This is a genomic window from Rhizobium sp. P1_E1 (assembly GCF_056406015.1).
Genome location: NZ_JBFUAY010000047.1, coordinates 1 through 41,273, shown reverse-complemented (window position 1 = coordinate 41,273; position 41,273 = coordinate 1). Strand labels below are relative to the sequence as shown.

Here is a 41,273-nt window from a genome sequence, read left to right as displayed (position 1 = left end):
TCCATATGGAAAAGGGCCGCATCGCCGGCTGGCATGATCCGCGCGCGACTACGCTGAAAGACCTGGAGGCGGCGGTCTATGCGTAAGCTGTTCCTGTCCCATACGACTGAATTCGTGCTGTTTGCCGTCATCATCGCTATGAGCATTGTTCTTGCTCTCATGACCGACCGTTTCTTCACGCTCGGCAATGTCTTCGACCTGCTCAATATCAGCGCGGTCAACATTATCTTTGCCGTTGGCCTGCTCGTGGTGCTGATATCAGGCGGGATCGACATCTCCTTCGCGGTCGCAGCCTCGATCGTGCAATACGTCACTGCACTTGCGCTCGAGAGGATCGGCGGGGGTGGATGGGTATCCGGCTTCCTGATTGCGGCCGGCATCGGCATCGTGCTCGGCGTGATCAACGCCTTCCTGATCCACCGCTTCCGCATCATCTCGATCGTCGCGACGATCGCGACCTTCAACGTCTATTTCGGCTTGCTGATGTTTTTCACCAAGGGGGTGTCGATCTACAATCTGCCCGACTGGCTGACGAGCCGCGTCATCATCTACGAGCGCGAAATGGCCGATGGGAGCTGGGCTGAGATCACCTTGCCGGTTGTGGTCATGGCCGTCTGCACGCTCGCCACATGGTTCTTCATTACCCGCACGACGACCGGCCGGCAGCTCTACGCCTTCGGCGACAATCCGGAAGGCGCGCGCCGCTTCGGCATCAATATCGGCGCTATGCAGTTCATCGCCTTCGGCTGGCTTGGGTTGATGGCAGGCATCGCCGGGCTCATGCAGGCGCATTATGCGCAGGAGGTCGTGCCGAACGCACTCTACGGCCGCGAACTCGATGTGCTCGCTGCCGTGGTGCTCGGTGGGGCGCGGCTGGGCGGCGGCAAGGGCTCGGTGCTCGGTTGCGTGCTGGGCGTGCTGCTCGTCTCGATCACCCAGAACGGCCTCAACCTGATGGGCGTCTCGCCCTTCGCCTTCAAGATGATCGTCGGCGCGATCATCCTCGTTGCGATCACCTTGTCGAGCGCCCGCATCGGCAATCTGGTGCCAGTGTTTGCGACCCGGAAATCGACCGGTGACAGGCCTGCAGGCAGGGGAGAGAGCTGATGAACGCGCTTGCCGCCCGCTTCAACGCCATCTTCGGGGCCGACATGGCCGGTCCCCTCGCCGCGCTGGCGGCCGTGCTTGTCGTCTTCAGTTTCGCCTCGCCGCATTTCCTGACGGGCGCGACCTTCGGATCGGTCGCCTTTCAGCTTCCCGAGCTGGGTGTTCTGACGCTTGCCATGCTGATGCCGATCCTCACCGGCGGCCTCAACCTTGCGATCACCTTCACCGCCAACATCGCCGGCCTGACGCTCGCCTGGACGCTGCAGGCCAATGGCGGCATCGATGCCGGCCCGGGCGCCTTCCTGCTCGGCTCGGCTCTGGCGCTTGCCGTCGGTGCCGCCAGCGGCCTGGTCATGGGCCTCGTCATCGCCTTTACCCGCGCCCATCCGATCCTCGTTTCGCTGTCGATGATGATCTTTCTGCGCGGCCTCGGCGAGTTCCTGACGCGCGGCGGCGATATCTCGGGCTTCCCTACCTTCATCGCTCCGATCGGCCACGGCAGCATCCTCGGCATCCCGGTACCTTTGTTGATCCTGATCGCCTGCGTAATCRCCAGCCACATTCTACTCTCGCGCTCCAAGCTCGGCTTTTCCACCTACATGATCGGCTCCAATATCGAGTCTGCCCGCTATTCCGGCATCAACACCCGCAAGGTTCTGGTGCTGGTCTATATGCTTTCCGGCGTGATGGCTGCGGTTGCCGGCATCATCATGCTTGCGCGCTTCAATTCGGTGCGCGTCGGCCACGGCGAGTCCTATCTGCTGATCACCGTGCTCGCCTGCTTTCTCGGCGGCATCAATCCTTTCGGCGGCTTCGGCCGCGTCCTGCCCGTCTTCGTGGCGCTCATCGTGCTGCAGCTTCTCTCTTCGGGGCTCAACCTGCTCGGCGCCAACCAGCACCTCACCACTGCCGTCTGGGGTATCCTGCTCATCGTCGTGATGGTGCTGCGGTGGTTCTCGGCCAAGTTCATCAGAATCGTGAAATAGGAGATACGATCATGGAAGGTTTCGGCGTTCACACCAGCATGTGGACCATGAACTGGGATCGCGCAGGTGCCGAAAAGGCGATTGCCGGAGCCGTGCACTACAAGATGGATTTCATCGAGATCGCGCTGCTGAACGCGCCTGCCGTCGATGCCAAACATACCCGCGCCCTGCTTGAAAAGAATAAGCTGCGCGCCGTCTGCTCGCTCGGCCTGCCGGAACATGCCTGGGCCTCGGTCCGCCCGGATGCCGCAATCGAGCACCTGAAGGTTGCGATCGAAAAGACTGCAGAAATGAACGCCGAGGCCCTGTCCGGCGTCATCTTCGGCGGCATCGGCGAGCGCACCGGCGTGCCACCGACGCAGGGCGAATACGACAACATCGCCAAGGTGCTCGACGTAGCGGCAAAGCATGCTAGGAAGCACGGCATCCAGCTCGGCGTCGAGGCCGTGAACCGCTATGAGAACCACCTGATCAACTCGGCGCAGCAGGCCGTCGAGATGGTGGAGCGCGTCGGCGCGGATAACATCTTCGTTCACCTCGACACCTACCACATGAATATCGAGGAAAAGGGTGCGGCAAATGGCATCCTGATCGCCCGCGATCACCTGAAGTACATCCATCTTTCGGAAAGCGACCGCGGCACACCGGGCTACGGCAACATCCCGTGGGATGCGATCTATGCCGCGCTCGCCGCAATCGGCTTCAAGGGCGGGCTTGCGATGGAAAGCTTCATCAACATGCCGCCTGAGGTCGCCTATGGCCTGGCCGTCTGGCGCCCCGTTGCACGCGATATGGAAGAGGTCATGGACAAGGGCCTGCCGTTCCTGCGCAATAAGGCGGAACAATACGGTCTCATCTGACCCGGTTTGCCGGATATTCCGAATTCCCCTGTTGGCCGACTGCCATCAACGACAAGCCATAACCGCAGCGGCCGCACGGGTGTCTGGCTGAAGAGTTCTTGCCATCGCCGGCAAGGGGCGTGACGCCCGTCTCTTCAGCACAGGCACCGAATTTCATTCGGCTCGTGCATGCGAAATGACTCTTGAGAAATATCATACTGTTTGTGATATTGTTATTGATGCTTGTTACTTTCCTCCCCCTATGCCATTTTGCCTGTTAAAATAAGGCGCTTGAACGGCCCGCGCCCGGGCTCTAGTTTCAAAGAGATGGCGGCGTTTCGATCGACCATCGATATGGGGGAATCTTGGATGGCACGCATTACGCTGAGGCAACTGCTCGACCATGCTGCGGAGGAAGGCTACGGCGTTCCCGCTTTCAACATCAACAACATGGAGCAGGCGCTCGCCATCATGGAGGCCGCGGATGCGTGCCAGGCGCCGGTTATCATGCAGGCGTCGCGCGGAGCCCGCGCCTATGCCAATGACATCATGCTGAAGCACATGATGGATGCCGTCGTTGAAATCTATCCGCATATTCCAGTCTGCGTGCATCTCGATCACGGCAACGATCCCTCCAACTGCATGACGGCGATCCAGGCGGGCTTCACCTCGGTAATGATGGATGGTTCACTGAAGGCGGACGCCAAGACGCCCGCCGACTGGGCCTATAATGTCGGCGTCACCAAGATGGTGACTGACATGGCGCATTTCGGCGGCATCTCAGTGGAAGGCGAACTCGGTGTTCTCGGTTCTCTCGAGACCGGCATGGGCGAGGCCGAGGACGGCCACGGCGCCGAGGGCAAGCTTTCGCATGACCAGCTGCTGACCGACCCGGACGAAGCGGTGAAGTTCGTGCGCGAAACCAAGGTCGATGCGCTCGCCATCGCGATGGGCACATCGCATGGCGCCTACAAGTTCACCCGCAAGCCGGACGGTTCGGTACTGGCGATGAACGTCATCGAAGAAATTCACCGCAAGCTTCCGAACACACATCTCGTCATGCATGGCTCGTCCTCGGTCCCGATCGAACTGCAGGAGATCATCAACAAGTATGGCGGCCAGATGAAACCGACATGGGGAGTGCCGGTCGAGGAAATCCAGCGCGGCATCAAGAACGGCGTGCGCAAGGTCAACATCGACACCGACGGCAGAATGGCGATGACCGGCCAGATCCGCCGCGTGCTGCAGGAAGATCCAAGCGAGTTCGATCCGCGCAAATATCTGAAGCCGGCGATGACGGCGCTGACCAAGCTCTGCAAGGAACGCTTCGAACAGTTCGGCACCGCCGGCATGGCCGGCCGCATCACGCCCCTCCCCGTTTCGGAAATGGCGAAGCGTTACAAGTCCGGTTCCCTCGATCCGGCTTTCTCCTGAAACTGGGTTAGCCCGAGGCCGGGCGCGGTGTCTTTTCCGGCTCGGCGGCAACCTTGCCTGTCAGTGCTTGGCCGTGGAAGCGGCCCAGCTGGCTGACAACGTCCTGGATTTCGCTTGCCGTTCGTTCGGCATTCCAATCGAGCGCTGCCCCGGCAACGCCGGCGATTTCCCGCAGGCCTTCCAGCGTCAACCGGCCCTCGATCGCAAGCGTCGTACGACGCATCACGATGTCCGACAGGTGGACGACGATTTCGTTCCGGGCGATCCAGTCGATCTCGCGGAGACTGTAACGCGGCGCACCCGCCAGGCGCTGCTCGTCGGTATAGCCTGAAGGAGAAGAAAGCAGGGCTGCGGCCGTCGTGCCGTAGCGGGCGAGCAGTTCGTCGGCACGCTCGGCGGCAACGCCGCTGCGTGATGCGGTATCCCTGATCCAGGCGCTACGTTGCTGGGCATCAGCCGGAAAGGCCTTGCCGCCGCCGACCGCCAGATAGCGTGTCGACTGGCTGCGGCTGCGCTGCAGCCGGGAGAGAACGGTGTCGGCGACCTCTTCCGCAAAGCCACGGAACGTCGTCCACTTGCCTCCGACCAGCGAAATGATCGGAAACGGTCTGCCGCTCTCTGGCTCCTTCACCGGCGCGGAGTGATCACGGCTGATTAGCCCCGGTGCTGCCGCATCTGACGCCGGCAGCGGGCGGATACCGCTATAGCTGTAAACGACCTGGTCGCGATCGATGCGGAGCGTCGGCAGCAGCGAGCGGACACTTTCGAGAAAATACTCGGTTTCCGGCTCCTCGCAGCGGACATTGTCCGGATCATCCGCCGGAATGTCGGTCGAACCAACAAGTGCCAGCCCGAGATAGTCGTAGACCAGGCAGATTCGGCCGTCGTCGGCCTCGAAATAGATCATGTGGCCGTTGAGGCTTCGCACCAGCTCGGGATGGTCAAGCAGGATATGGGAACCCTTGGTGCCGCCGATCAGGTGCGATGGGGCACCGAGTAAAGTGTTGACGTGATCGATCCAGGGACCTGCCGCATTGACGACCAGTTTGGGAGCAACGGTGACATCGCGACCATCGGGCTGCCGGAAGGTCAAATGCCCCTCTGAAACGGCAGCCAGTGTCGCGAAATTTGCCGCGAGGCTCCGCGCGTTCGCATCGAGACCATCGCTCACGAGCTCATAGACGAGTCGCTCCGGCCTGCTGATCTTGGCATCGTAATAGATGCCGCCGGCGACGATGGCGGGGGTTACATGCGGCATTTCCTTGCGCGCCTGTTTCTTCAAGATCAGCCGGTGGCGCGGCATGACCTGGTCGCGTGAACCGAAAAAGTCATAGAGCCGAAGCCCGATCTTGATGAGCACGGCTCCACGGCTGCGTGGCGCCGTCTTCGACCCGAAGAGCGTTCTGATCGCTGCCCAGATACCGCGGGTCCAGGAAAAGACCGGAATGAAGGTCGGCAGTGGCTCGACGCAATGCGGCGCGTTCTTGAGCAGGAGGTTGCGCTCAAGCGTCGATTGCGCAACCAGTCCGAACTCACCCGTTTCAAGATATTTCAGGCCGCCGTGAATGAGCCGCGATGGTGCGGCGCTCGTGCCGGAACCAAAGTCGGCCTTGTCGACGATCAGGCAATTGACACCCTGTAGCGAGAGGTCGCGGAACAGGCCGGCGCCGTTGATGCCCGCCCCGATGATCAAAACGTCGATATCGTTCTCGCCGGGATTCGAGAAGCGCTGCTGCAAATCGGGGGTCATGCTCGTCGTCCTAAATTGCCCGCCGCAGCAGGCATTTGTCTTTTCAGTTTGCCGATTGTTCCGGCGCAAGCGCGGCAATCCTAGGCCAAAGGGGGATCATCGCGTCGGCAATGTCGCGGAACACCTGGTAACGCTTTTCATAATCCGCGCTGCGCGCCGCATCCGGCCGGCAAGTCTTTGCGATGGCGGCCGTGTCGCGCGGATCGCTCTGCGGATCGGCGAAGACCCCAGCACCCGACCCGGCACAAAGCGCAGCACCCCAGGCGGCCGCCTCATCCGTCTCGGTTACCGTGACCGGCATGCCAAGCACATCGGCAAACATCTGCACGACGGCAGGGTTGCGCGAGATGCCCCCGGCGAGCCGCGCCTGATCGAAGGCAAAGCCGTCGCGAAGCGCGTCGACATGAATGCGATGATTGAAAGCGATGCCCTCAAGCACGGCGCGCAGCATGTCGCCGCGGTCGTGCCATCCACCGAGCCCGAAGAAGCCGGCGCTGGCCGCCGCGCCATAGGGCGAGCCGAACAGATAGGGATGGAAGAGCGCGGTCGAGGGGCGCTCGAAGGCGGCCTCGATCTCGGGCGCCAGCAGGGCGTGGATCGAGTTGCCTTGCACCTCRCCATTCTTCCGTTCGGCAGCGCAGAGCGTGTCGAGAAACCAGTCGTAGTTCGCTGTCGATGCCGGGGAGATCGACATGCTGTTCCAGATGCCGGGTGCAATCCCGTTGCGGCAGAACCAGCGCCGGTCGACACGCGGTTCCGACGAAAGCGTCTCGTTGATCGAATAGGTCCCAGCAATGACCGCGACAACGCCCTTGGCATAACCCCCTGCCCCGAGCGCCGAGGCCGTGACGTCGTGCAGACCGGCAACGACAGGCGTTCCTTCGGCGAGGCCCGTCAGTTGCGCGGCTTCACGGGTCACGCGTCCGACGATCTGGTCAGAGCGCGAGGCTGGTGGCAAGGCGTGGACGAGATCCTGCAATCCAAACAGCCGCAGGGCGTCCTCACTGTAGTTCTGCGTCTTGACATTGGTGAAGGAGGTGCTGGCTTCGGTGCGGTCCGTACCGATGGTCCCGGTCAGGCAGAACCGCAGCCAGTCCTTGCAGCTGAAGAAATGGCCGATGCGCTTATAGCGCTCAGTCTCGATTTCGCGGATCCAGGCAAGCAATGCCGATGGCGCGGAGACGTGCGGGATCTGCCCCGTCAGTTCGATCGCCAGGTCGGCGACGTCGCTTTTCGTCCACGGGTCGACGATCGCCCCTGCCCGGCTGTCCAGCGAGAGAATGGCCCGGCCGAGCGGCTTCCGGGCGTGATCGAGCAGGTAGATGCCGTCTCCGTGCGCGGTAGCGGCAATGCCCGCTATGTCGCTTGCCGGCCGCCCGCTGAGTGAAATCGCTTCGCGGATGGCATCGGCCGTCGCGTTCCACAATTCATCCATGTCGCGCTCGATATGGCGGGCCTTCGGAATGAACTGCGTCACCCGGCGCCGGGCGGCTGCAAGCGGCGTGCCGTCGACATCGAAGATGACCGCCTTGGTGACTGTCAAACCACTATCGATCCCGAGCAGTGTCGGCATTCCCGTTTACCTCACGAGGGACAACCGGCCCGTGCCGTCAGGAGCGCCCTCCGGCGCCCTTGGCAATGACCACGTTGATATCTCTGGACCGCATGCGGTCGATGTGCACCGGCTGGGTCTTGTCGTCGACGATAACGACGTCGAACTCATCCAGTGCTGCGAAACTGTGGAGTGCACGCCGTTCGAACTTTGTATGATCGGCAAGCAGGATGCGTTTTACGGAACAGTCGAACATGGCGCGCTTGGTATCGACTGTTTCAGGGGACTGGTGCAGCACCGTGCCATCGCTGATCGCCGACATCGAGATGAACGCGACATCTGCCCTGAGTGCCTTGATCTCGTTGATGGTTATGCGACCCATGAAGGCATTGCACCAATTGTAATATTGGCCGCCGAGGGCGAGCAGCGTGACGTCGTGCAGGCCCGTCAGCGCATTCATCAATGTCAGGGAATTGGTAATTGCGGTGACCGGCACCTTCGAAGGCAGGTGCGCCGCCATCTGAAGTACCGTGGTCGAGTCATCGAAAAAGATCGCCTGTCCCGGTTCGACGAATTGCATTGCCGCCTCGGCGATCAGCTTCTTTTCCACCGACTGGCGGTTGGAGCGATAGACGTCGCTGGATTCGATGAGATTGGTCGCCGCCGCCGTGACGATGCCGCGCGTCTTCCTGAAGAGGCCGCGGCTGACGAGCTCATCGACATCGCGGTGAGCCGTCATCAGGCTGATCCCAAAGCGGTCGGTCAGGTCTTCAATCCGCATCGAGCCTTCACCCATCACGGCCTCTGCAATCATGCGGCGGCGCGCGATCTGGCGCGTCTGCCTGCTGTCGCTGGTGAGCTGGTCCAACAGATGGTCGTCCCGGCTGGTCTTCTGTGTCACGGGTCACCCCTGTCGCTGAACTATGGATCCCAGCTTCGTACAGTGATTGCCGCGCCAAGGCAAAAAGGCGAAACGCAACCGGCGGTTGGACCGCAGGCCATCGCTTCCAGCATGAAAATGAGGGCGCTCTTGCGAGCGCCCTTTTACCGTTTACTGCGCCAGAACGAACGGGCCGGTGTACTTGTCGATGTTGTCCTTGGTGATCAACAGGCAATCGAAGAGCTGCTTTTCGCTCTTGGCACCCGTGTTACCCGTCTTGATCAGGTTGTCTGCCTGCTTGACGGCTTCTTCGGAGAAGACGGCAACCGGCTGGAGGACGGTGTATTGGAGTTCGCCCGCCTTGATGGCAGCAACTGCATCCGGAGAACCGTCGAAGCCGCCGACCTTCACATTGGCGAGCTTGCCGGCTTCCTTGAGTGCGGCGATCGCGCCGAGCGCCATTTCGTCATTGCCCGAGATGACGCCGACGATATCCGGGTTGGCCTGCAGCATGGACTGCATCTTGTTGTGGCCCTGGGTGCGGTCCCAGTTGGCAACTTCCTTGGCGACCTTCTTCAGATCCGGATACTGCGAAAGGACAGTCTCGTAGCCATTCGAACGCGTTGCCGCGTTGTTGTCGGACGGCGCGCCGAAGAGTTCGGCATAGTTGCCCTTGTCGCCGATCGCTTCGACCCATTGCTGCGCGCCGAGGGCGGCACCCTGTGCGTTGTTGGAAACAAGCTGCGCCTTGGCTAGGCCTTCCTGGTTGATCTCGGCGTTGACGAGGATGACCGGGATGCCGGCAGCAACGGCCTTCTTGACCGCACCGACGGAACCGTCGGCGTTTGCCGGGTCGAGGATGATCGCCACCGACTTGTTGGTGATCGCCGTATCGATCAGGTTGCTTTCGGTATTGGTGTCACCCTTGTGGGCGTTGACCGAGGCCGTGTAGCCCAGCTTTTCGGCGGTTGCCTTGGCGACATTGCCTTCCGTCAGCCAATAGGGATTCGACGGATCGTTGACGATGATCGTCATCATGCCCGCTGCCCAAGCGGAGCTTGCAAGAAGCGGTGCTACTGCCGCGGCGGCCAGAAGTATGCGCATGCCTTTCTTAAACATAGTCTCTCTCCCATTTGTGAGTTCAGTTATTGCCGGGGATCCGGCAGTGCTTTCCCCAATCGGCTTCGTGGACTCCAGCCTGCCGTCGTGGATAAGTTTCGGTCTCAGCCGTCAGGACGATTTGACCCGGCGGCCGTATTGGATGCTGTTCATGAGGACGGCGAGAACGATCACCGCGCCGGTGAATACCGTCTGCCAGTAGGCCGAGACGCCGATGATCACGAGGCCGTCCGAAAGGAAGCCGATAACGAAGGCGCCGAGCATGGTGCCGCGAACCGTACCGCGGCCGCCGGTCAGCGCCGCGCCGCCGATGACCACGGCTGCGATCGCCGTCAGTTCGTAGGTTGTGCCTGCCGTCGGACCAGCAGAGGTCAACTGCGAAGAGAGGACCAGGCCGGCGATCGCTGCACAGACGCCCGAAAGCACATAGACGATGATCTTCACGCGCTTGACCGGGACGCCGGAGAGGTCGGCGGCACGCTCGTTACCACCTGAGGCGTAGAGCCAGCGGCCGAAGGCAGTGCGGCTCAGCACGATGCCGCAAACGATGGCGAGAACCGCAAGCACGATGACCCCGATCGGAATGCCTGCGAGCCGGTTGAAGCCCAGCCAGTCGAAGCCGGTATTGCCGAGTTCCGGACGGCCGCCGAGATTGTTGTAGGTCAGGCCGTTGGTCATCAGGAGCGCGATACCGCGGGCCACGTAGAGCACGCCCAGCGAGGCGACGAAGGCCGGCACCTTGAGATAAGCGATCAGCACGCCGTTGACCGCACCGACCAGCGCACCGAGCGCACATGTGATGACGACGACGGCCCAGACCGGCGGATAGAGGATGACGCCGAGATAGGTGAGCGTGACCCCCTGCATCAGGAAACCGGCGATGCAGCCTGCAAGCCCGAGTGTCGAGCCGACCGACAGATCGATGCCGCCATTCAGGATGACGAGCAGCATGCCGATCGCCAGAATGCCGAAGATCGCGACATGCGACGCCATGATCAGGAAGTTGTTCAGCGTGAAGTAATAGGGCGACAGGAACGAAAAGACCGCGATGATGACGATCAGCGCGAAGAAGGCCCGGCCTTCCAGGATGAGACGCACGATATTGGTATTGCGCTTCTGCCCGCTGGAAACTGATTTCTTTTCGGTGACGTTCGTGACTGACATAATCAGTGCTCCATAATCCAGGCTAGTGCGCGACCACGGCTTCGCCGGAGGCGGCCATGATCTTTTCCTTGGTGACATCCGAGCCGAACTCGGCCGATATCCTGCCGCGATGCATGACGATGATGCGGTGCGCGATACTCAGGCATTCATTGACTTCGGACGTCGAATAGATGACCGCCAATCCCTGCTTGGCGCGCTCCGCGAGCAACTTGAAAACTTCCGCCTTGGCGCCGATGTCGATGCCGCGGCTTGGCTCATCGAGCAGGATGACCTTTGGCTGGGTTGCCAGCATCTTGCCGATGACGACCTTCTGTTGGTTGCCGCCGGAGAGCGAGCCGATCGAAGCTGAACCGCCATCGGTTTTCACATGCACCCGCCGGATCGCGTCATTGACGAGATCGCGCTCCCGATGGCCGGAGGTGAAAAGCCCTTTGGTGAAGGCGCGGATACTCGCAAGCGACAGATTGGAGCCGACCGTCATCGTCTGGACGAGGCCGTCGCGCTGGCGATCTTCCGGCACAAGCACGAGACCGCTGGCAATGCGCCCGGCGATGCTGAGCCCACTGACGTCCTGTCCTTCGAGCAGAACCTGTCCGCCACTTGCGCGCAGACGTCCGGCAATGCATTCGAGCAGTTCCGTGCGCCCGGCGCCCATCAGCCCGTAGATGCAGACGATCTCACCGGCACGCACCTTGAGAGACAGACGATCGACCGCATTATAGGCAGCGCCGGAGGGGCCGGGGACACTGAGGTTTTCGATGGAAAGCGAGACGTTTCCGAACGGATGACCTTGCGGCGGGCTGCCAAGGTCGAAATTCTCGCCGACCATGTTGCGGACGATCCATTCGAGATCGATATCCTTGCGCTCGGCATAGGCGGTCATGTTTCCGTCGCGCAGAACGACGGCGTGATTGGTGATCTGTAGCGCCTCTTCCAGATGATGCGAGATGTAGACGATCGACACGCCGCGGCTCGTCAGGTCGTGGATGACTTTGAAGAGCACTTCCACCTCCGTCGCGCTCAGCGCCGAGGTCGGCTCGTCCATGATCAGGATGCGCGAATTGATGGAGAGTGCCCGCGCAATTTCGACGATCTGCTGCTGGCCGAGGCGAAGATCCTCGACGCGCGTCTGCGGATCGATGTCTTCCTCGAGCTCTTCCATGAGCGCCCGGGTCTGACGCTCCTCTTCAGCGAAGTCGACGACACCACCCTTGATGATCTCCCGGCCCATGAAAATATTGTCACGGACACTGAGATTGGGGGCGAGGCTGAGCTCCTGATGGATGATGGAGATCCCGCACTCGCGCGCATGGGTCGACGAGCTAAAGCTGATCGGCGAGCCGTCGAGAATGATCTCGCCGGAGCTTGGCTGCGCGACACCCGAAAGGATCTTCATCAACGTCGACTTGCCCGCGCCGTTCTCTCCGAACAGCGTTGTGACCTGGCCGCGATGAATGTCGAAGTTCACTCCCTTGAGGGCGTGAACGCTGCCGTAGGATTTTGCGATGTTGCGCGCTGCGAGGACGACCTCGCCTTTCGCCCCGTTGCTACGTTGCGGCTGGCTCATTTGAGCTCGACCTTCACCGGCGTGACGAGCCAGTTCTTCGGGTTGATGAGCTTGRAGACGCCGACGACGGTCGCCTGCTTTCCGTCCAGGGCGTCAGGATCCATGCCCGCAAAAACCGCCTTCTTCATCTCGTTATTGATGGCCGATCCGGCATCCTGATACTGGATCTGGTTGGTAAACTGGCCGAATTCGATGGTGCCGGTTGCGTCGCGGAGGTCCGTGCCGTTGACCGCAGGGCCGGTCTGGACACGGACCACCGTCTCGGGAGGCAACCCATCGATCTTCATTTCGTTGGTGTTCGACTTGCGGGCGCCGAAAACGCCGGTCAGCGTGACGGGAATGACCGGTCCGGTGCTCGTCGCAGTGCCGTATTTCTCGGCCGCCGCCTTCTTGTCGGCGGCAATGGCGGCCGCGAGATCGGCGGCCGCAGCGGCCCGCTCCTCGACATTTGCCTTGATTTTCGGGAACTGCTCAGCGCCGAAGGTTTCCGGAGAGAACGCCTGCTGGCGGACATCGTTTTCGGAACCGATCTTGACGACCGTCGTATCGAACGCGATCGCTGCAACGACGATGACCGCCAACGCCGCGCTGACAAGGAGCCCGCGATTGCCGCTGCTCGGCTTTGATGCTGCATGATCGGGCGAGGTACTCATGTCCGGACGGCCTTTGGCTTGGAATGGCAAGATGGGGAGGGCTAGCGCGATGATGATCGCAGGCGCGCTGAAGCACTGCGTCGCACCGGAACAGAAACCGGCGGGCCACCCGCAAGAGCGCAACTCTGGACGAAAATTCGCATTGGAAGCCTCCTCAACAAGACCGGCAGATGTCTCCTCCAACCGCCTGGGCCTGCAAATTCTCCATCAGGAAGCGCACTTCCGTGATAGAAGTATGTTACTTATGCCGTAAATGATGTTATATATTTTATAAACTGTCAACGGCACTTTCACGCCAACTCGACTGAAATGCACGACCTCACATCTTGTTCATCGCGCTGCGGTGCAGCAAAAAATGACACGCCTTCACACTTGTCATTCTACCGAATTATGGCGGCATCTCTCTGTTTTTCATGCATAATTGTACAGATCAGGCATTGCGCGCATTACCGTTTTCGATGCTGCACGCCAACAGCTCGGCGGCGCGGAAGCAAGCTCCTTGCTCTTCTATTTTAGTTGAAAAAAATTACATCGCTAGAAAAATCTTACTGGCATTATGGTATCTTTATGTTATCTTTTCGAGTGAAGCTAGGGAGGTTTCGGCTGCGCGCCAGATCTGGGATYTGCCAAAGGCGGCGCGCTTGCCGTTGCCCGTGGAAGGGCCGACGTTGGCAGCCGGATGCATCATCCCAGATGAGTTTAGGGTCGGGAGGACTTCAGATGAATTTGATGCGCGTATTTCCTGCGGCGGTGCTTGCGATGGTGGCGAGATAGGCCTGCGATGACATCGACCCAGACGATCATCATTGGCATAGATGCCGGCACCTCGGTCATCAAGGCTGTCGCCTTCGATCTGTCCGGGCGCCAGATTGCCACAGCCTCCGTTCGCAACAGATACACCACCGGAGACAATGGCTCGGCAACGCAGTCGCTGGATCAGACCTGGCTCGATTGCGCCAGCGCGTTGCGGGGCCTAGGCGAAAAAGTCGCTGATCTTGCATCATGCACCGCAGCCATCGCCGTTACCGGACAGGGCGACGGCACCTGGCTCGTCGGCCACGGCAATATGCCGGTCGCCGATGCCTGGCTGTGGCTCGACGCGCGCGCCGCGCCGACGGTCACGTCGCTTGCCGGCGGAACGCAGAACCGTGCCCGCTTCGAAGCGACAGGCACCGGTCTCAACACTTGCCAACAGGGCGCGCAACTTGCCCATATGGACCGCTTCACGCCGGATCTTCTCGATCGGGCGGAGGCGGCGCTGCACTGCAAGGACTGGCTCTATCTCAACCTCACGGGCGTGCGGGCGACCGATCCATCGGAGGCGAGTTTCACCTTCGGCAATTTCAGAACGCGCCAGTATGATGCCGTGGTGATCGATGCGCTCGGCCTTGACCACAGGCGCGGGCTCCTGCCCGAAATCATCGACGGCAGCGAGATCAGCCACCCGCTGACATCGGGGGCGGCGAAGGCCTGCGGGCTTCTTGCTGGAACGCCGGTCTGCCTCGGCTATGTCGACATGGTGATGACGGCGCTCGGTGCAGGCGTGCGCAGCGACGCTCGCAACGCCGCCTGCTCGACGATCGGCTCGACCGGTGTGCACTTGCGCGCCAAGTCCGTTGCCGACGTTCAGCTCAATCGTGAGGGTACCGGCTATGTGATCGCCCTTCCCATCCCCGGCATCGTCACTCAGGTCCAGACGAATATGGGCGCCACGATCAACATCGACTGGATCCTTGAGGTCGCCGCCTATCTCATGGCCGAGGCAGGTAAGCCTGCTTCGCATGCAGACCTTATTGCGCGCATCGACGGCTGGTTTGCAGAAAGCCGACCGGGGGCGGTGCTTTACCATCCCTATATTTCCGAAGCGGGCGAACGTGGGCCTTTCGTCAACGCCAATGCGCGCGCGGGCTTCACCGGGCTTTCGATGCGTCACGGCTTCCCCGATCTGCTGCGCAGCGTGGTCGAAGGGTTGGGGCTTGCCACCCGCGACTGCTACGCCGCGATGGGCACGATGCCCGAAGAGCTGCGGCTCACGGGCGGGGCCACACGCTCCCTCGCCCTTCGCCGTTCACTCTCGGCCGCCGTTAACGCACCGATCCGCCAGTCGCGCCGCGAGGAGACGGGGGCGGCCGGCGTGGCGATGATGGCCGCGGTGGCTGTCGGCGTCTATTCCAGCATGGACGATTGCATAGCCGACTGGGTGACGCCGCTGCTCGGCGATCCGGAGACACCGGATGCCAACGAGGCCCACCGGTTCGACCGGCTCTTTTCCGCCTATACCGATGTGCGCCAGGCAATGGCGCCCGCCTGGGACAAGCTTGCCGAAGCCGCAACGACGTCGCCGGTGGGCGCGTAATTCTGATGCAGCAGGCATCGAAGGAGCATGACATGACCGAACCCGAACTCCTGGATCTCTTCGTCATCGGCGGCGGCATCAACGGCGCGGGGATAGCACGCGATGCTGCGGGCCGCGGCCTGAAGGTCGTGCTGTGCGAAAAGGACGACCTGGCACAGGGAACTTCGTCGCGTTCGGGCAAGCTGGTGCATGGCGGTCTGCGTTACCTCGAATATTACGAATTCCGTCTGGTGCGTGAGGCGCTGATCGAGCGTGAAGTGCTGCTCAATGCCGCGCCGCATATCATCTGGCCGATGCGCTTCGTCCTGCCGCACAGCCCAGAGGATCGCCCCGCATGGCTCGTGCGGCTCGGCCTCTTCCTCTATGATCATCTCGGCGGCCGCAAGAAGCTGCCCGGGACCCGCACGCTCAACCTGCTCCGCGACCCGGAAGGCACGCCGATCCTCGATCAATACACGCGCGGCTTTGAATATTCCGATTGCTGGGTCGACGACGCCCGCCTCGTGACCTTGAATGCGTTGAGCGCAGCAGAAAACGGCGCTCTGGTGCTGACCCGCTCGCCGGCCGTGTCGGCCCGTCGCGAGAATGGCGGTTGGACCGTGGTCACGAAAAGCAACTCCACGGGAGAGACGCGAACCTTCCGTGCCAAATGTCTGGTGAACTGCGCCGGCCCCTGGGTGATGGACATCATCAATCGCGTCGCCGGCTCGAACTCCGGCCGCAACGTCCGCCTCGTCAAGGGCAGCCACATCATCGTGCCGAAGTTCTGGGCAGGTGCCAATGCCTATCTGGTGCAGAACCACGACAAACGCGTCATTTTCATCAATCCCTACGAGGGCGACAAGGCGCTGATCGGGACGACCGATATCGCTTACGAAGGCCGGGCCGAGGATGTTTCCGCCGACGAGACGGAGATCGAGTATCTGCTCAAGGCGGTCAATCGCTACTTCAAGGAAAAGCTGCGCCGCCACGATGTGCTGCACAGCTTCTCCGGCGTGCGCCCGCTGTTTGACGACGGCAAGGGCAACCCGTCGGCCGTTACCCGCGACTATGTCTTCGATCTCGACGAGACCGGCGGCGCTCCGCTGCTCAACGTCTTCGGCGGCAAGATCACCACATTCCGCGAACTCGCCGAGCGCGGCATGCAGCGGCTGAAGCACATCTTCCCGAACATGGGAGGCGACTGGACGGAGAAAGCGCCGCTGCCGGGCGGCGAAATTCCGAATGCCGACTACGAGAGCTTTGCCAACAGCCTGCGCGATATCTATCCCTGGATGCCGCGCAAGCTCGTGCATCACTACGGCCGTCTCTATGGCGCCCGCGCCAGGAATGTGGTTGCCGGCGCGACAGGCATGGAAGGGCTCGGGCGGCATTTCGGTGGACAGCTCTATGAGGCCGAGGCCCGCTATCTCGTCGCCACGGAATGGGCCGAAACGGCCGAGGACATCCTCTATCGCCGCACCAAACACTATCTCCATCTGAACGAAGCGGAGCGCGTGGCCTTTGGCGAGTGGTTTGCGTCAACCCGCCTTGCTGCCGCCTGAAGGATGCCGCCATGCCGCTGACCCTTTCGCTCAATACCAATCCGCTGGTGAACCGCTTCGCCGACCCAGATGATCTCATCGACACGGTTGCGCATGATTTGCGGATCCGCGACCTCCAACTGACCCACGAGTTCATCAATCCGAGCTGGCAGGCGCCGGTGATCCGCCGCCTGACGCGCACGATGAGCGCTGCGCTGACGCGCACCGGCGTACGGGTCACCTCGGGCATGACAGGCCCCTATGGGCGCCTCAACCATTTCGGACATCCGGATGCCGATGTGCGCCGCTACTACATCGAATGGTTCAAGACCTTTGCCGACATCACCGCCGATCTCGGCGGCCACTCGGTCGGCACGCAATTTGCGATCTTCACCTATAAGGACTTCGACGATCCGGCCAGACGCGAGGAACTGATCAAGATCGCGATCGACTGTTGGGCCGATGTCGCCGAGCATGCGCGCGTCGCAGGCCTCGCCTACATGTTCTGGGAGCCGATGAGCATCGGCCGCGAGTTCGGCGAGACGATCGGCGCCTGCCTGTCACTGCAGGAGCGGCTGACATCCGCCGGAATGGCCATCCCGATGTGGATGATGGCGGATATCGATCATGGCGACATCACCTCCGCCAATCCCGACGACTATGACCCCTACGCCTGGGCGCGGGCCGTCCCGCTGGTATCGCCGATCATCCACATCAAACAGAGCTTGATGGACAAGGGCGGGCACCGGCCCTTCACCGCCGAATTCAACGCCAAGGGCCGCATACAGCCGGCACCTCTGCTGCAGGCGCTGGCCGAAGGTGGGGCGAAGGACAATGAAATCTGCCTGGAACTCTCCTTCAAGGAACGCGAGCCGAACGATCGCCAGGTCATCCCGCAGATCGCCGAAAGTGTCGCCTTCTGGGCGCCGCACATCGACACCGGCGTCGCTGACTTGAACATCTGAGGCGGAGATCTTTAAAAGGCAGCACTGCGATACGGCGGAATCGCCGCATGACCTTCGAAAAGGAGCCGTGATGACGGACGCCGATGATACCCTTGCCGTGCGTGCTGCCTGGCTTCACTATGCCGGTGGCCTGACGCAGTCCGACGTCGCACGCCGCCTCGGCGTGCCGTCGGTAAAGGCCCATCGCCTGATCGCCAGAGCGGTCGCCGATGGCGTCGTCAAAGTTACCATCGACGGGGATATTGTCGAATGCGTCGAGCTGGAAATGCGGCTTTCGGAACGCTTCGGGCTTCAATATTGCGAGGTCGCACCCGATCTCGGCGAGGAAGGCTTGCCGCTCCGCGCACTCGGCCATGCCGGCGCCGGCTATCTCAAGCGCGAGATTGAGCGCGGCGACAATACGGTGATCGGCCTTGGTCATGGCCGCACGCTTTCCGCCGCCGTCCAATATATGCCGAGGGTGAGCGCGAAGAACCTGCGTTTCGTCTCGTTGCTTGGCGGCCTGACACGAAACTACGGCGCCAATCCCTATGACGTGATGCATCGCATCGCCGAAAAGACCGGCGCCCATGCCTATGTCATGCCGGTTCCCTTTTTCGCCAATACCGGCGAGGACCGTGAAGTGCTGAAGGCGCAGCGTGCCGTCAAGGAGGTCTTCGACCTTGCTAATAACGCCGACCTGAAGCTCGTCGGCCTGGGAACTGTCGATGCCGAGGCGCAGCTTGTTTTGTCCGGCATGGTTGAACCCGGTGAAATTGACGACATTGCCGCGGCAGGCGGYGTCGGCGAAATCCTCGGACATTTTTTCGACGCCGATGGCCACATCCTCGATACCGCGCTGACGGCGCGCACGCTCTCTGCGTCTTTCCCCAAGACCAAGAAAGAGCGGCTTGTGGCGCTGGCGGGCGGACAGGCGAAAGTGGCGGCGATCCGGGCAATTCTGAATAGCCGCCGTCTTTTCGGGCTGATCACCGACGAGCGAACCGCGCAGGCTTTATTGAAGTAGCGATCGAAGGCAACAACATTTTATCGCAAAATCACATGATTTATGTTGATAATCACGTATATTCTGTTATCTTAACATCAAACGAGGGTGGAGAGCAGGATGAGGCGGGAAGAGCGGCAGCAGTTGATCGTCAACCTGCTCGTCGAAAACAAGACCGTCGATCTCGACGACCTTGCCGATCGCTTCACCGTGTCAAAAATGACGATCCATCGCGATCTCGACGATCTCGAGCAGGCGGGCGTCCTGCGCAAGGTTCGCGGCGGCGCGACCATTGATGCCGGAACGCAGTTTGAAAGCGACTTCCGCATTCRCGAGCGCCAGGGCAACGAGGCCAAGCTGGCAATGGCTGAGACCGCGCTGGAGCTGGTCGAGCCGGGGATGACGGTGATGGTAAACGACGGCTCGATGGCGGCCGTTCTCGGCGAAATGCTGCTGCAGAAGCGGCCGCTGACGTTGATCACCAACAATGCGGCGATCATGGAGCGGCTGAAAGGCGAAACCGGCATCACCCTGATCGCACTTGGCGGCATCTATTCGGCRAAATTCAACGCCTATCTCGGCGTCGTCACCGAGGAGGCACTGTCGCGGCTGAGGGCCGACATTGCCTTCATTTCAACGCCTGCCGTCAGTGGCAGGCTCGCCTATCACATGGATGACAACGTCGTGCGCGCCAAGCGGGCGATGATCGCGTCATCGACCAGGACCTGTCTTCTGGTCAATCATCAGCGCATCGGCCACACCGCCCTGCATGTCATGGCGGATCTGGCCGATTTCGACGCGATTATCACCGACAGCGCACCGGATGCTGCTGTCCTGGAGGAATTTGAGCAGGCGGGCATTACGCTCACCATTGCATCAACGCAGGATCCGACATGACCGAAAAGCCGCACTTCTGGATTGGCACCAGCTGGAAGATGAACAAGACGCTTGCTGAAGCCGAGCATTTCGCCCGCGGTCTAGAAGCTGCCGATGCCGCGCGCGACCCGCGTATCCAGCGCTTCGTCATTCCGTCTTTCACGGCGGTGCGCGAGGTCAAGGCGATGCTTGCCAAGACCTCGGTGAAGGTCGGCGCTCAGAACATGCATTGGGCCGACCAGGGCGCCTGGACCGGCGAAGTCTCGCCGGTGATGCTGAAGGACTGCAATCTCGATCTCGTCGAGCTCGGCCATTCCGAGCGGCGCGAACATTTTGGAGAGACCGACGAGACTGTGGGTCTGAAGACCGAAGCGGCCGTTCGCCACGGTCTCATCCCGCTGATCTGCATTGGCGAGACGCTTTCCGACCGCGAAAGCGGAAAGGCTGCCGACATCCTCGCGGTCCAGGTGCGCGGCGCGCTTTCGAAACTTTCGGGCGCCCAAAAGGCTGCCGAAATCCTGCTGGCCTACGAGCCGGTCTGGGCGATCGGCGAGAAGGGCATCCCGGCGAGCGCAGATTATGCGGATGCCCGCCAGTCTGAAATCATCGCCGTTGCCGAAGCTGTGCTCGGCCGGAAGATCCCCTGCCTTTATGGCGGGTCGGTCAACCCGCAGAACTGCGAAGAACTGATCTCGAGCCCGCATATCGACGGGCTCTTCATCGGCCGTTCGGCCTGGAATGTCGAAGGCTACCTCGACATTCTGGCCAGATGCGCCGCCAAACTCTGAGGAGAAAGACAATGAAGCTTGCCATTGCAGGAGACAGCGCCGGCGAAGGCCTCGCCAAGGTTCTGGCCGACCATCTGAAGGACCGTTTCGACGTGTACGAAGTCTCGCGCACGAGCGCCGGTGCCGATCCTTTCTACGCCAACCTCTCGGACCGCGTCGCCTCAGGCGTCATCGACGGCACCTACGACAAGGCGATCCTCGTTTGCGGCACCGGCATCGGCGTCTGCATCTCGGCCAACAAGGTTCCGGGTATCCGCGCCGCCCTGACGCACGACACCTATTCTGCCGAGCGTGCAGCACTTTCCAACAATGCGCAGATCATCACCATGGGAGCCCGCGTCATCGGAACCGAGCTGGCAAAGTCGATCGCCGATGCGTTTCTTGCCCAGACCTTCGACGAGAACGGCCGCTCTGCCGGTAACGTCAAGGCCATGGATGATCTCGACGCGAAGTACAGCGCCCGTTGAAGAATGCTGAGGGTGATTGCCGGGCCGGAGCGCGTTCGATGTCACTGAGGCCTTACCGGGACGACCAACGCGACGATTGCTCGGCCAATCCAGATCCGGCAGCGATTTCGGGACTTGGAATACGGGAGGCATCGACGCGTTAAGTCCTTGAATCGAGATTCGTTTCGACTCGGAACAATCAGCCGCGTGATTTGGTTGAGTCGCGTTGTTGCCATCGACGCGAAGAAGAAGCAGATGAAAAAGCCGAGCAGGGCACCCGGGGAGGTGTTAGACCTGATCATGAAGCACCCGCGCCGCCCAATACTGCCCTTGCTTGGCGAGTCACAGTCGAAGCTGCACTCTCGTCCGATCCGCAAGCGCGATCCTGACCAACCCAGTCTGCCGTTCGATCCAATGCCGCTGCGCGTCGAGCCTTGCCTCGCGCTGCTGAAGCCGACCGTGCCTGTGGGGCCGGACTGGCTCTACGAGGTGAAGTGGGACGGCTACCGCTTGGCAATCCACATCGAGCCGAAGGGCGTCCGGGTGATCACCCGCGGCGGGCATGACTGGACCCACCGTTTCCCCATTATTGTCGCGGCAGCAAAAGAGCTTGGGGTAACCACTGCCATCCTCGATGGCGAAGCGGTTGTGCTCGATGATCAGGGCCGGTCGGATTTTGGCGCCCTGCAGCGTTCGCTCGGCGGGCGGGGCGGCAAGCGGGTGTCAACCGAGTCGATCCTCGTCGCCTTCGACCTTCTCTATCTCGACGGGCACGATCTCACTAGCACCGAGCTTGACGTACGCCGGCACCTGCTTGAAGACCTTATACCGGAAGGCGGCGATCAGGCGATCCGCATTTCCGAAGAGCTAGAACTGCCAGCCGAAGACCTTCTCGAGCACGCCTGCCATCGTCATCTGGAAGGCATCGTTGCCAAGCATCGCGACCGCCCCTACCGCAGTGGCCGCACGGGCGACTGGCTGAAAATAAAATGCGTCCAGAGCGAGAGCTTCATGATCGTCGGCTATGAGCAGTCGGCATCCGCCCGTGGTGGCATCGGCAGTCTGCTGCTGGCCGGCAGACAAGGCTTCGACTGGGTTTACCTGGGGTCGGTCGGGACAGGTTTCAGTGCCAGGGATGCTGAAGAGCTGAAAAAGACGCTCGACCGATTGAAGACGAGCCGGCCGGTCATTCCCCTGAAGGGCAAACGCCTCGTCTTCGTGCAGCCAACGCTGATCGCTGAAATCGAGTTTCGCGGCTGGACGGATGATGGCAATCTCCGCCATGCCTCCTACAAGGGGCTGCGCGAGGTTCAGGACAATGCCGCTGTTTTCGACATGAAAGGCATCTTGGGCCGTTGAGGACAAACGATTATCAGCTTTCCCCTTTGAGCGGGAATTCGACCCTAACCGCTGCCTATCATCGCCGACGGATCCGGTCGTCTCTGCGAAGTCGCCGACCGGTCTCTGCCGCCGGCACGCTGGCGATCGAGCCGGTCGGCTAAATCGCCGTTTCGTAAGACAAGATAAATAGTCGACGAAGCAGCCGACATCACGTATGCCGCTCATATGTCGCTCCGACAGGCAATAGAAAGTGACAACGATGACAAATCCGCCCCGCCGACCTGTCAATCCAATGGATGCCGCCGAAGCGCTGTTCAAACCCGCGAAGAAGAAGCTGGAACAAGCTGTCGAGCGGCCGGCGTTGCCGAATACCAAGGAGCTGGTTTCGCTGAAGATCGACAGCGATGTGCTGGCCTTTTTCCAGGAAAATGGCCCTGGCTGGCAGGATCGGATCAATGATGTATTGCGGGCCGCGATGAAGAACAGGGTCTGACCCTGTTGCACCCGAGCCGCGCCGCCGGCCGATGCATGGCCGGCTTCATCTATCCTAATGTATTGCTTTAAGGCAATTCGCCGCCAATCCTAGGCAACTGTTCGAGCCGCGGATAGGCACTCCGCATGCCAGGCATTAGAGCGCTCGCAAGGTGATCGTGTTGATCGACAGGCTGGATTTCCTCGTCTTCTCCGCGCCCATCCATCGCTACGGGTGGTCGCTGTGATGCCGAATGGACTGCACCGGCTTCTCCGCAGCGGCGTTGTCCATGTTCTCTTCGCCTTTTTGGCAATGGGCAGCTGGGCGGTTTTCGCCAATCGCGCGCACGCCATGCCATTGCCGCTCTATGCCGGCCTTGTGCAGGGTGCGATATCCGCCTGCCTGACACTTTGCCTGAAATCTGTGATCGACTGGCTTTCAAAGCGCTTCGTCGGATCGGTACGATTTTGGGCGCCGCCTCTCATTGCTTGTCTCGGCTCAGCCAGCATTCTCGTGGCGATCCATGCGGCGACCGGTACACCGGAAATACTCAAGACCATCGCATTTCCGCTGCTCGTATCGACGAGTTACGCGGCAATTTACAATTATTCGATCTCGGCAAGACGAGGTTTCGATACATGATGGGAACGCCACTGATCCCATTTAAGCTGCGGACACGCCTATCGTTCCTACCGGGCGTGCCCGCGCTAGGCTCTCACTCCTTCACCGCCCCGGTCATCGATGAGACGTAGTAGTCCACGAAGAACGAGTAGAGGATGACCACCGGGAGCGAGCCGAACAGCGCACCTGCCATCAGTGCTCCCCATTCGAAGACATCGCCGCGCACCAATTCGGTCAGCACCCCGACCGGAATGGTTTTGTTTTCCGACGACTGGATGAAAGTCAGCGCATAGATGAATTCGTTCCAGGACAGCGTGAAGGCGAAGATGCCGGCTGAGATCAGCCCTGGCACCGCGAGCGGCAGGATAATCTTGGTGAGAATCTGCCATCTATTGGCGCCATCCACCAGTGCGCTTTCCTCCAGCTCGAATGGGATCGACCGAAAATAGCCCATCAGCAGCCAGGTGCAGAAGGGAATGAGGAAGGTCGGGTAGGTGAAGATCAGCGCCAGCCGCGAGTCGTAGATCCCGAGCTTGAAAACAATGAAGGCAAGCGGGATGAAGAGGATCGACGGCGGCACGAGATAGGCAAGGAAGATCACCAGGCCGACTGAACGCGAGCCGGTGAAGCGCACACGCTCGATGGCATAGGCGCCGAAGACCGAGGCTACCAGCGAGAGAAAGGTGGAGCAGACCGCCACCAGCATCGTGTTCCACAGCCAGCCCGGATAGGACGTCTCGAAGAACAGATATTTGATATGATCGAGCGTTGGCCCGACCACCCAGAAGGGGCTGTAATTGCTATAGTCGGTCAGCTGCTCGTTCGGCTTCACTGCGGTGATCGCCATCCAGTAGAACGGGAAGAGCAGCACGAAGACGAAGACGGCCATCGGCAGGTAGAGCATAACGATCCGCCGCGGCAGCCGGTTCAGATAGCTCATGCCTTCGGCATTGTCGGTCACGACCTGATCGGCGGCGTTTGAATTTATCGACATCATCACTCTCCCTAACCCCAATTTGGCCCTAGCCGTGGCCCTAATCCTGGCCGCCCTGCTGCCATTTGCGCCGTTGCAGGCCGAAGAAGCTGAACATGATCGCGCCGAGCAGGAAGGGCACCATGGCGACGGCGATGGCCGCACCCTCGCCCAGCTGACCGCCCGGAATGCCGCGCTGGAAGGAGAGCGTCGCCATCAGATGCGTCGCGTTGACGGGTCCCCCCTTGGTCAGCACGTAGATCAGCTGGAAATCCGTAAAGGTGAAGAGCACCGAGAAGGTCATCACGACGGCGATGATCGGCGTCAGCATCGGCAACGTTACATAGCGAAAACGCTGCCAGCTCGTGGCGCCGTCGAGCGAAGCAGCCTCCTGCAGCGACGCCGGTATCGTCTGCAGGCCGGCAAGCAGCGAGATCGCCACGAACGGAATGCCGCGCCAGACATTGGCGACGATGACGGATATGCGCGCATTGATCGGATCGCCAAGGAAGTTGATCGGTCCGCTGATCAGCCCCAGCTGCATCAGCGACCAGGAGATGATCGAAAATTGGGAATCATAGATCCACCAGAAGGCCAGCGCCGAAAGCACCGTCGGCACGACCCAGGGAAGCAGCACGATTGCCCGGAAGAAGGATTTGAACGGCAGGTGCTGGTTGAGCAGCATCGCCAGCCAGAGGCCGAGCGCGAATTTCAGCACCGAGGCGACGGAGGTATAGAGAATGGTGTTGAAGACCGATAGCCAGAAGACGCTGTCGTCCATCAGGAACTGGTAGTTCTCCAGCCCGATGAAGATGCCGTCGCGGCCGATCCTTGTATCGGTGAAGCCGAGCCAGACGCCGAGCCCCAGCGGATAGGTGAGAAAGCAGACGAGGAACACGGCCGCCGGCAGCATGAACAGGAAGCCGAGCACATTGTTGTTCTGCAGGAGCGAAGAGATCGGCCCACGCCTGTCCTCCGAATTCACCATCGACATTGCCTATCTCCCAGATTGCGTTTGAACTCGCAGAGGACTTGCGGCATGCCGAGGGCCGGCACACCGCTTGCTTTGAGGCGTGGCTCAGACGCGATAGTAGCGGTTTGCCCGGCGTTCAGCTTCCTTCATCGCATCTTCGGGCGACATCTGGCCGGTGACGGCCGCCGCATACATGTCGACCAGAACGTAGTCGGCCATGGTCGCTGCCGAGGCATAACCGAGTGGGCCGGCATAGCCGTTCGGACGCAACTTTTCCGAGGCGCGCGCATAAGGCGCGTGGATCGGGTCGGATGTCCAGATCGGGTTCTTGGCGAAAGCCTTGAGCGGCTGGCAGCAATAGGCGCTTGAGCCCTGGATCCAGGCATTCATCTGGTCGGCTTCCATCATGAACTTGATGTAGGCCTTCGCCGCTTCCGGATATTTGGTGTGCTTGAAGAGAAGAAGCGAACTCGTCTGGCAAAGCTCGACGCTCTTGCCGACAGGACCGATCGGGAAGTTCGTCGTGCGGATGTCCTTGGCGATCTCGGCGAGCTTCGGGTCGTTCTTGGCGGTGTAATAGACCGAGACGCCGTTGGCGATCAGCGAGACCTGGCCAGCGAGGAAGGCGCGGTTGTTGTTGACGTCCTGCCAGCTTTCCGTGCCCGGAATGAAGGTCGCGTAGAGCTCCTTGGCATAGTTGATTGATGCCAGCGTTTCCGGGCTGTTGATCGTCACCTTGCCGCTTTCGTCGACCATCATGCCGTTGTGGCTCCAAAGCAGCCAATGGGCGTAGTTGTTGCCGTCGCCGACGGCCTTGCCGTGCGGGAAGCCGGCCGGCGTGCCCTTGGCTTTCATCGCCTTGCAAAGCTCGAGGAAGCCTGCGGTGTCTTTCGGGAACTCGCTGAAACCGGCCGCCTTGACGTGAGTGTCGCGATAGACCACAGCATTGCCGATTGCGGTCAGCGGCATGGCGATGAAGGTGTCGCCGCGCGCGGCATAGCCCTTCACACCGTCATACCAGCCGCCATACTTGTTGCCGAGATAGTTGGCGAGCTCGGTCAAGTCGACCAGCTTGTCGGGATATTGGTGGGCGTCATCGAACCAGCACATGATGAGGTCCGGGCCGGAGCCGACATTGGCCGCAACGGCCGCCTTCGGGCGGATATCTTCCCAGCTTTCCTTGTCGATGCGTACCTCGACGCCGGTCGCTTCGGTGAATTTCTTGGTGTTGGCAAGCCAGGCCTCCTCGTCGCCCTTGACGAAGGGTGTCCAGCGCAGCAGGCGAAGGCTGGCGCCGCTTTCTGGCGTATAGGTCGGTTCGGCCTGCGCTAGGGATGGCCGAATGCCCAGGCCGGCGGCGCCGGCGACGGCAGCCGAGGCGGCAAGRAAGTCACGTCTCTTAATCCTCATGATATTCCTCCTCTTCAAACAGCGGGGGCGAACTCTCCGCCATTCACCTCCCGCTTGGTGAACGACGGTCCTTGCATCCCTGGACCAGGGTGCAGCCGACCGGCGGGTGACGGGGGCTCCTCCGCCCCCGCGCAGCCGCCGGACGGCGTCAGTCGGTCAATCTCCGGCCGCTCTCGGCATCGAAAAGATGAACATGTGCGGCGTCGATCGCAACGCGCAGGGTCTCGCCTGGTCGCGCGCTGACGCGTTCGCGGAAGACACAGCTGAGATCGCTGCCGCCGAGCCTGAGGATGAGATGCGTCTCATAGCCGGTCGGCTCGATCACCACGATTTCACCGGCCAGGCCATTGGCATCGAGCAGGATGTATTCCGGGCGAAGCCCGTAGACGAGGTCGCGGCCCATGGCGTCGGCCGGCGGATTGGAAACTGGGAGCGCCGTGCCGTCAGGCGCCTTGAAACTTGTCGGGTTTTCGGGGTCGAGCCTGCCCTTGATCATGTTCATCGCCGGTGAGCCGATGAAACCGCCAACAAAGAGATTGGCGGGTTTGTCGTAGAGTTCGAGCGGCGTGCCGATCTGCTCGACGACGCCGTCATGCATGACGACGATCTTGTCGGCCATGGTCATGGCCTCGATCTGGTCGTGGGTGACGTAGACCGTCGTCGTTTTCAGCCGCTGGTGCAGTTCCTTGATCTCGGCGCGCATGGCGACGCGCAGCTTCGCATCGAGGTTGGATAGCGGTTCGTCGAACAGGAAGACTTCCGGATCACGCACGATCGCCCGCCCCATGGCGACACGCTGGCGCTGGCCGCCGGAAAGCTGGCGCGGATAACGGTCGAGCAATTTGTCGAGACCCAGGATGCCGGCCGCATATTTCACCCGCTTTTCGGCTTCCGCCTTCGGCGCCTTGTTCAGCATTAGCGAGAAGCCCATGTTCTGCTGCACCGTCATATGCGGATAGAGCGCATAGTTCTGGAACACCATGGCGATGTCGCGGTCCTTGGGCGGCAGCGTGTTGACGACACGCCCGCCGATCTTGATCTCACCGCCGGAAATGTTTTCAAGTCCCGCCAGCATCCGCAGAAGAGTGGATTTGCCACAACCCGACGGGCCGACCAGGATCACGAACTCCCCGTCGGCAATGTCGATATCCACGCCTTTGATGACCGGAAATGCCCCAAATGATTTCCGCACATCCGCGAATTGAACGCCTGCCATACTCACTCCTCCCAGAAATCGAGCGCTACATGCTATCTATTTGTATTTTCGTATATCTTGGCCGCGGCCGTCATCTCCTCTAGGCCCTCGGCCGCTTCAATCCCGCATCTGTGGGCCTGCCCGGTCGGGATTTTCCTCCCATGCAACGGCGTTAGCCCAGTTTGATCTCATCCGGACGCACCCGGAGCGTCTTCGTCGAGGTAGACCTCAATCAACTCGTCGACGGTGGTTTCGGCGACGAAACCCAGTTGCGTCGCGCGTTCCGGCGCAAAGGACTTCGGCCATCCGTCAACGATCTTTTCAATGACCTCGTCGCGGCGACGATCAATCAAGTCCGCCGCCTGGGGACCAGCAGCGCGGCTCAAGGCGGCAATCTGGTCGGCAACGGTGGCGGCAACGCCCGGCATGGTGAGCGTGCGCCGAACACCCAGCGCCGATGTGTCGAGGGTCGCAGCATGGATCAGGAATTTGACGGCAGAACGCGGGCTCGCCAGCCAGTGTTTGACGGTCTCTTCGACCGGAAGAACAGCCCGCTGGCCCGCGAGCGGTTCACGAAGGATTCCAGAAAAGAAGCCCGATGCGGCAGCATTCGGTGCGCCAGGCCGGATGACGATGGTCGGCAACCGAATTCCGACGCCGTCAATGAAGCCGCGCCGCGAATAGTCGGCAAGCAGAAGCTCGGATATCGCCTTCTGGACTCCGTAGCTGGTGAGAGGTGCGAGCACGTAATCGTCGGGAATGGGATCGGGAAACGGCGAGCCATAGACCGCGATCGATGAGGAGAAAACGAACCGGGGAACATAGGCTTGGCGGGTTCCTTCCCGACGGATCGCTTCCAACAGCGCTCGCGTGCCATCGAGATTGACCCGATAGCCGAGGTCGAAATTGCGCTCGGCTTCGCCGGAAACGATGGCGGCGAGATGGAAGATCACATCGGCCCGGCGAGCCGCGAGGGCTTCCGCCGCACCGCTTTCGGAAATGTCGGCAGCCAGTGCTTCCACCGACCCGGAGACGCCGGCGGGTACCGGCGGCGCCGTGACATCGACGAGCGTCATGCGCGTGATCGCATGGCCGCCGAGCGAGCCGCTGCGCCCCAGTGTGGCAGCAAGCTTCCGGCCGATCATTCCTCCCGCCCCGATAATGAGAATATGCATCGTGTTTCGCCTCCCTGCGAGCTACGAAAAGAGCAGCTTGGTCGTCGTATAAATACGGGTTTCGTGGACCGCGAAGGCAGCGGCTGCGGCATCCGGATCCCGCGTCTCCAAGCCGGAGAGGATCATCTGGTGATCGGCGATGCTGGTGGCGATACTGCCAGGCTGCGATACAACGCGCCTTCGGTGGCTCAGAAGATAGGAATAGAGGTCGGCGGCCATATCAGCCAGCACCGCGTTGCCGCTGGAGCGGTAGATAGCGGTGTGAAATTCCCGGTCACATATCAAAAAACGAACAGGATCGTCACAGGCGGCTTCCTGTGCTGCGATCGACTTGTGGAGATAATCAAGGGTTGAAGGCTCCATCTTGAGCGTGGCAGCCCTGACGACCTGTGCTTCGATAAGAAGACGCGCCTCATGAACATTGTCGAGACTGTAGGCCGCGATGTCGCGATACCGCGCAGCCTGGACAGCCAGTTCGCCGACGTCTTCTGATGCCACCACCGTGCGTGTTCCGTGCACAACCGAGAGAATGCCGTGGGTGGAAAGGATAAGGATCGCGCCCCGGACGGTCTCGCGGCTGACCGAGAGTGCGGAGGCGAGTTCACGTTCGCTGGGCAGCGGATCGCCCACTTTAAGGATGCCGGTGGCAATGAAGGTCGCAATCTTCTGGACGACGAAGTCTTTCATCGACTTCTTCGGCGCTCCACCGAGCGCTGCAACGTCGTCTTCGAGCATTGCTCGAACATCCATTGCCTTTGCCCTCCCCCGCGCTCAGGTCTACTGGTCCGGTTAGTGGACCAGTAGACCTGAGCTGACCAGGGTTGTCAACGCTTCATGGGCATGCGGTAACGTCGGGAATAGGCAAGCCGAGAATTTCGGCATGTTTACAAAGCTTCTGCCAAGGTGCATCGCCGACCGGCACGCCCTGTTCCAACGCCAAGCGGCGCTTTCCTGCTGCACTGTCGCCCGGCATGCGAACGGGGCCATTGTTCCAGGGCGCCGGAGGATTGCTGCGACAGGCAGAGGCGAGAAAGTCAGACTGCGCCGTGAAGGCATCCAGCCCGGCGAAAAAGGCGGGGTCAATGACCTGAAGGAAGGCGCTTTGCGAAAACACACCGGCCGGCGCGTTCGCCCGTCCCTTGCCTGAAAGCCCCTGCCCCAGCAATTCGACGATCAGCCCGAGCCCAAAGCCCTTGTGGCCCTTCAACTGACCGCCGAGAGGCATCATCGTCCCACCACGTTCGGTCACCTCGCGCGGATCATCGGTCGGCTCGCCTGCGGCGGTGAAGGCCCAAGCCTCCGGAAATTTCTTGCCGGCCTTGGCCAGGTTTTGCGTCATGGTCGTGGTGGTGATCGAGGCCGAGACGTCGATCAGGATCGGATCCGCGGATGTCGGGAAACCGGCAGCCATCGGGTTGGGCGTCAGGAGCGGCTTCGTGCCGCCATAGGGCGCAACGCGGCTTGCAGCGGGATGCGACACCGACAGCTGCACGATGAGGCCCCGTTCGGTCACCTGCCGCATGAAGGCTGAAAGAGCGCAGGTATGGTGGCAGTTGCGGATCGCGGCGGTAACGACGCCATAATCGCCGACGCGTTCGCAGACCTGGTCGATCGCCTTGGTCAGCAGCCATGCGCCAGGCAAGGATTTGCCGTCCCAAACAAAGGCCGCGCCGCGGTCATTGACCACCTCATAGCTGCCCGACTTCGCCAGCGAACCGTCTTCCAACGCCTCGACATACCAGTTCAGAAGGCTGACACCATGCGTTTCGTGGCCGATCATGTCGCCCTCCACCAGGACGGCGGCAGTCGTTTCGGCCTTGTCGGGCTCCATGCCCGCACGGGTCAATATCTGCTCGGCGAATTGGGTCAGGGCAATGCGGTCAATCAGGGGCATAGCTATCCCTCCGTCATGTCATGGAAAGCACGGGCCGCTATTTTCGGGCGACCCGTGCCTAAATTCTGCGAACCGGCTTACTTGAAGCGGATCTGCGACAGCTGCAGTTCGGAATTCGTCGCGATCGTCGGCTTGAAGTCGAGACGCGGCGAGACGCGGGTGAACCCCACCATGTGAAACATCGGGATGTCCGCGATGATCTCGGTGTTCACTTTGGCGAACAGCTCCTTCCAGAGCTTTGTGCGTTCGTCGCCGGTGGCAGACGTCGCCTTGGCGATCAGCGCGTCGACAGCGGGATCCCGGACCATGGAGTGGGAGCCGTCGGTCGCGTATTTCACGAATGCAGTGAAGACCGGATCGCCGGTCGCATTATCGTGCTGCGACTGGGTCAGCGTCGGTCCGGAATCGGCGACAAAGGGTGCAACGAAGTAGCCGTTCCACACGGAAACATCATACATGTCGAGCTTCACATTCAAGCCGACTTCCTGAAGCATTGCCATCATCGCTTCCATCGCTTCGGTGGCGTTTGGATATTGCCCGTTGCGACCGATGATGCGGATCTCGCGATCGACCGGAACGCCGTCAGCTTTCGCCGCTTCGACCAGTGCTTTCGCTTTTTCGGAATCATAGGGCCAGGCGGGGATATCGGGATTGTAGCCGATCGTTGTGGGTACGACGAGCTGCGTCGCTATCTTCGCCTGTTCGGGAAACAGCGTTCCGAGCATCGCCTGACGATCGATAGCGAGGTTCATCGCTTCGCGGATGCGCCGATCGTTAAGGGGTGCTGCGCGCGTATCGATGCGCAGCGATGTCGTTTCGGAATTCGGATAGGCGAAATCGGTTTCCTTGTTGGTGGCATCCTGTACGGATACGGCCGGAACGATATCGGCTTCGCCGGCATCGACCATGGCCGCAGCAACGGCGCTGTCGGAGCGGAACAGATAGGTCGCCTGTTCAACCTGCGGCTTCTCGCCCCAATATTCCGGATTGCGCTTCAGCACGATCGACTGGCCGATATCCCATTTGTCGAAGGTATAGGGTCCGGTGCCAATCGGCTTGCGGGTGAATTCGTCGGCTGGTGTCGCCTCGGCCGATTCCACACCCATCACCGTCATCAGAAGCGGAAGAATGGGTTGCGCCGGCTTTGTCGTAATGCGGATCGTGTTGGCATCCGGCGTCTCGAAGCTGAACTCCGTGCCGCCGAAATATTTGCCGCCGGTCTCACAGCTGAGCTTCTTGTTCTTGTTGCGCTCGATGGTGAACTGGACATCTTTGGCGGTGAACGGCTTGCCATCGTGCCATTTGACATTCGGGCGCAGCTTGAACTCCCAGGTGTCGTCGTCGATCTTCGACCATTCCGTCGCCAGGCGGGGTTTGAGGCCGCCATTGACGTAGTCGAATTCCACCAGCATCTCGTTGACGTTTTCAGAAATGACCCGGCCGACGTCCTGGCGCGCTGCCATGCAGGGCTCGACGACATCGACGGTTTCGRCAAGCACAACAGTGACGTTGCTCTTGGCATCCTCAGCGTGAGCCGAGCCAGTGCTCAGCGCGAGCACCGTTGTTGAAAAGCAGGCAGCTAACAAATGCAACTTCATATCGTTCTCCTCCCATGCGCCTTTGGCGCTCCTCACAGTGAACTGCGTCCCGTTTCCGGTGCCCCGGCATCTATCTCCTCAGTAGTTTCGCAAAAGCACAAGTGCACTAATATACTAGTTAATGACGGCCTTCAACCCTGACGCTCCGAAGCGCGGAGCCTTCAACCGTGGCTGGGATGCGAAATTTTACCTTGCCGAAGCAATCAGTTCGCGCATCATCTCGACTTCCTCATCGGTAAGATCCGTCAGCGGCGCCCGCACCGGTCCCGCCTCGAAGCCGCGCAAACGCACGCCTGCCTTGACCGCGGAAACCGCATAACCGGCCTTGCGATCGCGGATACGGGCAAAGGGATAATAGAAATCGCGCAGCATCTGCTCACAGGCCGCGTCGTCACCGGCAAGGAATGCCTTGTGAAATTTCAGTGCCGTTTCAGGCACGAAATTGAAGACCGCCGAGGAATAGGTCGGCATGCCGGCTCCGCGATAGGCCTGGGCAAACAGTTCATGTGTCGGCATGCCGCCAATATAGGAAAGCCGGTCCCCGAGCGCGATCGTGACACGGCGCACCGTATCGATGTCGCCGGTACCGTCCTTGAAGCCGATCAGATTTGGGCATTCGTCGGCAAGCTGAGCAAGCTGCTCGGCTGAAACCCGCGCCTGGCCACGATTATAGACGATAACGCCCATATTGGTGGCCTTGCAAACGGCTCGTACACGCGCGGCAATGCCATCTGCCGGCGCCTCGGTCAGGTAATGCGGCAGCAGAAGAATGCCGTCGCCACCTGCTGCCTCGATCTCGCGAGCCATGTCGCAGGCAATGCGCGTGCCGTAGCCGCATCCGGCAATAACAGGCGCATCGCCGGACACGGCGCGGGCGGCCTTTACCACCTCAACCACTTCGCCTGGCGTCAGCGAGAACAGCTCACCGGTGCCGCCGGCAACGATCAGGCCGGCAACGGGGTAGGATGACAACCATTCCAGATGCGCTGAAAACGGCCTGGGGGCAAACCGGTCCTCGGCATCGAAAGGGGTGACGGGAAAGGACAGCAGGCCGTTGCGAATGATCTCGCGAAGTTCCGTCGGGGCGATCAATTTTATACTCCTCGGTTTCAGTTGCGCAGGTCTTGCGGCAATAGGTCGGCGGGGAAATTCTGATAGGCGACGGGGCGCAGAAACCTGCGGATCGACATGGTCCCGACGCTGGTCGCGCCGAAATTGGTCGAGGCCGGATAGGGTCCGCCATGCACCATGGAATCGACAACCTCGACGCCGGTTGGGAAGCCATTGACCAGCAATCTGCCCGCCTTCCTTTCAAGGATCGGCAGCAGGTCGCGGGCAAGGTCAAGATCGGCGTCGTCCATGTGGATCGTCGCGGTCAGCTGTCCCTGAAAGCTTTCGGCAAGGGCGACCATCTCTTCAGGCGAGCCGACGCGCACGACAAGGCCGAGAGGGCCGAACACCTCTTCGCTGAGCGAGTGATCGGCAAGCCAGGCCGAGCCGTTGGTCTCGAACAGGTTCGGCGCTGCGTCGCGGCCGGCATTCTCTGCGGTGAGAACCGGCGCGACCGCATTGCTTGCCCGCATCCGGTCGACACCTTCGTGATAGGCGGTGGCGATGCCTTTGGTCAGCATCGTCTGCGGTGCCACCTTTTCAAGAGCCGACTTGGCAGCACGGGTGAACTTGTCCGCCTCCGGCCCGTCGACGACGACGGCGATACCAGGGTTGGTGCAGAACTGGCCGGCACCAAGCGTCAGTGAACCGGCCCAGCCAGAACCGATTGCCTCCGCCCGGGCAGCGGTAGCGGCCGGCAGCAGGAACATCGGATTAACGCTGCCGAGTTCCCCGAAAAAGGGGATCGGCTCAGGGCGCTGGGCGCAAAGGTCGAAGAGCGCACGACCGCCGGCAAGCGAGCCGGTAAAGCCAACGGCTTTGATGGCCGGATGCGTCACCAGAGCCGTTCCGACATCACGGCGGCCCCCCTGGATCAGGCTGAAGACGCCGGCCGCCATTCCAGTGCGCTCGATCGCGGCTGCAATCGCTTCGGCAATGATCTCACCTGTGCCGGGATGGGCTGAATGTCCCTTCACCACGACCGGGCAGCCCGCCGCAAGCGCGGCCGCCGTATCACCGCCGGCCGTCGAGAATGCAAGCGGAAAATTCGAGGCGCCGAATACGGCGACCGGCCCGATCGGCCGTTGTACCAGACGGATCTCGGGCCGCGGCGCCGGTTGCCGATCGGGTTGGGCCGCATCGACGCGGGCGTCAAGATGCGCGCCCTTGCGGATATGGTCGGCAAACAGTCTGAGTTGGCCGGTGGTGCGAGCGCGTTCGCCGTTGAGCCGGCCCTCTGGAAGCCCGGTTTCCTGCGTTCCGATGAGGGTGACGGCCTCGCCGCGCTTGTCGATCTCCTCGGCGATTGCCTCAAGGAAGATGGCGCGTTCCTCGCGTGTCGTTGCCGAAAATGCTGCAAAAGCAGCTTCGGCAGCGCGGCAGGCGCGGTCGACCAGTTCCGTTGTGCCAACAGCAAAGTCATGTGCCTGCCCATGCGCCGGCTCGGAGCGAAATGTCGTCGTTCCGGCGATCCACTCGCCGGCGATGAAATGCCTGCCTGAAGGGGTCCAGCTCATTGTTATTCTCCTCGGCGGAGCCTCGCTCCGTCCTGATGCGTGAAGTGTTGTTCAAGATGCGCCGCCTTAGAACTGGATGATTTTAGGCCAAGTCGGCCTAAAACGTGAATCCTGTTCTAAATTAAAGAGTTAGAGCATGATGTCGTCCGAAAACCGCTCACACCTTTCGGCATCATGCTCTAGCGGCCATTCACCTTCCGCCATTCGGCAAAGAGCGTCAGATTGCTTTCGTCGGTGGCCGGGTAGAGGCCAATGATCGTGTGGCCTTGCTTGACGCGCTCGGTGACGAAATCCTCGTAAGCGGTCATCTCGACCGCTTCATCGGCGATCTCGTCGGCGATCTCGGCAGGGATGACGATCACACTGTCGTCGTCGCCAACCATGATGTCGCCCGGGAAGACCGCAACATCCCCACAGCCTATCGGCACATTAATGTCGATTGCCTCGTGGAGCGTGAGGTTCGTCGGGCTGGAGGGACGATTGTGATAGGCGGGAATATCAAGGCCGCCGATCGTCATGGCGTCCCGGAAGCCGCCATCGGTGACGACGCCGGCGCCGCCGCGCATCATCAGGCGGGTAATCAGGATGTCGCCGGCAGAGGCTGCGCGCGGATCCTTGCGGCTGTCCATCACCAGAACAGAGCCTTCCGGGCAAGTCTCGATGGCAAGCCGTTGCGGATGTTTCGGGTTCCGAAAGACGTTCATCGCGTTGCGGTCTTCGCGCGCCGGCATGTAACGCAGCGTGAAGGCCGGTCCCACCATATTGCGGCCCTTCGGCTGCACCGGCCGAACATCCTGGACCGTCTGGTTTCTCAGGCCGCGCTTGAACAGCGCCGAACAAAGCGTCGCGACGGAGACACCCATCAGTTTTTCACGGGTTGCGGGGTTCATATTTCCTTCTCCTCGTTCTCGTTCAGACGCCGAAGCCGCGGGTTTCCACGGTCCAGTCACGGGTTTTGCCCGTCAGGCTGCAACCAAGCCCCGGACGGGCCGGCACGATCATCCGACCGTCCTTGATATCGAGTTGTTCGTTAAACAGTGGCGCCAGCCAATCGAAATGCTCTACCCACGGCTCATGCGCATAGGCGGCGGCCAGGTGCAGATGGATTTCCATGGCGAAATGCGGCGCCAGGCGCATACGTTTCGCCTCGGCGTGCGTGCAGATGCGCAAAAAGGGCGTGATGCCGCCCACCCGCGGCGCATCCGGCTGAATGAAGTCGACGGCATCGGCCCGGATCAGCGTCATGTGCTCGTCGGCGCTTGCCAGCATTTCGCCGGTGGCGATCGGCGTGGCGAGTTCGCGTGCCAGTGCCGCATGGCCCTCGGCATCATAGGCATCGAGCGGCTCTTCGATCCATTCAAGATTGAGCGGCTCCACCATCCGGCCGAAGCGCAAGGCCGTCGTGCGGTCCCATTGCTGATTTGCATCGACCATCAGCGGAACACGGCCATCGATATGGCTGGTCACGGCATCAAGCCGGCGAAGGTCGATCATCGGGTCCGGCTGTCCGACCTTGATCTTGATGCCGCCGATACCGGCGGCGATCGAACGGTCGATGGCATCGCGGATTTCCTCGACGCTTGATGACAGGAAGCCACCGGAAGTGTTGTAGCAGGCAACACTGTCGCGATGGGCGCCAAGCAGTTTTGCAAGCGGCAGGCCGGCGCGTTTCGCCTTCAGGTCCCAGAGGCAGATGTCGATGGCGGCGATTGCCTGGGTTGCAATGCCGGAGCGGCCGACCGAGGCCCCGGCCCAGCAGAGCTTGTCCCAGATGCGCGCGGTATCGTTGGGGTCTTCGCCAATCAAGTTGTCGGCAAGCTCGCAGGCATGTGCATAAAGGGCAGGTCCGCCTGCCCGCTTCGAATAACTGAAACCAAGCCCACTATGGCCAACCTCGGAGACGATCTCGCAAAACAGAAAAGCCACCTGGGTCAGCGGCTTCTGCCGGCCCGTCAAAACCTTGGCATCGCTGATCGGCCGCGCCAACGGCAGGTAAACGAGCGACAGGGTGACCGATCGGATAGCGTCCAGCTTGGACGGACCGGCAGCGAAGCCAGCCTTGGGCGGCTGTGCGGGGATCGTGCGTCGATTGGGATCAAACATCGTGGTGCCTCAGTTGATAGCCGGTTCCGGCGTCTTGCCGCCGAATTCCGTCGTCAGGAAATCAAAGTCGCAGCCTTTGTCTGCCTGCTCGATATGGCTGGAGAACATAAAGCCGTAACCGCGCTCGTAATGCCGCGTCGGCGCCACCCAGGCGACCCGCCGCGCTGTCATTTCTTCTTCGGAAACCAGCATATTCAGACTGCGTGCCGGAATATCGAGCTCGACCATGTCCCCCGTTTTCAGCAGTGCCAGAGGCCCGCCAACATAAGATTCCGGTGCGACATGCAGCACGCAGGCGCCAAAACTGGTTCCGGACATGCGGGCGTCCGAGATGCGTACCATGTCGCGCAGGCCGAGCTTCAACAGCGCCTTCGGCATCGGGATCATGCCCCATTCCGGCATGCCCGGTCCACCCTGCGGGCCGGCATTGCGTAGAACGAGAACCGTGTCCGGCGTCAGCGGATAGTCGGGATCATCGATGATCTTCTTCATCTCCGCATAACTGTCGGCGACCAGCGCCGGGCCGCAATGGCGATGGAATTTCGGGTCGCAGGCCGCTGGTTTGATAACTGCGCCGTCGGGACACAGGTTCCCCTTGAGCACGGCCAGCGAACCTTCGTGATAGACCGGGTTCGACAATGGCCGGATAACGTCGTCATTGTAGATCTTCACCTGGTCGAGACCATCCACCAAGGGTTTTCCCGTCACGGTAATCGCGGTTGGATCCAGCCTGTCGCCAAGCTGCTTCATCAAGGCGCGCAGGCCACCCGCATAAAAGAAATCCTCCATCAGGTAGGTCGAACCAGAAGGCCGGATGTTGGCGAGAACCGGCGTCGTGCGACCGATGCGATCGAGATCGTCGAGCTCCAACGGGACGCCGGCGCGCCGCGCCATGGCGATCAGGTGAATGATGGCATTGGTGGAGCAGCCGGTCGCCATAGCAACCGTGACGGCATTGTCGACGGCCGCCGGAGTGATGATCTGATCCGGCGTCAGATCCTCCCACACCATATCGACGATGCGGCGGCCACAGGCCGCCGACATGCGCTGGTGGTTGGCGTCGGCTGCCGGGATCGAGGATGCGCCCGGCAGCGTCAACCCCATAGCCTCTGCGATCGCCGTCATCGTCGACGCCGTGCCCATGGTCATGCAATGGCCATAGCTGCGGGCGATTCCGCCTTCGATGCCCTGCCACTCCTCCTGGGTGATTGTGCCGGCGCGCCGCTCATCCCAGTATTTGAAGCCGTCGGTGCCGGAGCCCAGCGTCTTGCCGGCATAGTTGCCGCGAAGCATTGGGCCGGCGGGCAGATAAATGAAGGGAATGCCCATGCTGACTGCGCCCATGACAAGGCCGGGTGTCGTCTTGTCGCAGCCACCCATCAGAACGGCGCCATCGACAGGATGGCTGCGCAGCAGCTCCTCGGTCTCCATCGCCAGCATATTGCGGTAGAGCATCGTCGTCGGCTTGACGAAGTTTTCGGAAAGGGAAAGAGCAGGCAGTTCCATGGGGAACCCACCCGACTGAAGAATTCCGCGCTTCACCCATTCGGCGCGTTCACGGAAATGCATGTGGCACGGCTGGGCATCGGACCAGGTGTTGATCACGGCAATGATCGGTTTTCCCTGCCAGTCCTCCGGTGCGTAACCCATCTGCATGGTCCGGGACCGGTGGCCGAACGAGCGCTGATCATCCGGCAGCATCCATCGGGCCGACCGCAATTGCTCGTAGGTTTTCCTTGCGGTCACGGCTCTCTCCCACCTTTTCGCTTGTTTACCTCAGCGCTTTCACCAACTGATATTTTAGTTTGACATATATATCAATGGAAAGTTTGCGTTCTTGTGCATTAGGTCGTGCAAAGCTATGAATGGACTGAAAAGGATGCCTCACCATGAATTCCCAGTTCGCCTCCACATTCGGCCTGACTGCACCCGGTTTTCCGGTCGTGGCCGGCAGCACGGTCCAGCGGGTCTATGATGATCTGCGAAAGCGCATCATCACCATTCAGCTACCGCCAGACACCACGTTGTCGCGCACCGAGCTTACGGAGACTTATGAAGTCAGCCAGACTCCCATCAGGGACGCATTGCAGCTTCTCAAACAGGAGGGTCTGGTTCGTATTTACCCGCAATCCCGCACTGTGGTGACCAGGATCGACGTCCTGCAAATTTACGAGGCACATTTCCTTCGCGTGGCGCTGGAAACGGAGGTTTGCCGCCGCCTCGCAACCGATCCGGATCCAGATCCGAGCGTCATCACGCGCGCCCGGTCGATCATCAAGATGCAGTCGGCAGTCGCTGACGACGCCGATCAGATCGCGATCTTCCAGGAGCTCGACGAACTCTTTCACCAGACGTTGTTCGCAGGCGCCAAGCGCAGCAGCCTCCACCAATTGATACGTGAGCGGTCCGGCCATCTCGAGCGCATTCGTCGTCTGCATCTGCCCGAAAAGGGCAAGATCGCGAGCATTCTCGATGGGCACCACGCCATCATCGATGCGATCGCCGCTCGCGACGAACAGGGCGCGGTCGATGCGATCCGCGAGCATCTCAGCCGCACCGTCGCAAAAGTGGAAGACATGCGGAAGGAGTTCCCGGACTATTTCGTGTGATCTGCCGCGCCGCGGGTTTTGCCGGCGTCAATTGACCGGCGTCAGCAGCGGCCTGCCTGCGAAAAAGGCGGCAAGGTTGTCGACCGTCAATTGCGCCATCCTGTCGCGCGTTTCCTCGGTACCGCTGGCATGGTGGGGATAGAGCACAACGTTGTCGAGCGCTGCAAAGCGCGGATCGGGATTGGGTTCGTTGAGGTAGACATCGATGCCGGCCGACGCGATCCGCTTTTCCTGCAAGGCCTTGATCAAGGCTGGCTCGTCGACCACGGTGCCCCGGGCAATGTTGATGAAGCTGCCAGTCGGTCCGAGCGCATTGAGCACGTCCGCCGATATCAGTCCTTCGGTCGAGGGGCCGCCGGGGGTTGCGACGATCAGGATATCGGCCCAGTCGGCCAGTTTTACCGGCGCGTCGAAATAGGCAAAATCGTTGCCGGCCTTCTTCGTCCTCCCATAATAGCCGACCATCAGCCCGACAGCTTCGCATCGCTTGGCAATCGCCATCCCTATGCGGCCGAGGCCGACGATCCCGGCCTTCTTGCCCGAGGTCGATGTCGTCAGCGGCATCATGCCCTTATGCGCCCAGTCGCCGGAGCGCACATAGCGATCGCCTTCCGGCAGGCGCCGGCGTGCCGCCAGCATCAGAAGCAGTGCCATGTCGGCAACGTCGTCGCACAGCACCTCGGATGTGTTGGTGAGCTTGATGCCGCGCCGTGTCATCGCCTCGACATCCATCTGGTCGTAGCCAGCCGAGGAACAGGCGGCGAGCCTTAATGCCGGCAATTTCGAAAGCAGGGCTTCGTCGATTGTCACATGGCCGTTGCAGACCAGCGCGGAAGAGATCGGGCCGGCTTTCCGCAGGAGAGCATCCCGCTCTTCGCCTTTGACAAGATCCAGCCGGTGCAGCGTGTAGGTCTCTTCCAGCATCGCCATCTGATGGGGCCGGAGCGGATAGGCGACGATGACATCGGGCTTCATGCGGAAACGAGTCCTTCCTGTATGTGGCGGGCGGCGCGTCGGCTGGCCTGAACCTCCGGATCGGGATCGAGGCTCGCGGCAAGAAGCGCCTGCGTGTAGGGGTGGGAGGGCGCGTTGAAGATCTGTTCCACCGGACCCTCCTCGACAATCTCGCCGGCCTTCATGACGATGACACGATCGGCGAAATCACGAACCACCGGCAGGTCGTGTGCGATGAAGAGGTAGGACAGGCCGAATTCGCGACGCAGGCCCTCAAGCAAGGCAATCACCTGCGCCTGGATCGACACGTCGAGCGCCGAAACCGCCTCGTCGGCGAC

38 protein-coding genes are annotated in these 41,273 nt (G+C 61.1%); 16 read left to right on the top strand and 22 right to left on the bottom strand.

Annotation, left to right across the window (positions count from 1 at the left end; genetic code table 11):
* The first annotated feature begins 78 nt into the window (after positions 1-78).
* The 4 genes from AC1D1Z_RS17510 (at position 79) to fba (ending at position 4,366) form a co-directional block, all read left to right on the top strand.
* On the top strand, positions 79-1,107 hold the full coding sequence (locus AC1D1Z_RS17510) for an ABC transporter permease (protein WP_018245685.1): 1,029 nt from the start codon (positions 79-81) through the stop codon (positions 1,105-1,107).
* On the top strand, positions 1,107-2,093 hold the full coding sequence (locus AC1D1Z_RS17505) for an ABC transporter permease (protein ID WP_477851379.1): 987 nt from the start codon (positions 1,107-1,109) through the stop codon (positions 2,091-2,093). The genes AC1D1Z_RS17510 and AC1D1Z_RS17505 overlap by 1 nt, the downstream gene beginning before the upstream one ends.
* An 11-nt stretch (positions 2,094-2,104) precedes the next feature.
* Entirely contained in the window at positions 2,105-2,953 is an 849-nt protein-coding gene (locus AC1D1Z_RS17500; protein WP_026188701.1) for a sugar phosphate isomerase/epimerase family protein, read from the top strand.
* 348 nt (positions 2,954-3,301) lie between these two features.
* Entirely contained in the window at positions 3,302-4,366 is a 1,065-nt protein-coding gene (fba, locus tag AC1D1Z_RS17495; RefSeq protein ID WP_018245682.1) for a class II fructose-bisphosphate aldolase, read from the top strand.
* A 7-nt stretch (positions 4,367-4,373) separates the two neighbouring features.
* Here the strand turns inward: fba and AC1D1Z_RS17490 are convergent, their stop codons facing one another.
* The 7 genes from AC1D1Z_RS17490 to AC1D1Z_RS17460 all read right to left on the bottom strand — a co-directional run bounded on the left by AC1D1Z_RS17490 (position 4,374) and on the right by AC1D1Z_RS17460 (position 13,051).
* On the bottom strand, positions 4,374-6,116 hold the full coding sequence (locus AC1D1Z_RS17490) for a glycerol-3-phosphate dehydrogenase/oxidase (protein ID WP_026188700.1): 1,743 nt from the start codon (positions 6,114-6,116) through the stop codon (positions 4,374-4,376).
* 43 nt (positions 6,117-6,159) lie between these two features.
* Positions 6,160-7,689: an FGGY-family carbohydrate kinase gene (locus tag AC1D1Z_RS17485; RefSeq protein WP_018245680.1), complete on the bottom strand. Its 1,530-nt coding sequence runs from the start codon at positions 7,687-7,689 to the stop codon at positions 6,160-6,162.
* A 37-nt stretch (positions 7,690-7,726) separates the two neighbouring features.
* Entirely contained in the window at positions 7,727-8,569 is an 843-nt protein-coding gene (locus AC1D1Z_RS17480) for a DeoR/GlpR family DNA-binding transcription regulator (RefSeq protein WP_018245679.1), read from the bottom strand.
* 150 nt (positions 8,570-8,719) lie between these two features.
* Positions 8,720-9,667: a D-ribose ABC transporter substrate-binding protein gene (locus AC1D1Z_RS17475; protein ID WP_003550839.1), complete on the bottom strand. Its 948-nt coding sequence runs from the start codon at positions 9,665-9,667 to the stop codon at positions 8,720-8,722.
* Positions 9,668-9,778: 111 nt separating this feature from the next.
* Positions 9,779-10,831, bottom strand: a complete 1,053-nt coding sequence (locus AC1D1Z_RS17470; RefSeq protein ID WP_018245678.1) for an ABC transporter permease — start codon at positions 10,829-10,831, stop codon at positions 9,779-9,781.
* A 22-nt stretch (positions 10,832-10,853) separates the two neighbouring features.
* Positions 10,854-12,398, bottom strand: coding sequence for a sugar ABC transporter ATP-binding protein (locus tag AC1D1Z_RS17465; RefSeq protein ID WP_018245677.1), 1,545 nt, complete (start codon positions 12,396-12,398; stop codon positions 10,854-10,856).
* Positions 12,395-13,051 carry a DUF2291 family protein gene (locus AC1D1Z_RS17460; protein WP_477851374.1) on the bottom strand — a complete coding sequence of 219 codons (657 nt, stop codon included), beginning with the start codon at positions 13,049-13,051 and terminating at the stop codon, positions 12,395-12,397. Before AC1D1Z_RS17460 ends, AC1D1Z_RS17465 begins: the two co-directional genes overlap by 4 nt.
* A 49-nt stretch (positions 13,052-13,100) precedes the next feature.
* Here AC1D1Z_RS17460 and AC1D1Z_RS17455 point away from each other — a divergent pair, with 49 nt between their 5' ends.
* The 11 genes from AC1D1Z_RS17455 (at position 13,101) to AC1D1Z_RS17405 (ending at position 23,445) form a co-directional block, all read left to right on the top strand.
* Entirely contained in the window at positions 13,101-13,304 is a 204-nt protein-coding gene (locus AC1D1Z_RS17455; RefSeq protein ID WP_245268274.1) for a hypothetical protein, read from the top strand.
* A 528-nt stretch (positions 13,305-13,832) separates the two neighbouring features.
* The gene (locus AC1D1Z_RS17450; RefSeq protein ID WP_018444791.1) at positions 13,833-15,407 is read left to right on the top strand and encodes an FGGY-family carbohydrate kinase; all 1,575 of its coding nucleotides are present in this window, start codon (positions 13,833-13,835) and stop codon (positions 15,405-15,407) included.
* 32 nt (positions 15,408-15,439) lie between these two features.
* Positions 15,440-16,951, top strand: a complete 1,512-nt coding sequence (locus AC1D1Z_RS17445; protein WP_026188698.1) for a glycerol-3-phosphate dehydrogenase — start codon at positions 15,440-15,442, stop codon at positions 16,949-16,951.
* 11 nt (positions 16,952-16,962) lie between these two features.
* Entirely contained in the window at positions 16,963-17,895 is a 933-nt protein-coding gene (locus AC1D1Z_RS17440; protein ID WP_018245672.1) for a TIM barrel protein, read from the top strand.
* A 70-nt stretch (positions 17,896-17,965) separates the two neighbouring features.
* Positions 17,966-18,901: a sugar-binding transcriptional regulator gene (locus AC1D1Z_RS17435; RefSeq protein ID WP_018245671.1), complete on the top strand. Its 936-nt coding sequence runs from the start codon at positions 17,966-17,968 to the stop codon at positions 18,899-18,901.
* Between the two features lie 99 nt (positions 18,902-19,000).
* Entirely contained in the window at positions 19,001-19,777 is a 777-nt protein-coding gene (locus tag AC1D1Z_RS17430) for a DeoR/GlpR family DNA-binding transcription regulator (protein ID WP_477851370.1), read from the top strand.
* Positions 19,774-20,544, top strand: a complete 771-nt coding sequence (locus AC1D1Z_RS17425; RefSeq protein ID WP_018245669.1) for a triose-phosphate isomerase — start codon at positions 19,774-19,776, stop codon at positions 20,542-20,544. The genes AC1D1Z_RS17430 and AC1D1Z_RS17425 overlap by 4 nt, the downstream gene beginning before the upstream one ends.
* A gap of 11 nt (positions 20,545-20,555) precedes the next feature.
* On the top strand, positions 20,556-21,011 hold the full coding sequence (gene derI, locus AC1D1Z_RS17420) for a D-erythrulose-4-phosphate isomerase (protein ID WP_003562478.1): 456 nt from the start codon (positions 20,556-20,558) through the stop codon (positions 21,009-21,011).
* 279 nt (positions 21,012-21,290) lie between these two features.
* On the top strand, positions 21,291-22,349 hold the full coding sequence (gene ligD, locus AC1D1Z_RS17415) for a non-homologous end-joining DNA ligase (RefSeq protein ID WP_026188697.1): 1,059 nt from the start codon (positions 21,291-21,293) through the stop codon (positions 22,347-22,349).
* A 241-nt stretch (positions 22,350-22,590) separates the two neighbouring features.
* Entirely contained in the window at positions 22,591-22,824 is a 234-nt protein-coding gene (locus AC1D1Z_RS17410) for a BrnA antitoxin family protein (RefSeq protein WP_018245667.1), read from the top strand.
* A gap of 225 nt (positions 22,825-23,049) precedes the next feature.
* Positions 23,050-23,445, top strand: a complete 396-nt coding sequence (locus AC1D1Z_RS17405) for a hypothetical protein (protein WP_032981510.1) — start codon at positions 23,050-23,052, stop codon at positions 23,443-23,445.
* A 73-nt stretch (positions 23,446-23,518) separates the two neighbouring features.
* On the opposite strand, the gene AC1D1Z_RS17400 is transcribed toward AC1D1Z_RS17405, so the two are convergent.
* The 13 genes from AC1D1Z_RS17400 to araD all read right to left on the bottom strand — a co-directional run bounded on the left by AC1D1Z_RS17400 (position 23,519) and on the right by araD (position 39,118).
* Positions 23,519-24,418 (bottom strand): carbohydrate ABC transporter permease, encoded by a 900-nt coding sequence (locus tag AC1D1Z_RS17400; protein WP_018444785.1) that lies wholly within the window; start codon positions 24,416-24,418, stop codon positions 23,519-23,521.
* Positions 24,419-24,458: 40 nt separating this feature from the next.
* Positions 24,459-25,391 carry a carbohydrate ABC transporter permease gene (locus AC1D1Z_RS17395; RefSeq protein WP_003550789.1) on the bottom strand — a complete coding sequence of 311 codons (933 nt, stop codon included), beginning with the start codon at positions 25,389-25,391 and terminating at the stop codon, positions 24,459-24,461.
* 84 nt (positions 25,392-25,475) lie between these two features.
* Complete coding sequence (locus AC1D1Z_RS17390) at positions 25,476-26,780, bottom strand: ABC transporter substrate-binding protein (RefSeq protein WP_018245664.1); 1,305 nt, start codon at positions 26,778-26,780, stop codon at positions 25,476-25,478.
* 148 nt (positions 26,781-26,928) lie between these two features.
* Entirely contained in the window at positions 26,929-27,996 is a 1,068-nt protein-coding gene (locus tag AC1D1Z_RS17385; RefSeq protein ID WP_018245663.1) for an ABC transporter ATP-binding protein, read from the bottom strand.
* Positions 27,997-28,163: 167 nt separating this feature from the next.
* Positions 28,164-29,150: a D-erythronate dehydrogenase gene (gene denD / locus AC1D1Z_RS17380; RefSeq protein ID WP_018245662.1), complete on the bottom strand. Its 987-nt coding sequence runs from the start codon at positions 29,148-29,150 to the stop codon at positions 28,164-28,166.
* Positions 29,151-29,171: 21 nt separating this feature from the next.
* Positions 29,172-29,900: a FadR/GntR family transcriptional regulator gene (locus tag AC1D1Z_RS17375; RefSeq protein WP_018245661.1), complete on the bottom strand. Its 729-nt coding sequence runs from the start codon at positions 29,898-29,900 to the stop codon at positions 29,172-29,174.
* 82 nt (positions 29,901-29,982) lie between these two features.
* On the bottom strand, positions 29,983-31,044 hold the full coding sequence (locus tag AC1D1Z_RS17370; protein WP_018245660.1) for an Ldh family oxidoreductase: 1,062 nt from the start codon (positions 31,042-31,044) through the stop codon (positions 29,983-29,985).
* A gap of 77 nt (positions 31,045-31,121) precedes the next feature.
* On the bottom strand, positions 31,122-32,642 hold the full coding sequence (locus AC1D1Z_RS17365; protein WP_477851361.1) for an ABC transporter substrate-binding protein: 1,521 nt from the start codon (positions 32,640-32,642) through the stop codon (positions 31,122-31,124).
* 186 nt (positions 32,643-32,828) lie between these two features.
* Positions 32,829-33,734 (bottom strand): 5-dehydro-4-deoxyglucarate dehydratase, encoded by a 906-nt coding sequence (locus tag AC1D1Z_RS17360; protein ID WP_018245658.1) that lies wholly within the window; start codon positions 33,732-33,734, stop codon positions 32,829-32,831.
* A gap of 17 nt (positions 33,735-33,751) precedes the next feature.
* Entirely contained in the window at positions 33,752-35,269 is a 1,518-nt protein-coding gene (locus AC1D1Z_RS17355) for an aldehyde dehydrogenase (NADP(+)) (RefSeq protein ID WP_018245657.1), read from the bottom strand.
* A 179-nt stretch (positions 35,270-35,448) separates the two neighbouring features.
* Positions 35,449-36,159 carry a ribonuclease activity regulator RraA gene (locus AC1D1Z_RS17350; protein ID WP_018245656.1) on the bottom strand — a complete coding sequence of 237 codons (711 nt, stop codon included), beginning with the start codon at positions 36,157-36,159 and terminating at the stop codon, positions 35,449-35,451.
* Positions 36,160-36,181: 22 nt separating this feature from the next.
* Entirely contained in the window at positions 36,182-37,372 is a 1,191-nt protein-coding gene (locus AC1D1Z_RS17345; protein WP_018245655.1) for an L-talarate/galactarate dehydratase, read from the bottom strand.
* A gap of 9 nt (positions 37,373-37,381) precedes the next feature.
* Positions 37,382-39,118 (bottom strand): L-arabinonate dehydratase, encoded by a 1,737-nt coding sequence (gene araD / locus AC1D1Z_RS17340; protein WP_018245654.1) that lies wholly within the window; start codon positions 39,116-39,118, stop codon positions 37,382-37,384.
* A gap of 143 nt (positions 39,119-39,261) precedes the next feature.
* On the opposite strand from araD, the gene AC1D1Z_RS17335 reads away from it, so the two are divergent.
* Positions 39,262-39,981, top strand: coding sequence for a GntR family transcriptional regulator (locus AC1D1Z_RS17335; protein WP_018245653.1), 720 nt, complete (start codon positions 39,262-39,264; stop codon positions 39,979-39,981).
* Positions 39,982-40,008: 27 nt separating this feature from the next.
* Here AC1D1Z_RS17335 and AC1D1Z_RS17330 read toward each other — a convergent pair whose 3' ends face one another.
* Together AC1D1Z_RS17330 and AC1D1Z_RS17325 are read right to left on the bottom strand one after the other, a co-directional pair.
* Complete coding sequence (locus AC1D1Z_RS17330) at positions 40,009-40,956, bottom strand: 2-hydroxyacid dehydrogenase (RefSeq protein ID WP_018245652.1); 948 nt, start codon at positions 40,954-40,956, stop codon at positions 40,009-40,011.
* The coding region (locus AC1D1Z_RS17325) for an ABC transporter ATP-binding protein (RefSeq protein ID WP_477851356.1) at positions 40,953-41,273 on the bottom strand (321 nt) is incomplete at its 5' end. The genes AC1D1Z_RS17325 and AC1D1Z_RS17330, both read right to left, overlap by 4 nt.

Coding starts and splice junctions, on each gene's coding strand:
- AC1D1Z_RS17510 (WP_018245685.1), top strand. CDS start 79: ATGCGTAAGCTGTTCCTGTCCCATACGACTGAATTCGTGCTGTTTGCC.
- AC1D1Z_RS17500 (WP_026188701.1), top strand. CDS start 2,105: ATGGAAGGTTTCGGCGTTCACACCAGCATGTGGACCATGAACTGGGAT.
- fba (WP_018245682.1), top strand. CDS start 3,302: ATGGCACGCATTACGCTGAGGCAACTGCTCGACCATGCTGCGGAGGAA.
- AC1D1Z_RS17490 (WP_026188700.1), bottom strand. CDS start 6,116: ATGACCCCCGATTTGCAGCAGCGCTTCTCGAATCCCGGCGAGAACGAT.
- AC1D1Z_RS17475 (WP_003550839.1), bottom strand. CDS start 9,667: ATGTTTAAGAAAGGCATGCGCATACTTCTGGCCGCCGCGGCAGTAGCA.
- AC1D1Z_RS17470 (WP_018245678.1), bottom strand. CDS start 10,831: ATGTCAGTCACGAACGTCACCGAAAAGAAATCAGTTTCCAGCGGGCAG.
- AC1D1Z_RS17465 (WP_018245677.1), bottom strand. CDS start 12,398: ATGAGCCAGCCGCAACGTAGCAACGGGGCGAAAGGCGAGGTCGTCCTC.
- AC1D1Z_RS17455 (WP_245268274.1), top strand. CDS start 13,101: ATGATGATCGCAGGCGCGCTGAAGCACTGCGTCGCACCGGAACAGAAA.
- AC1D1Z_RS17450 (WP_018444791.1), top strand. CDS start 13,833: ATGACATCGACCCAGACGATCATCATTGGCATAGATGCCGGCACCTCG.
- AC1D1Z_RS17445 (WP_026188698.1), top strand. CDS start 15,440: ATGACCGAACCCGAACTCCTGGATCTCTTCGTCATCGGCGGCGGCATC.
- AC1D1Z_RS17440 (WP_018245672.1), top strand. CDS start 16,963: ATGCCGCTGACCCTTTCGCTCAATACCAATCCGCTGGTGAACCGCTTC.
- AC1D1Z_RS17425 (WP_018245669.1), top strand. CDS start 19,774: ATGACCGAAAAGCCGCACTTCTGGATTGGCACCAGCTGGAAGATGAAC.
- derI (WP_003562478.1), top strand. CDS start 20,556: ATGAAGCTTGCCATTGCAGGAGACAGCGCCGGCGAAGGCCTCGCCAAG.
- ligD (WP_026188697.1), top strand. CDS start 21,291: ATGAAGCACCCGCGCCGCCCAATACTGCCCTTGCTTGGCGAGTCACAG.
- AC1D1Z_RS17410 (WP_018245667.1), top strand. CDS start 22,591: ATGACAAATCCGCCCCGCCGACCTGTCAATCCAATGGATGCCGCCGAA.
- AC1D1Z_RS17405 (WP_032981510.1), top strand. CDS start 23,050: ATGCCGAATGGACTGCACCGGCTTCTCCGCAGCGGCGTTGTCCATGTT.
- AC1D1Z_RS17400 (WP_018444785.1), bottom strand. CDS start 24,418: ATGTCGATAAATTCAAACGCCGCCGATCAGGTCGTGACCGACAATGCC.
- AC1D1Z_RS17395 (WP_003550789.1), bottom strand. CDS start 25,391: ATGTCGATGGTGAATTCGGAGGACAGGCGTGGGCCGATCTCTTCGCTC.
- AC1D1Z_RS17385 (WP_018245663.1), bottom strand. CDS start 27,996: ATGGCAGGCGTTCAATTCGCGGATGTGCGGAAATCATTTGGGGCATTT.
- denD (WP_018245662.1), bottom strand. CDS start 29,150: ATGCATATTCTCATTATCGGGGCGGGAGGAATGATCGGCCGGAAGCTT.
- AC1D1Z_RS17375 (WP_018245661.1), bottom strand. CDS start 29,900: ATGGATGTTCGAGCAATGCTCGAAGACGACGTTGCAGCGCTCGGTGGA.
- AC1D1Z_RS17370 (WP_018245660.1), bottom strand. CDS start 31,044: ATGCCCCTGATTGACCGCATTGCCCTGACCCAATTCGCCGAGCAGATA.
- AC1D1Z_RS17355 (WP_018245657.1), bottom strand. CDS start 35,269: ATGAGCTGGACCCCTTCAGGCAGGCATTTCATCGCCGGCGAGTGGATC.
- AC1D1Z_RS17350 (WP_018245656.1), bottom strand. CDS start 36,159: ATGAACCCCGCAACCCGTGAAAAACTGATGGGTGTCTCCGTCGCGACG.
- AC1D1Z_RS17345 (WP_018245655.1), bottom strand. CDS start 37,372: ATGTTTGATCCCAATCGACGCACGATCCCCGCACAGCCGCCCAAGGCT.
- AC1D1Z_RS17335 (WP_018245653.1), top strand. CDS start 39,262: ATGAATTCCCAGTTCGCCTCCACATTCGGCCTGACTGCACCCGGTTTT.
- AC1D1Z_RS17330 (WP_018245652.1), bottom strand. CDS start 40,956: ATGAAGCCCGATGTCATCGTCGCCTATCCGCTCCGGCCCCATCAGATG.